Below are 57,671 nucleotides of genomic sequence, written 5' to 3'. Positions count from 1 at the left end.
GGATCAGTGCCAACAGCAGGCCAGCGCTTTCAAACACGCCCAGCGTTTTGGGCTTGGCCATTTTTTCTGAAACAATAATGATATTAATCATGCTAAGAACTCTCGCTATTCACCGGCAGATTGATGGTCATCCAACGATCACGGCCCTGGTGGTGTACAATATTCAAGCATTCTGTGGACAATCCGCCATGTTCAAAATCAATCAGATTTTCAAGCATCATCACGATCTCAAGCCTCTGTTACAAGAAGCGGATGATAGGCAGCAATTACAGCAATGCTGGGCAGCAGTTGCCCCGGAACTCTCCAGGCTTTCGCATGTGCTGGCACTGCATGATGGCGCTTTAACGATTGCCGTGCAATCAGGCGCGGTGGCCAGCAGAATCAGGTTAATGGAAACCCAACTGTTGCAAAAAATCCGGGATTTTTGTCAAAATTCCAGGAAAATCAAAGGCTTAAACCTTAACGCAATTAAGGTCAAAGTGCAAGTAAAATCTCGCCCGCAAAGCAAGCATAAGCGCATCAAAGCCCCTTCAAATCACGCTTTAAACACGCTGGAAACCTATGCTAACGAGGCCAACAATCCAGCGTTGACAGCTGCGTTACGTCACTTTATTGATCAGCAACGTGACGATTAATCCCCCTGGTTTTTGCCTTCAAAAAACCGCTTAAAACGCGCTTGTAGACGCACTTTATTAGTGCAATAATGGCTCAACCTGTTACATTTCATTTACAAATTAAATAGCAGGTTTGCAAGCAGTCATCACGTTCAACGCAGTTTCATCAGGAACAGGAGAAGTCATGTCAGTTGCATTAATGTTAGCGCTAGGTGCTGCAGTGTTGGCGGTGCTTTATGGCGTAGTAATGAGTCAATGGATTTCAGGTTTACCCGCTGGCAATGCCCGCATGCAGGAGATTGCGGGAGCGATTCAGCAAGGGGCCGCTGCCTATTTGTCCAGACAATATAAAGCCATCGCCCTGGTCGGTATCATCCTCGCCATTTTAATCGGCGTATTTTTAAGCTTGCAAACAGCCATTGGTTTTGTCGTCGGCGCAGTGTTATCAGGGGCTTGCGGCTTTATCGGCATGAACGTGTCGGTGAAAGCCAATGTGCGCACCGCCCAAGCCGCTACCAATGGCATAGGCGCTGCGCTGGATGTCGCCTTTAAAGGGGGGGCGATTACCGGCATGCTGGTGGTCGGACTCGGGCTGCTGGGTGTGGCTGGCTTTTATATTTATTTGGGTGCAGAACAAGCCACTGATTTAAATCCGCTGATTGGCTTGGCCTTTGGTTCTTCTTTAATTTCTATTTTTGCCAGGCTGGGTGGTGGCATTTTCACCAAAGGCGCTGACGTGGGCGCTGACCTGGTCGGCAAGGTAGAAGCAGGCATCCCCGAAGACGACCCGCGCAACCCGGCAGTCATTGCTGATAACGTGGGTGACAATGTGGGCGACTGTGCCGGCATGGCCGCCGACCTGTTTGAAACCTACGCCGTAACACTCATCGCCACCATGGTGCTTGGCGGCCTGATGGCGGCCGAAGCCGGTGCCAACGGCGTGATTTACCCGTTATTGCTGGGTGCGGTGTCGATTATCGCTTCCATTATTGGCTGTTTCTTTGTCAAAGCATCGCCCGGCATGAAAAACGTCATGCCCGCGCTTTATAAAGGTCTGGCTGTGGCGGGCGTGCTATCGCTCATCGCGTTTTACTTTGTCACGCAATATGTGTTTCCACAAGGCTACACACATGGTGAAGTCACCGTTACCAGCCAGGCATTATTTGGCGCCTGTGCGGTAGGCCTGGTATTAACCGCAGCCCTGGTGTGGATCACTGAATATTACACCGGCACCGATTACGCGCCGGTCAAACACGTGGCGCAAGCCTCGACTACTGGCCACGCCACCAACATTATTGCAGGCATAGGCGTGTCCATGAAGTCGACCGCCTTGCCGGTGATTTCGGTCTGTATTGCTATTTACGTGTCGTTTCACCTGGCAGGCTTGTATGGGGTGGCGATTGCCGCCATGGCCATGCTAAGTATGGCGGGCATTGTGGTGGCGCTGGATGCATACGGCCCGATTACTGACAACGCAGGCGGTATCGCCGAAATGGCCGAATTGCCTAGCAGCGTCCGCGAGGTGACTGATCCGCTCGATGCAGTGGGTAATACCACCAAAGCCGTGACTAAAGGCTATGCCATCGGCTCTGCAGGCCTCGCATCGCTGGTATTGTTTGCTGACTATACGCACAAACTGGAAAGTGCAGGCATTACCGCCCGCTTTGACTTAAGCGACCCGCAAGTGATTATCGGCCTGTTTATTGGCGGCCTGATTCCATTTTTGTTTGCCGCGATGGCGATGGAAGCCGTCGGCCGTGCAGCAGGCAGCGTGGTGGAAGAAGTGCGCCGCCAGTTCCGCGAAATCAAAGGCATTATGGAGGGCACCGCCAAACCAGAATATGGTAAAGCGGTGGATATGCTGACCAGTGCGGCCATTAAAGAGATGATGCTGCCTTCATTGCTGCCGGTCGCGGCCCCCATTCTGGTTGGTTTATTTTTAGGCCCGGTCGCATTGGGTGGCTTGCTCATGGGCACCATTGTCACTGGCCTGTTCGTGGCCATTTCGATGTGTACTGGCGGCGGCGCCTGGGATAACGCCAAAAAATACATTGAAGATGGCCACCATGGCGGCAAAGGGTCAGATGCACACAAGGCAGCGGTAACCGGCGATACTGTGGGCGACCCTTACAAAGATACAGCTGGCCCGGCCGTGAATCCGTTAATTAAAATTATCAACATTGTGGCATTGCTGATCGTTCCTCTGTTGCACTAACAGCGGGTGTACCACAGCCAATAAAAAAGTCGGCCCAGGCCGACTTTTTTGTCACACGTCATGCAAATTAAAACGCGGGTTTCACTTCTAATGCATTGTAGCGCTCAACGCCATCCATGATTTCTGCATGAGCAGACTCAATGCCTTCCCAGCCTTCGATTTTCACCCATTTACCTTTGTCCAGGTCTTTATAGTGCTCAAAGAAGTGCGCAATCATGTCTAAACGCCAAGGAGACACATCGCTCAATGTTTTTTGATAAGCATACAAACCACAGACTTTTTCGATAGGCACCGCCAACACTTTGGCATCACCACCCGCTTCGTCTGTCATTTTCAGCATGCCCAATGCGCGGCAGCGTACTACGACCCCTGGCAATAAAGGCACAGGCGTAATCACCAGCACATCAACCGGGTCTCCGTCGTCACCCAACGTGTGTGGAATATAACCGTAGTTACATGGATATTGCATGGACGTACCCATGAAGCGATCCACAAACAGCGCGCCACTTTCTTTGTCGACTTCATATTTAACCGGGTCGCCGTTGGCCGGAATTTCGATAATGACGTTAAAGTCGTGCGGCAAATCTTTGCCGCTAGGCACCAAATTCAAAGACATCTTCTTAAACCCATTTCAACAAAAAAGCGCCATTATAGGCGAATAATATGAACATTTGACTGACAAACAGCACTATTTTTGATCCGGCACAACGGTCTCAGCATCGCGACAAGCCTGCCGCACCGCCACTGGCGTCAGCTTCAGCGCCAGGTACAGCAACAGTGGAATAATCACTAATTCATCCAGTTGGCCAATCACCGGAATAAAGTCAGGAATCAGATCAAACGGCAACACCAGATAAGCCAATGCCAGCCATAACAACGCTTTGGCCAGCCATGGTGTTTGCGGGTGCGCATGCAAGGCACGGTAAAACGCCACCTCCTGCTTAAAGCGGCTGGCCAATGTTGCCAGTTGCGCACGCAAACTCATAAGTAATTAATCTACCAGCAAGGTACGCCCGGTCAATTTGGCAAACGCTTCCATATACTTATCAGAAGTCCGTTGTGCAACGTCAGCTGGCAACTCAGGGCCAGGCGCCACTTTATTCCAGCCACAGCTTTCTAGCCAATCGCGCACATATTGCTTGTCATAACTCGGTGGATTACTGCCAATCTGATACTGGTCTGCCGGCCAGAAGCGTGAAGAATCAGGGGTTAATGCCTCGTCCATCACATGCAACACACCTTGTGCATCCACGCCAAACTCAAACTTGGTATCAGCAATAATAATGCCCTTGGTACGCGCATATTCTGCGGCGCGGGTATACAAGGCAATCGCCGCTTTTTCCACTTGCGCCGTCAGGTCTTTGCCAATGAGCGCCTCAACCTGGGCCACGCTGATATTTTCATCATGCTCGCCGACCGCCGCCTTGCTAGAAGGCGTAAATAAAGGCTTGGGTAATTGTTGTGCCAGTTGCAAGCCGCCCGGCAATGGAATCTCACACACCGTGCCGCTGGCTTTGTATTCTTTCCAGCCGCTACCCACTAAATAACCACGCACAATAGCCTCTAGCGGCAACGCTTTGAGCTTTTTCACTACCACGGCACGCCCTTTTACCTGCGCAACTTCGTCAGGTGCGACCACAGACTCAGGCGCAATACCGGTTAAATGATTAGGCACCACATCTTGCAGTTGCTCAAACCAGAAGTTGGCCATTTGCGTCAGCATCGCGCCTTTGTGCTCAATGCCGGTCGGCAAAATCACATCAAAAGCACTTAAGCGATCAGTACTCACCAGCAACATGGTGTGGGCGTCGATATCGTAAATATCACGCACCTTGCCCTGGTGCAGTTTTTTCAGGCTTTTGATGGAGGTTTCGAGCAAAGGCGCACGCATAATGTCTATCACACAAGTAAAAACAGCATTATAAATGCGCGACGCCCTTGCAGGCGAGTAAATTGTCTATCGCCGCACAACACGTGTCTATCAAGCAGCTTCGGCCACCTCGTCCATTGCTTCCGGCAGATCGGTCATCGACAATTTGGCATAGCTCACGTAACGGGTTAAGCGCAGCAAGTTACAGGTATAGCCATACTCGTTGTCATACCAGCCAATCAACTTAACAAAAGTCGGGTCCAGCATAATGCCCGCCCCGGCATCAAACACGCTGGCGGCCGGAAAGCCGCGAAAATCACTAGAGACCACCGCCTCTTCGGTATAGCCCAGCACGCCTTTTAAATCACGCTCTGACGCGTATTTCATCACGGCGCAAATCTCTTCGTAACTGGTTTTTTGCTGTAATTCAACGGTTAAATCGACCACTGACACGTCAGCCGAGGGGATGCGCATAGCCATGCCTGTGAGTTTTTTATTGAGCGCCGGAATCACCTTGCCCACCGCTTTGGCAGCCCCGGTGCTGGAAGGAATAATGTTTTCAAACACACCGCGCCCACCGCGCCAATCTTTATTAGACGTACCGTCTACCGTTTTTTGCGTGGCTGTCGCCGCATGAATGGTGGTCATTAGGCCACGCTTGACGCCAAAATGGTCATGCAGCACTTTCACGATGGGCGCCAGACCATTGGTGGTGCATGACGCCGCCGAGACAATATCTTCGCCGTGGTAATGATAGTGATTGACGCCATAAACATACATGGGCGTATCGTCTTTGCCAGGCGCAGATTGCACCACAATACGCGCGCCGCCAGCAATATGTGCCGCGCAAGTCTCCTGGGTCAAAAAAACGCCGGTGCATTCGATCACCACATCAACGGCTTCTTCTTTCCAGTCGATGTCTGCCGGTTTGCTATGCGCAGTGAGGCGGATTTTTTTGCCGTTCACCACCAAAAAATCGCCCTCTAACTGTGCATCATATGCCAGCCTGCCGTGCACCGAGTCATACTTGAGCATATACAACATGTGGTCGGGCGCTTCGATGCCGTTAATGGCGACGACCTCCATATCTTTAAACTCTGCCTGATTTAATGCGGCGCGCAGCACCATACGACCGATGCGGCCAAAGCCGTTAATACCCACCCGAATGCCCATTTTTGACTCCTTTGTCACTGGATAGGTAAAAACAAGCAATTTTGATGCTAATCTTCAACAATTAGCATTAGACAGGCGCTAAAGCCTTCAATAGAATAGAGTGAACCCTATTTAATGCTGCATGCAACTGACCATCGGAAATTTTGTGAATATCGCAGAACAGTTACTGAGTGGTATATTGGACACATTGCCACTGCAAATTGCAGTGATTGATGAGACCAGCAGCATTATTTACGTCAATCAGGCCTGGCGGTCATTTGGCCTGCTGTATGGCCTGGAGCTTAATACCGACTGGTTTGGCATCGCCTATCTGGATATCTGCCGCGCCAACGAAGACACCAACCAGCCGCTGTTGCTAGATGGCATTGAGCGCGTGCTCAGTGGCTCATTGGAAAACTTTAGCACTGACTATTTGTGTCACACGCCGACACAAGAACCCACCTGGCTGACCCTCAACCTGCAACCGATGCAAACCACACTGGCCGATGGTAAGTTATTTTTACTGTCGCTCACCAATATCACGCACCACAAGCAAACTGAAGACCGCATCTCGGCCCTCACGCTGACCGACCCTTTAACCGGGCTTGCCAATCGCCGTCGTCTTGAGCAATTTATGCGTGATGAATGGTCGCGCGCTATCCGTCATCAATCGAGCCTGAGTGTGATGATGGTTGATGCTGACCATTTTAAACAGTTAAACGACAGCATGGGGCATGGTGCGGGAGATGATTGCCTGCGCCAATTGGCAGGCATTTTGAAAAGATACAGCAACCGCCCGGGCGATCTGGCGGCGCGCTATGGTGGTGAAGAGTTCGTCCTGGTGCTGAGCCAAACCACACAGCAGGAAGCGGCGAAAATTGCCGAGCGCATCCGCCAAAAGGTGATGGCGCTCGATATACGCTTTGCTGGCCATCGCCTGATGACAGTCAGCATCGGTGTTGCCTCACTGGGCATTCAGCAATCGCAGTCACACAAAGAGCAGCATGCGCGTAACCAGTGGCTCAACTTTAGTGAAGACGGCAACTTGCTGATTGAACAAGCCGACAAAGCCTTGTATGTGGCAAAAAAACAAGGCCGCAACCGGGTAGAAGTCTACGATAAACATCATAGACTGACGGTGCCGCTATCCGTGTAGCGACCACCATCAGCCTGCGTGCGCCTTAAGCTGCGCGCTCTTCCAGAATAGCCACTGCTGGCAAAGTTTTGCCTTCTAAAAACTCTAAAAACGCCCCACCCGCAGTTGAAATATAAGACACTTTGTCGTAAATGTCATATTTCTGGATCGCGGCAATCGTGTCGCCGCCCCCTGCCAGCGTAAAGGCCTTGGTCTCGGCGATGGCTTTGGCAATGGTTTTGGTGCCATCACCAAACTGGTCAAACTCAAACACGCCTACCGGACCATTCCACACCACCGTGCCCGCTTTCATGATGATATCGACCAGCTCAGCCGTAGAGTGGGCGCCAATATCAAAAATCATCTCGTCTGCCGCGACGTCAGTGGCTGCTTTTTTAACCGCGGGCTCATTGGCATCAAACTGTTTGCCAACCACCACATCTTTGGCAATCGGCACACATGCACCACGTGCCTCCATTTTAGCCATCAGGCATTTGGCGGTGTCTACCAGGTCAGCTTCACATAAAGACTTACCGACCTCTTGGCCAGAGGCTTTTAAAAAGGTATTGGCAATGCCGCCGCCCACCACCAACTGGTCTACCTTGTCAGACAGGCTTTCGAGCACTGTCAACTTGGTTGAGACCTTAGAACCGCCAACAATCGCCACCAGCGGACGCGCAGGCGCCAGCAAGGCTTTGCTCAGCGCGTCGAGCTCATTGGTCAACAACAGCCCGGCGCAGGCCACCGGTGCAAATTTGGCAATGCCATGCGTAGAGGCTTCTGCACGGTGCGCAGTACCAAACGCATCCATCACAAACACATCGCACAATGCGGCATATTTTTTGGCTAACTCATCGTTGTTTTTCTTTTCGCCAACATTAAAGCGACAGTTTTCCAGCAAAATCAGCTGGCCATCTTGCATGGTTAAACTGTCTTCGGGTGCGTTTGGCGCCAGCCAGTTTTTGACCAGGCGCACCGGCTGACCCAACAACTTGCTCATCACATCGGCCACTGGTTTTAATGAGTTTTCTTCGCTGTAAACACCCTCTTCAGGACGCCCTAAATGCGACGTCACCATCACTTTGGCGCCCGCCTTTAATGCATATTCAATGGTGGGCATACTGGCCACAATTCTGGCATCACTGGTCACCACGCCATCTTTTACCGGCACGTTGAGGTCGGCACGAATAAACACACGCTTGCCACGCAAGTCGAGGTCGATCATTTTGATGAACTTCATGAAGCTCTCCCTTGAGCGGTCACCGCCGCTTGAATATAAACTGGTCAGGATAAGAATATCACTGAAAAAACAAACGGGGCATATAGCCCCGTGCATCATTAAGCAATGTGTTGAACCAGGCGCAGCAGGTTACAGGTATAGCCGTATTCGTTGTCGTACCAGCCGACCACTTTGACAAAGGTCGGGTCTAGCATAATGCCTGCATCCGCATCAAATACGCTGGCAGCGGCACTGCTACGAAAATCGCTGGAAACCACTTTTTCATTGGTAAACTCCAGCACACCTTTTAACGCACCATCAGCAGCTTGCTGCATGGCGGCACAAATCGCTTCATACGTCGTTTCGGTGTTGAGCTCTACCGTCAGGTCAACCACTGATACATCGGCTGATGGCACGCGCATGGCCATGCCGGTCAGCTTTTTGTTAAGCGATGGAATCACTTTACCAACGGCCTTGGCAGCACCGGTGCTGGAAGGAATAATGTTTTCAAACACACTACGGCCACCGCGCCAGTCTTTTTTAGAGGTACCATCTACCGTCAATTGTGAGGCTGTCGCGGCATGAATGGTGGTCATCAAGCCACGTTTGATACCGAAACTATCATGCAATACCTTGGCCAATGGCGCTAAACCATTAGTGGTGCAAGAGGCGGCAGAAATAATCGCTTCACCTGCATACTCGGTGTGGTTTACGCCAAACACAAACATTGGCGTGTCGTCTTTGCCTGGGGCGGATTGCACCACTTTTTTCGCGCCGCCACTAATATGCGGCTGGCAGTTGTCTTGTGTCAAAAAAGCGCCGGTAGATTCAATCACGATATCTGCCCCACCAATACGCCAGTCAATCTTGCTCGGGTCACGCTCCGCTGTTAAGTGAATAGGTTTGCCATTCACCACCAGCGCGCCATTGTCAGCCTCGACCTTGGCATTAAACCGGCCATGTACAGAGTCATACTTGAGCAAATACATCATGTATTCAACATCATACGAACTATTAATGGCCACGACTTCGATATTGCTAAACTCTGCTTGCTCAATCGCCGCACGCAACGCCATACGGCCAATTCGTCCAAACCCGTTAATGCCTACCTTGACTGACATATGTTCCCCAACATTGCTTAGAACTAAAACTCAGCATTTTAACCTAAACCACCTATACTGGACAGATTGTAAGTGTTTGATTTGATACACGACAAAGCAATAAAAGTCATTCAAACACGGCTGCATGCCTGCATGCAGCATCCAACCTGATAGAAAGAGAACCTATGCAAGACACCATTATTCTCGCTGGCGGCTGCTTTTGGGGCATGCAAGACCTGTTTCGACGCCTGCCTGGCGTGAGCAACACCCGCGTGGGCTATACCGGTGGCGAGATTGCCAATGCGACCTATCGTAATCATGGTAACCACGCCGAGGCGATCGCCGTTGAATTTGATGCGACACAGATTAGCCTGCGACAATTACTGGTGTTCTTTTTTCAGATTCATGACCCCACCACTTTAAATCGCCAGGGTAATGATTTGGGGCCGTCTTACCGCTCTGCCATTTATTATGCAAACGAGGCACAAAAAGCAGTAGCCGCACAACTGATTGCCGACATGAATGCAACAGCCATCTGGCCGGGCAAGGTGGTAACAGAAATCACCCCTGCCAGTGATTTTTGGCTGGCTGAGCCTGAGCATCAGGATTACTTAGTGAAATACCCCAACGGCTACACTTGCCATGGCTTGCGGCCAGACTGGATTTTGCCACAAGACCGCGCAGCGGCCGTGTGGTTATAGATTACTCCGGGGTGACGGTAGGCGGCAGTTTGCTTGCCTGGGCAGGTTTACGTGGCTTGCCACCAGTGCGGCGGCCAGCATGATGCAAAAATGCCGCCAGCTCATTGAGGGCTAGTTGATACACCTCTCGTTTAAACTCAATCACATCTTCGAGTGGCACCCAATACTCGCTCCAGCGCCAGGCATCAAACTCAGGATGCTCGGTCGCGCGCAGCGATACGTCAGAGTCACGCCCGGTCAATCGCAACAAGAACCAGATTTGCTTTTGCCCTTTGTAACTGCCGCGCCATTCACGCTTGATCCAGCTGGTAGGCACTTCATAACGCAACCAGTCGCGGGTGCGGCCCAAAATTTTGACGTGCTCAGGCTTGAGACCCACCTCTTCCATCAGCTCACGATACATGGCTTGCTCAGGCGTTTCACCATATTTGATGCCGCCTTGCGGAAACTGCCACGCATGCTCTCTGATACGCTTGCCCCAAAACACCTGGTTGTGTGTATTGCAAAGCACAATCCCAACGTTCGGACGGTATCCATCACGATCTAACATAAAAAACTGCCTTCAATATTTCCTGCAATTTTTTCACACTTTGCCCTTTAATGAAAGGACAACCAGCATACGCCTGCCATAAAACAATGCCTGCTTTGTTCAAAAAAAAAGCTCACATCGCGTGAGCTTTTTTAGTTTAATCCTGAAAAGATTAGGATTTCATGCGACGTGCAGCCAAACCGCCCATCAACAACAAGCCAGCAAACATCATGGCAGAGGTGTCAGCTTCTGGTACTGGAATCACAGTCATGTTCACAAAAGTGTAGTCAGACTGGTTATCACAGTTTTTGCAATGCGAGTTAGGGTAGCCCTTGGCTGCCGTGAACACGATGCTGTCTACTGAGCGGAAACCAAACGGGTTATTTAACTGCCAAGCGCCTGTACCACCATCTACTGCACCACTGCCAATTGATACAACTGAGCCTTCACCAGTCCATGCAGCAGAATGTACGCCAGTCGCTGTCAGATAGTAAACACCTGTACCGCCATCAGCAAAACTCACCAGCATTTTTGCCACTTCTTTAACATCGTTGTACTCTGGGCCGTCAAACAGCAATGCCAGGTTGATTGAAGACACGATCACTTCTTTAGAAAAAGTGCCGGTCAATGTTTCACCAATATCAATTTCGCCATCAGTTCTGCCACCAGCGATACCCACGCCAGTAATGCCAGCCTGGCTTTTTTGCTTGAATGCGCTGCTACCAGCAAACGTAGCAGTGGTACCATCAGCAAAGGTGGTGATATAGCTGGATTGACCGTTGACAAAGTTGCTGCCAACCACGGTGCCTGTGGTCAACGCTGACGCAGTTTGCGCCGTTGCCAGCATAGCAAACGACAGCAGCAATTTAAGACCAGTATCAAATATTTTTTTCATTGTGACTTTCTTGGTTTCAATTAAAGTTAATCGGGTTAAATTTTCATGGCCATTTTAAGTCAATCGGCCGGTTGTATAAAATAGTCCGTTAGGGTCAGAGGCGAATATCTTGTTTCTTTTCATACATTTACAAATAAATATCCAGATTCCCACAATAAATTTATGGTTATATAATTAACAGGCATGTCAACCCATCACTCTCACAACCGTTTTACACCTATGCGCCTGTTTTTCTTGCCCACCATTTATTCAGCTAAACAATTCCAAGCCATGCTTTTGGGGCTGATATTAGTCGCTCACAGCCTGCAGCCCCATGCCGGCAACCTGGCTTATATTACCAACCAGGGCAGCGACACAGTCTCAGTGCTAGAAATAGATAAAAAGCTAGTCAGCCACACCATTGCGGTGGGCAAAGCCCCGGTGGGGGTCGCCATTGCGGCCAAACAGCAGCGCGTCTACATCAGCAATGCCAATAGCCAAACCGTTTCTGTCATCAACAGCAACACCCAGCAAAAGCTGCAAGACATCGCCGTGCACGTGCAAGCGGTGGGTATCGCATTGAGTCGCGACGAAAATACCTTATATGTGGCCGATTGGGGCGGTGAGCAGGTGGTTGCCATCGACACCGCGCATCCTGAAAAGCAAAAAACATTCAAAGCAGGCAAAACACCGTCTGGCCTACTGGTGAGCGCAGACAACAAAAAACTGTTTATTGCCAACCGCGACAGCAACGACATCACCGTGGTGGATACCAAAACGCTTAAAACCATTGCGCAGATCCCGGTCGGGCTACACCCGTTTGCGCTCACCTTAAGCCCCGATGGCCACACACTGTTTGTCGTCAACGTTGTCAGCAACACCTTAACCTTGCTCAATGTTGAAACTTACCAGTCGAAGACGGTCAAAACCGGGCAACATCCTTATGGCGTCGCCATCAGCCCCGACAGCCGTTGGGCCTATGTCAGCAACAACCATGCAGAAACTGTTTCGGTGATCGACTTAAGCAACGGCAACACGGTAAAAACCATCGCCGTCGGTGAGTTTCCAGAAGGCATTGAATACGACGTCGCCAGCCAGCAAGTCGTGGTTGCCAACTGGGGTTCAGACACCGTGTCGCTGATTGACGCACATACCAACACGGTCACTGGCACCATTGCCAGCCCCAAACTGTGCCGGTCGTTTGGGCAATTTATACTCCAAGCCAAATAAAATATGTTTTTTTCACGGGATGACCAATGAATTAGTCGCAAAGAAGCTTTTTTTTAGGTAAAGTCACGGGTTGTTTTTAAAACTCAAAGACCGCCTACTTGTATCAAGCATCGCTTACTTTTAGTTTTAAAAATCTGTAAATATCAGGAGAAATGTAATGAAAAAAATTCTAGGCATTATTGCTGTTTCTTTATTGCCGTTGATCCCGCTCACCGCTGGCGCGCACGGCGCAGCTGCGTTGCGTTTTGAAAAAACCGTGACCATCAAAGCAGCCCCGGCAAAAGTGTGGGCATTGTTAAAAGACTTTGGCAATGTGCAAGCGTGGCACGCCGGGGTTGAATCAACCACTATTGAGCAGAAAAAAGACGAAAACGGTGATGACGCAACGTACCGTACCGTTAAACTCAAAAACGGCGGCGTGATGTACGAAAAACTGCGCTCAGCTGACGACGCAGGCATGCGTTTAAAGTATGAATACGTGATTGAAAAAAGCACCCTGCAAGTGTCTAACTTTTACCCAAGCATCACTGTGACCGGCAGCGGCAACGAAGCAGTGGTCACCGTTAAAGGCAGCTACACCCGTGCTGACTCTTCAAACATCCCAAAACCTGAGCAAAATGACGATGCTGCTACAAAAGCAGTCAACGACTACTTTGACGCAGGCTTGGAAAGCCTGAAAAAGGTCGCCGAATCGGGAAAGTAATTAGCCAGGGTTCTGGAAAGCGCACGCAAGGCAACAGTAAACCCTGGTGGAAGTTCTGGTAAGTCTTACGTTGTAAACAACAGTTTTTGCAAATGCAGTTTTGGCCAAAAGCTAAACACTGTCACCAAATAAAGGGATTGTGTACCACACAATCCCTTTTTTGCATTCTGCACCACCACTCTCGCCTGACCAAAAACATCACCTGCATTGCCAAAGTTTGACGATGGCTGTCACTTTACGTCATCTCTTATTTTGTCACCCTAGCCAAATCAGGCCAAATTCAAATCGAAGAAATAAAGCATAAAACCCCTTTAATTCATATTTTTCAACAAGTTAAGCGCACAAAAAACAAGCTGGCACACCTGTTGCTTTAGGGTTAGCGAACACTGTTGGAAAAGCAGTGAATGAAACAGTAGATTTCACTTTAAACTTGACTCAAAAGGAAAACATGATGAAAAAACACGTACAACAAGGTTTTACCCTGATTGAATTGATGATCGTTGTGGCCATTATCGGTATTTTGGCTTCTGTGGCGATTCCAGCATATACAGACTACGTGGAATCCGCACACGATGGTGCATGTATGGAAGAAGCCACAGCTTGGTCTAAACGTGCTTATGCCCAATTAGTTTTAGGCAATACAGTGCCTGATTACACAATTACTGCCACTAGCAATTGCTCAGCTGCGCCAGTCAAACCAACCGACGCCAGTAGCGCTGCTGCATTAGTCTTTACGCCTAGAAGCGGGACTGGTGCTACAGTTTCCTGCCTAATGTCTAACGCAGGTGCTTGCACAGTTGTTAAATAATTGAACTCTGCTGGTTGCGGTTTAGCAACCTGCCAAATCGCTAAAGACCCCTTGCGCCTAGCAGGGGGTCTTTCATTTAGAACCGATAGGATTAAGAATGCTTAATCAGAAGGCACTTATTCATCAGCAAGGCTTTACATTAATTGAGTTGATGATTGTGATCGCCATTATTGGCATTCTTGCTGCTATCGCTATTCCAAACTATCAAGAATACACTCATGAAGCAGCGGACAACGCGTGCCTCGCCGAAGCCCAACACTACGCACAATCTGTTTCTATTGCCATTTCTACCCATCATCCTGATTTGCCTACACACATCGCATCTGCCTGCCAACAAATAACAATCCCCAGCCAAATCGCCACCAGTTTGCAAGCTACTCCAACAAAAACAGGCACTGGAAAAGCAATCACTTGCGACCTAACCAACAACGGTCTTTGTACCAAGACCTGACTTTAAATTTAACCTCAACTCGAATAACCATTCTTTTTTTGCTAAACTTCAGCGGTCATAAAACTAGGCATATAAAGTGTTAGAAAGCATCATTAAACATCCACAAGCGAAAGACGCATGCATCATCTGGATGCACGGCCTTGGCGCCGACGGTCACGACTTTGAGCCTGTCGTGCAGATGCTCAACTTGCCGCATATTAAATTCATTTTGCCACATGCGCCTTATCGGCCTGTCACTTTAAACAACGGTTACGAGATGCGTGCCTGGTATGACATTATTGGCCTGCAGCCAGATAGCCCACAAGACGAGGCCGGCATCAATAGCATGCAACTGACAATTAACGCCATGATTGAAACAGAAATTGCGCGCGGCGTTCCTTCGCAACGTATTTTGCTAGCAGGGTTTTCACAAGGTGGCGCGATGGCGTTGCATACGGCTACGCGGTTCAATCAACCGTTAGCGGGCGTGTTGGCGTTATCCACTTACTTACCCTTGAAGCAGCAATTACAGCAGGCGCAACACCCGGCCAATAAACAATGTCCGATTTGGATGGCGCACGGGCGGCACGACAGTGTGATTACGCTGGCAACAGCACAATCGTCGAGGCAAACACTAGAGGCGGCAGGTTATCCGCTGGAGTGGCATGAATATGAGATGCCACACAGTGTTTGCGAGGAAGAAATCAACGACATTCGCCAATTTTTGCTACGCGTGCTCCCTGCTTGAGCTTAGCGCCGCACTTGAGAATAATCCCGCAAGACTGGGGAGTTTTGTTAAAATAGCTGGCGTTTTAACAGGCCTATTTTCATGAGTGCTTCTAAAAAGTCACCCTCTGCGGTGAATGACCAACAAACCTTTGCTGAACGACTGGCCGCGCTGGAGTCTATTGTTAAAAACATGGAGTCTGGTGAGCTACCGCTGGAGGCTGCATTAACGGCTTACACCGAAGGCATGCAATTACTGCAAGCTTGCCAGGCGTCACTGCAACAAGCCGAACAATCCGTGATGATTTTAAACCAGCAGCAACAGCTGACGCCATTTGAGGCGAACTAACGCGTTGATGATGGTTGGTTTTTATTCATGACTCCCCCTGTTTTTGTGTTTGATCATTGGGCCACGTTGCATCAGCAACGTGTTGAACAGGTATTGTCACGCGCATTGCCTGGTGACGATACACTCCCCGAGCGCTTGCACGAGGCCATGCGCTATGCAGTGCTGGGTGGCGGTAAACGTGTACGCGCGTTATTGAGCTATGCAGCAGCAGAGTTGGCTGGCGCCACGCCCTTGGCGGCAGATGCAGCAGCCGCAGCGGTAGAGCTGATCCACGCATTCTCGCTGGTGCATGATGATATGCCGTGTATGGACGATGACGACCTGCGCCGCGGCAAACCCAGTTGCCACAAACACTATGATGACGCGACTGCTTTGCTGGTTGGCGATGCTTTGCAAAGCCTGGCATTTGAAAGCATTGCCAACACAAACGCGGCACAAGCCTTAAAACAGGTGCAAGTGCTGGCAAAAGCAACCGGCTCACGCGGCATGTGTGGTGGCCAGAGCATAGACTTGCAAAGCACCGGCAAGCGTTTATCGCGTGACGCACTCGAAACCATGCATCAATATAAAACAGGCGCACTGATTGAAGCGGCGGCGTTACTGGGTGCCTATACGGCGGACCAGACGGATAAGCAACTCATAACAACCCTGACACAATACAGCCAGCATATGGGGCTGGCATTTCAAGTGGTCGATGATATCTTGGATGCCACCGCAGATACACAAACACTGGGCAAAACCGCAGGCAAAGATGCCTTGCAAGAAAAATCGACTTACGTCAGCTTGCTGGGCTTAGAAGAAGCAAAAGCCTTGGTAAACACCTTGTATGCGCAAACATTACAGCTATTAGCTGGCTTTGGCCCGCAGGCAGATCCGCTGCGCGGCATTGCCAAATTTATTTGTGAGCGCCCATTTTAATCATGACTTCGCTGCTGTCCCGTATTCAATCCCCTACCGATCTGCGCACGCTTGAGCGGTCACAACTAAAAGTACTGGCCGCAGAATTACGCGCTTTTCTGATTCAGAGCGTGTCACAAACAGGCGGGCATCTGGCCTCTAACCTGGGCGTGGTTGAGCTCACTATCGCACTGCATTACATCTACAACACGCCAGACGACCGCCTGGTATGGGATGTTGGCCACCAAACCTACCCGCACAAAATTCTGACTGGCCGCCGCGAAGCGATGGCTCACTTACGCAAAGCAGGCGGCATTGCCGGGTTCCCCAAGCGTGACGAGAGTGAGTACGACACTTTTGGCACTGGCCACTCAAGCACCTCGATTTCTGCGGCATTAGGCATGGCCGTTGCGGCCAAAGCGCAAGGCTCCAACCGCCGTAGCGTCGCGATTATTGGCGATGGCGCCATGACCGCAGGCATGGCGTTTGAAGCCTTGAACAATGCCGGGGACATGGACACCAACATCCTGGTGATTCTTAATGACAACGACATGAGCATCTCCAACAACGTTGGGGCGCTCAATAACTACCTGGCGCGCCTAATGTCGGGCAAGCTGTATGACAGCGTGCGCCGCAGCGGTAAAAAAGTGCTGGACATCATGCCGCCAGTCAAAGAATTTGCACGCCGCGCCGAAGAGCACGCCAAAGGCATGGTCACGCCGGGCACCCTGTTTGAAGAATTTGGCTTTAATTATATTGGCCCGATTGACGGCCATGACATCGACACACTGATGGATACGCTAGGCAATATCCGCCAGTTGCAAGGCCCACAGTTTTTGCATGTGGTGACACAAAAAGGCAAAGGCTACAGCCCGGCTGAAGATAACCCGAACAAATACCATGGCGTGAGCAAGTTTGACCCGCAAAACGGCCATAGCCTGAGCAGTAATGAGCGCCCCACTTACACGCAGATTTTTGGTGACTGGCTGGTCGATATGGCCGCCGCCGATGACAAACTGGTTGGCATCACGCCCGCCATGTGTGACGGCTCCGGCCTCAACCGTTTTGCTGAGGCTTATCCGCAACGCTATTTTGACGTGGGCATTGCCGAGCAGCATGCACTGACATTTGCCGCAGGCATGGCTTGCGACGGCCTAAAACCAGTAGTCGCGATTTACTCCACCTTTTTGCAGCGCGCCTATGACCAATTGATTCATGACATTGCATTGCAAGAGTTAGATGTTTTACTGGCAATAGACCGTGCTGGCCTGGTGGGCGCCGATGGCCCGACGCACGCAGGCAGCTTTGATTTAAGCTTTATGCGTTGCATCCCCAATATTGTCATCATGGCGCCTAGCGATGAAAACGAGTGCCGCCAAATGCTGACTACTGGCTATCATTACCCTGGCACGGCTGCTGTACGTTACCCGCGTGGTAGCGGCATAGGCGCAAGCATTTCTCAGGCACTGGAGTCACTGCCCATTGGTAAGGCACAGTTGCTGCGCCAAGGTAAAAAAGTGGCGATTTTGGCCTTTGGCAGCATGCTGCAAGCGGCGCTGCAAGCCGCAGAAACGCTCAATGCCAGCGTAGTGAATATGCGGTTTATCAAGCCGCTCGACGAAGCAATGGTACTAGAGATGGCGCGCACGCACGATTACCTACTCACCGTGGAAGAAAACGCATTAATGGGTGGCGCGGGTGCGGCGGTAATGGAATGCTTGCAAGCACATGGCCTGGCTAAACCTATCCGCTGCCTGGGTTTGCCTGACCAATTTATTGAGCACGGTAACCACGAAACTATGCTGACAGAATGTGGTCTAGACAAGAACGGTATTATGTATGCTATTGAGAAATTAATTTCCGAGTAGTAAACTCAACTATTAATTAACAGGCGGGAAAGCCCGCGATGGAACCCTGATGAATCAACCCGTGATCCCCACAACGATAGAAGATGTGCAGAATACGCCCGATGTGCGTAGGCTGGACATCAACAAAGTCGGTATCAAATCTATACGTCATCCAGTCATTGTCAAAGACAAAACCGGTGGTGAGCAACATACTGTTGCCATGTTTGATATGTATGTGCATTTGCCGCACAACTTCAAAGGCACGCACATGTCTCGTTTTGTCGAGATTTTAAACATGAACGAGCACGCGATTTCTATCGACTCATTCGAAACGATTCTGCGTCAGATGGTAGAGCGATTGGAAGCAGAGTCCGGCTATGTAGAAATGCGCTTCCCTTACTTTATCAATAAGGCAGCGCCGGTTTCTGGCGTCAAAAGCCTGCTCGACTACGAAGTGACTTTTATTGGCGAAATCAAAAATGGTCACTTTGAAATCACCGTGCAGGTAATGGTGCCGGTAACGAGCTTGTGCCCTTGCAGCAAAAAGATTTCGAACTACGGCGCGCATAACCAGCGCTCACATGTGACCGTGACTGCACTGCTAAATGAGTTTATGTGGCTGGAAGACCTGATTACCCTGATTGAAGATCAGGCCTCTTGCCAGCTGTATGGCTTGCTCAAACGCCCGGACGAGAAATTTGTCACTGAGCGCGCGTATGACAATCCAAAATTTGTCGAAGACATGGTGCGTGATGTGGCAGCACAGCTCAATGATGAAAAACGCATTGTGAAATATGTGGTTGAATCAGAAAACTTTGAGAGTATTCACAACCATAGTGCATACGCCTTGATCGAAAGAGACAAACGCGTTCAGTAACCTGTTTTGACAAAGTTTCAGTGCAGGCTAACTTTGCTTGGCAAAGTTAAACGTAGTGGCCGAAACTAAAACTTTGAGAGTATTCACAATCACAGCGCCTATGCCCTGATTGAACGCGATAAACGAGTGAACTAATAAGCTTGTTATCCAAATAAAATAGCCCGCATGCGGGCTATTTTATTTGATCACATCAATGGCTAAACATGCCCTGGCGCGCGTATGGCTGCGATAAGCGCAAACCAGCGGCCACCACAATCGCACCCAATAACGGAAACAACGCCGCCAGCGTAAACGTTAACTGCCCGCCTAAATATTCCAACGCAAAGCCGCCCAACAAACCACCCAGCGCACCACCCACGCCATACGCCACGCTATTGTAAATGGCCTGCCCTTTGGCCTGATGACGGCCATTAAAGTAGTGCGTGACCACCTCGACCGAGGCAGCATGAAAACTGCCAAAGGTAAAAGCATGCATGGTTTGCGCCAACAACAACAGCCAGAGTTGGTCCGGCACCTGGCCCATCATGGTGAAGCGCACCACGCCTATGAGCAGGCTGGTCAACAAAATGGTTTTGAGTTTAAAGCGCGCCATGATCCACGGCATTTTGATAAAAATACCAATCTCGCAAATCACGCCCAGCGCCCACAACCAGCCTATCATGCCTTTGCTATAGCCATGCTCAGCCAGGTAGATGGAGTAAAAGTTATACATCAGGCCATGCGCTGTCACCATCATGGCGCAGCCTATCAACAGCGACAGCACCGCCGGTTGCTTTAAAATCTGCCATACCGAAAAATCATCATGCGCATGTGCTGGCACGTGGGCTTCTGGCAGTTTCCAGGTCAGGCCAAACAGCGTGCATTGCACCAGCAAAATAAACCAGAGCAAGCTACCAATGCCAAACCAGTCGGTTAAATATCCTAACAGCACCGAGGCCACAATAAACCCCCACGAGCCCCATAACCGGATTTTGCTGTAATGGCCATTGGTGCTTGCCAAATGTGCCAGCACCAATGATTCTGACAGCGGTAAGGTTGAGCTGGTAAACAAGCTGAGGGCAATCATCACCACAAACATGGTAGTGAAATCATGCGCCCAGAAAATGGCGATAAAGCCTAGCAAGCCCAAAAAAGCCGTGGTGCGTATCCAGCGCACCCGTTGCTTGGTATGGTCTGCCAGCCAGCCCCACAAATTAGGCGCAATAATGCGGCTGAGCTGAAACAGCGACATCAATATGCCAATATCTGCTGGGGAAAAAGATTCTGCGGTGAGATACAAGCCCCAGTAAGGGACAAATGCGCCGACAAAAAAGTAGTAGATGAAATAGAAGCGCGAGAGATTGAAGTGTAAGGCGTGACTCATGAAATACTCGCGCGTTGGTCAATATCGCCCAAGTGCAAACCTGGGCGATGATGGTGGTTACAGTGTTGGCACCCTGGAATGCACGTCCGCATTCTGGCCACGGTTGCGTAAGGCATGATCCATCAGCACCAGTGCCAGCATGGCTTCTACAATCGGCGTGGCGCGGATGCCCACACACGGATCGTGGCGGCCAGTGGTTTGCATCATCACCGCCTCACCCGCCTGATTGATGGAATGACGTTGTTGCGGGATGCTGGAGGTCGGCTTGAATGCGACATTAACGACAATATCCTGGCCGCTGGAAATACCGCCCAAAATGCCGCCGGCATGGTTGGTGGCAAAGCCTTGTGGCGTCAGTTCATCGCTGTGTACACTGCCGCGCTGCGCAATCGAATCAAATCCGGCACCGATTTCCACACCCTTCACGGCGTTGATGCCCATCATGGCATGTGCAATGTCGGCATCCAGGCGGTCAAATACCGGCTCACCCAAACCAACGGGCACTTTTTCTGCGACCACAGTAATCTGCGCGCCAACTGAGTCACGCTCACTGCGGACTTGGTCCATATAGGCTTCCAGCTGCGGCAGAATCTCAACATTGGGTGAAAAGAAGGCGTTACCTTCTTGTGACAACGCATCCCAGCTCACAAATGGCACTTTAATGTCGCCGATCTGGCTTAAGTAGCCGCGAATCTGCACGCCATATTGCTGCTTGAGCCATTTTTTGGCAATGGCACCCGCCGCCACACGCACGGCAGTTTCACGTGCACTGGAGCGACCACCGCCACGGTAATCGCGAATGCCATATTTTTGGGTGTAGGTATAATCCGCATGACCAGGGCGGAAGGTATCCATAATCTTGCTGTAGTCTTGCGAGCGCTGGTCTGTGTTGCGAATGAGCAAACCGATGGGCGTACCTGTGGTTTTGCCTTCAAATACACCAGACAAGATTTCCACTTCGTCAGCCTCTGCGCGCTGGGTCACATGGCGTGACGTGCCAGGCTTGCGGCGATCAAGGTCAATTTGCAAGTCAGCGGCGGTCAGCTCCAGGCCCGGTGGGCAACCATCCACAATGCCGCCAATGCCAGGGCCGTGTGACTCACCAAATGAGGTCAAGGTAAACAAGGTGCCGATGGTATTGCCAGACATGCGTTTTTTCCCACTCAATAATTTTGTTTATTTTAGCATAGACTGGCCAGCCACCTGTTCGCGGGTTGATTTCCGGCCAGTGAACGCTTATGCTGGAGCGGCATTTTTACCTGAGATGACAATGGCAAAACGTAAACATACGCACCGCAAGCACAGACTGCTGGGTGCTGATAATCCTGCACTGGAGGAAACCCCTGCAGGCCCGCCTTTGCCAGCGGCTTGTATCCATAAGATTTGCTACAACACGCAAGATATTCTGTCAGCCCAACTCACTATGCAGGAGATTGTGAACTGGCAACCACCCGCCGACCATGTGGCGTGGATTAATGTACATGGCGTGCTTGATATCCCATTGTTGCAAGCGGTTGCCCGCCGCTTCAAGCTGCACCCGCTGGTGCTGGATGATATTTTAAACACTGAGCAGCGGCCAAAACTCGACACCTACCCTGACTATCTGTTTCTGGAAACACGCTTGTTTTACTACGACACAGAAAGCATGAGCGTCAGCTCAGAGCAGATCAGCATGGCATTAGGGCGTGAGTGGCTACTTACTTTTCAGGAAAGGCCATCTGGCAGCTTTGAACCGGTGCGTGAACGCTTGCGCCAGGGCCAAGCCCTGCTGCGCCAAAGCGGCCCTGACTATTTATGCTATGCGCTGCTGGATAGTTTAATGGAGCGCTACTTTCAGGTATTGGAAGCGATTAATGACGATGCCGAGCAACTGGAAAACCACCTGCTAGACCGCCCCAGCCCTGAAGACTTACAGAATATTCACCGACTGAAGCACGTCACCATACAATTACGGCGCGCCGTGTGGCCACTGCGTGAAGTGCTTAATAGTCTGATTCGCAATGAGCACGGCTTTTTTAGCCCACAAACGCTACCTTATTTGCGCGACCTCTATGACCATACGGTGCATTTTACCGAGTCCCTGGAGGCGATCCGCGACACTTTAAGTGGCCTGATGGATATTTATATGACCAGCCTGAGCCAGCGGGTGAACCTTGAGGTGCGCGCACTGACGGTGGTCGCCATGCTGTTTATGCCTGCCACGCTGATTGCCGGTATTTTTGGCATGAATTTTAACGAGATGCCGTGGCTTAAAGACCCCAATGGTTTTTGGTGGGCAATCTTGATGATGTTATTGATTGCTGTGGCGATGCTGCTAGTGTTTTGGCGACGGCAATGGTTAAGTAGTCGCCGCGAGTCTTAGCATCAAGCGGCCAATCGCTCCAAGTGCGGCAATTGCTTGATGACATCCTGCAATTCAAAATACAAAGCCATGTAATCTTGTGCGGCAGCGCTCTCGGCATCATACTCAAACACATGTTGCCCCATGCGCGCACTCTCGGCCAAGGCCGTATGTTCATGGATTTTGCTGAGTAGCACCTCACTGCCAAACAGGCGGCGCATCTCTTGCTCTACTTCAACGGTCATGGCCTTGCGCTTATCGGCACGCGTCAGCAAATAGCGACGCTGTATTTTCCGTTTTAATACTGGCTGCAAAGCATTCAGCGCTTTATCCATTTTGACTGCAGAATGAATAGACAAATAGTCAGCCGAAACCGGCACCAGCACCAGGTCGCTGGCAAACACGGCACTCAGTGAAATCACACCCACACACGGGCAGCAATCCATCACAACTTCCAACCCTGGTTGCGTTGTCGCCAATGCAGCCAAGCCCTGCCCGAGCTTACTCAAGGTCACTGGGCCACGGCCAAACTGTGAATCCACTTTCATTAATTCAGAGTTAGCCGGGATCAATTGCAAGCCATTGCGCAAAGGCTGGCACAGCGCATCCAGCGGCGTCGCCTCCTGATAAAACTTGAACAAATGCTGTTTTACATCAAGGCCGGTATGCTTGTATATCTCAGTGAGCCTGGCTTGCGGATCCATATCCAGCAAGGCGACCTGGCGTTTTTTACGTTGGCTGGCAGCAGCCAGATTGAGTGCAGTGGTGGTAGACCCCACGCCTGCTTTTTGATTAAAAATAGCGATTTTCAACATGATAGTGTTTGCTCTGACACGGCGTTAAACATCAAAGGCTGCATACGATGCATGTCATCATAAACGATGTTGCCAGCGTAGACCACCCTGCTCGCGAGCGCGTCACTGGTCAAAAAGCACAGGTAGAAAAAAAGAAACCCGCTAATGCGGGTTAAAAGGGGGTTTGGATCAGGAGGAAATCAATGCTAGTCGTTGAAAATCAACTAAACCAGCCATCAAACAAAACATTTTGTGTTTCGTTTAAAGATGAGTCCAGTATAGGGAGGAGTTATTGCAGTAATTTGACCAAGCTGTAACTGAATTGTAAAAGACAAAATTCAATTGTTATTAAATTGTAACTTTAATAAAAACAACAACTTGCAGACACCGCTTAAGAAAAAGCGGTCAAAAAAGAAACGGTCAATAGTCTAGCAGAATTCTGCCAGCCAGACTATTGACCGAAATATATCTCAGGATGAATACAGTGTGAATTAACTGAAAAAATCGCGCGCTTTATCGACCCAGCTTTTGTTTTTGGGACTATGTTTGCCCGCATCGGCTTGGGTGCTGCTCTCAAACTCACGCAGCAAGTCTTTCTGTTTTTCGGTTAAACGCACCGGCGTTTCAACCACCACATGCACCATCAAGTCGCCTTGCTCGCTGGAGCGTAACGGTTTGATACCTTTGCCACGCAAGCGGAACACGCTACCAGTTTGCGTTTCGACCGGAATCTTCATCTTGGCTGCGCCATCGAGCGTGGGCACTTCAATTTCACCACCCAAAGCCGCGGTACTAAAGCTAATCGGCATTTCGCAATGCAGGTTTGCGCCTTCACGCTGAAAAATCGCGTGCTCTTTAAGATGCACCACCACGTATAAATCACCGGTTGGGCCGCCATTTACGCCCGCTTCGCCTTCACCGCTCAAACGGATACGATCACCTTCGTCGACACCGGCCGGAATTTTAACGTTTAAGGTTTTGTTTTGCTTAACGCGACCGCCACCATGACAGGTCGGGCAAGGTTCTTTCACCATTTTGCCGGTGCCATGACATTTAGGGCACGTTTGCTGCACAGAGAAAAAGCCCTGTTGCATGCGCACCTGGCCATGGCCATTACAGGTAGAACAAGTGACTGGTGAGGTGCCAGGGCGCGCGCCAGAGCCATGACAGGTTTCGCAACTGGTTTGCACCGGAATGCGAATCTTGGTCTCTGTACCCTTGGCAGCATCTTCAAGTGAGATTTCCAGGTTGTAGCGTAAGTCAGCGCCGCGATAAACATTGGAGCGCTGATTACGGGCACCGCCGAAAATATCACCAAAAATATCGCCAAATGCGTCACTGAAATTGCCGGAATTAAACCCGCCAAAACCACCACCGCCCATGCTTTGGTCAACCCCGGCATGGCCATATTGGTCATAGGCCGCGCGTTTCTGATCATCGCTCAGAATCTCATAGGCCTCTTTGGCTTCTTTAAAGCTTTCTTCGGCCTTTGGGTTATCCGGGTTACGGTCAGGGTGAAATTTCATCGCCAGCTTTTTAAAGGCTTTTTTAATTTCATCTTCACCAGCGTCGCGGTTTACACCTAACACTTCGTAATAATCTTTTTTTGCAGCTGCCATAGTTTTTCCGTTTAACGCGCTTGCGCCATAAAGACAAACACACTCGCGATTAGCGTAGTGTGTTTGCCGACATCATTGAAAAAGGGCGAGCATGCAAATGCCCGCCGCTTTCAAGCTTAGTCTTTTTTCACTTCTTCAAACTCGGCATCCACCACATCGCCTTCAACCGTTTTTTCGGCTTCAGGCGCTGCGCTCTCAGTATTGGCCTGCGCCTGTTGGTCAGCGTAGACTTTTTCACCCAGTTTTTGTGAAGCTTCCATCAAGGCATTGGTTTTAGCTTCAATCACCTCTTTGTCATCGCTATCTTTAGCCACGGCTTCCAGCTCTTTGATTGCGTCTTCGATCTTGGATTTTTCGTCGGCTTCAATCTTGTCGCCATATTCAGCCAGCGATTTTTTCACGCTGTGCAACACGCTGTCAGCCTGGTTACGGGCATCAACCAGTTCACGCAGTTTTTTGTCTTCGTCAGCATATTTAGCCGCATCTTCTTCCATGCGCTGAATCTCTTCTTCAGACAAACCAGAGTTGGCTTTAATAGTGATTTTGTTCTCTTTACCGGTGGCTTTGTCTTTAGCAGACACGTGCAAAATACCGTTGGCATCAATATCAAAAGTCACTTCAATTTGTGGCATGCCACGTGGTGACGGTGGAATGTCACTCAGGTTAAACTGGCCCAGGCTCTTATTACCAGAAGCCATTTCACGCTCACCTTGCAAGACATGAATGGTCACGGCATTCTGGTTGTCTTCTGCGGTTGAAAACACTTGCGAAGCTTTGGTAGGGATCGTGGTGTTTTTCTTGATCAGCTTGGTCATCACACTGCCCAAGGTCTCGATACCGAGTGACAATGGAGAAACGTCCAGCAACAATACATCTTTCACGTCGCCTTTCAATACGCCTCCCTGAATCGCAGCACCAACCGCTACCGCTTCGTCCGGGTTCACGTCTTTACGTGGCTCTTTGCCAAAAATCTCTTTCACTTTCTCTTGCACTTTTGGCATACGGCTTTGACCACCCACCAAAATCACGTCAGAGATATCCGCAGGTGATACACCAGCATCTTTCAACGCTGTTTTACATGGGTTGATAGTGCGCTCAATCAACTCTTCCACCAATGATTCCAGCTTGGCACGGGTGATTTTCACCACCAAGTGTTTTGGACCACTGGCATCTGCCGTGATGTAAGGCAGGTTCACTTCGGTTTGCTGTGCGCCAGACAATTCGATTTTGGCTTTTTCAGCGGCTTCTTTCAGACGCTGTTTTGCCAGCAAGTCATTGCGCAGGTCCAGGCCGTTTTCTTTTTTAAACTCATCGGCTAAAAAGTCGATAATGCGGTTATCGAAGTCTTCACCACCCAGGAACGTGTCACCGTTGGTGGACAACACTTCAAACTGATGTTCGCCGTCGATTTCAGTAATTTCAATGATCGAAATATCAAACGTACCACCACCCAAGTCATACACCGCAATCTTGCGGTCGCCTTCTTGCTTGTCCATCCCAAACGCCAGTGCGGCGGCTGTTGGTTCGTTAATAATACGTTTTACTTCCAGGCCGGCAATCCGGCCTGCATCTTTGGTTGCCTGGCGCTGGCTGTCGTTAAAGTACGCAGGCACCGTAATCACGGCTTCAGTCACTTCTTCGCCCAGGTAGTCCTCGGCGGTTTTTTTCATTTTGCGCAATACTTCAGCAGAAATTTGTGGTGGCGCTTGTTTGTTGCCACGCACTTCTACCCAGGCATCACCGTTGTCGGCTTTAGCAATGGTGTAAGGCATCAGGTCGATGTCTTTTTGCACTTCTTTTTCGTCAAAACGACGGCCAATCAAACGTTTGACCGCAAACAAGGTGTTTTTAGGGTTGGTCACCGCTTGACGTTTCGCTGGTGCACCGACCAGAATTTCGCCATCTTCCTGATAGGCAATGATAGAAGGCGTGGTACGTGCGCCTTCAGCATTCTCAATCACGCGCGGCTTGCCGCCTTCCATCACGGCGACGCAGGAGTTGGTTGTCCCCAAGTCGATACCGATAATTTTTGCCATATGAATAAGTTCCTTAAATTCGTTAATCTTTATTTACTGATGCAGTGAACATTGGGGTGCCGTGAAAGATTTCAAGCCCCTGTTCATTAAATGGTTTTTACTGCCTGGCCGTTTTACCTGGCCTGAATCACAGTCACCAATGCCGGACGCAATACACGCTCATTCAGGCTGTAGCCTTTTTGCAGTACGCTCAAAACGGTATTTGGTTCACCTTCGGCAGGCACCATGCTGATCGCCTGATGTTTGTTCGGGTCAAACTTTTCACCCAGCGGATTAATTTCAGCAATATTAAACTTTTCAAACACGCTTAACAGTTGCTTGGCGGTGAGTTCTACGCCATTTTTATAACTGGCGACTTCGTCGCTTTCTACGGCCAAGGCGGCATCCAGGCTATCTTTGACGGCCAATAGCTCGCCACTGAACTTTTCCAGCGCAAACTTGCGGGCTTTATCAATATCATCAGACGCACGGCGACGGATATTTTCGCCTTCGGCTTTCACATACAGCACTTGTGCTTTGGCTTCTTCAAGCGCAGCTTCCAGTTCACTAATACGCACTTGGCTAGCATCCGCTGGGTTGGTGTGCACATCCTCATTCACTGCGGATTCGTTTGCGGCCACCTCGGAAGGTGTGATTGGTTCTTGCATGGGGTTCCCCTTCTCATTCAATACTGTTCTACTTGAGAGGTTTCAATGAAACATTTTTCTCTCAATATCTTTTCAATGTTGGGGATGCCCCTACTGATTTCAAGGGTAAAGCATACAATTGTGGAGGATTTTTTAACGGCTGGCAGAAACAGAATCAAGCATGGCAGAGACCGCTGCAACCACCGCAGCGACGGTTGGCAATTGCCCCTTGCCACCCAAATTTACCGCAGGTGCCACCCGCCCGCCCGCCACACCAGTAAACGCCGGTTCGGTATCGGTATAAATCGCCACCACCGGCACATTCAATGCCGCCACCAGGTGAGAGAGGCCTGTATCCACGCCCACCGCAAAACGTGCTTGTGGCATTTGGCTAGCCAGTTGCTGTAGTGACAGCTTAGGCAACACAACCGCCTGCGGCACCTGGGCCGCGATTCTTTCGGCACGCGCATGTTCACTGGCGCTGGCCCATGGCAACCACATGTGCACCCCTTGCGCAGCATACTGCTGGCCGAGCATGACCCAATATGATTCTGGCCACAACTTACTATCGCGGCTGGTGGCATGCAGCGCCAAAAAGGCGGGTATTTGCAAAGGATGGTTCAAAGCGGACAAGCCATAGGCTGGCGGATCTTGTGGCACGGCATAGCCTAGCGCCAACGCCGCCAGCGTGCGCATGCGTATCACTGCATGCTGGCGGTAATTAATGGCATAGTGATGCCGGTAAAGCCGACTGGCTAGAGGTTCGCGGATAGAGTGTTGATCATAACCATAGCGCGGGCCATGGGCCCACGTTGCCATGACCGCGCTCTTTAGCAGGCCTTGCAAATCCAGCACCACATCATACGGCTGGGCAGCCACAGCCTGCTTGACTGCCGCAATCTCGCGCCAGGTTTGGCACCGCCACCATTGCTTGCGCCAGCGACGCACCGCCACCGTAAATACCTGCTGCACCCGTGGATGCAGGCGTGGAATATCGGCAAAACTTTCTTCTACCAGCCAGTCAATGTGTGCATCAGGAAAATGTTGCAAGATATCCTCAACGACAGGCAAGGCGTGAATGACATCGCCCATAGAGGTGGTTTTGACGATCAGGATGCGTTTCATGGCCGCTATTTTCGCATACAATGCCATCGCATGAAGTTTGCGTTTCTGATATTCAAATACTTTCCTTATGGTGGCGTTCAGCGCGATATGCTGCGCATTGCCCGCGACTGCGTCGCCCTCGGGCACGAAGTCACTATTTTCACTGGCGAATGGCGCGGCGATTTGCCACAAGGCATCACGGTCCATCTGTTTAAAGCCAAGGGCTGGCTCAATCACCACAGGCACCAATCGCTGATCAGGCAAATGCAACAAGCCGTGCAACAACAAGGCTTTGACCGCGTGGTTGGTTTTAATCGCATGCCAGGGCTGGATGTCTATTTTGCTGCTGACCCTTGCTACGCCGAGCGTATGCATCATGAGCGCTGGTATAAAAAACTGTCCGGCCGCTATCGTTTTTTCTCAGCAATGGAACACGCCGTGTTTGGCAAAGAGGCCGCGACGCAGATACTACTGCTCAACCAACATGACCAGGCAACCTTTCAACGCTGGTATGGCACCGAAGATACGCGTTTTCACCTGATTCCGCCCAATATTCCGCTACAGCGTTTTAGCCAGTTGGCTGCGCAAGACGCCCGCACTTATGTGCGCAACACCTTTAACCTGCCAAACGATGCAATTGTGTTGCTCACGGTGGGCTCAGCCTTTATGCGTAAAGGGGTAGACCGGGCGATTGATGCCTTGAGCAGCTTGCCAGAAAACCTCAGGCAACGCTGTTGGCTGTTGGCTGTTGGCGAATTCGAGTCCAGCAGCAATATGCAGGCTTACGCTGAGCAACGCGGTGTGGCCGAGCGCTGCATTGAGGCAGGCGGCCGCCCGGATATTCCAGCACTGATGTTAGGCGGTGATTTACTGCTACACGCCGCGCGCTCTGAGCTCGCTGGCATCGTGCTGATTGAAGCGATGACGGCTGGCCTGCCGCTGCTGGTGAGCGGTGTGTGTGGTTACGCGGGGTATGTGGCTGCGGCGCAAGCTGGCCAAGTATTAGCAGAGCCATTTAATCAGGCGGCCATGAACCAAGCCCTGGTCGAGATGTTGACCCAATTACCGACACAGCCTTGGTCAGACAATGCCAAGGCTTTTGTGCAGCAGATGGCAGCATCGCAACTTGCGCACCCCGAAGCCAATATCATTGCGTCGCCCGCCGCAGGCACCTAGTATATTAAGGTTTCCCCGGCATAAACGGCACGTTACGCAATTTGTCTGCCGCCGCTTTGCTCGCTTCACTGCGCTTTAACGCATACGCTTTGGCTTGCTCCAGCAAGGCGGCAGATGGCAGGTTAGGGTCTTCTGGCAACGCTGACAAAGTTTCAAAACTCTGCTCATACGGCGTAGCAACCTGTGCATCAATCTGGGCGGCCATGTCATCAAAGCTCACGCTGCCTTCACGGCCTTCCAGCATAATCTGCTGCCATTTTTTTTGCGCTTGCTGATCGACCTGATTAAGCTTTTGCACTTGTTTTTGTATGGCAACCTCTTGCTGCCAGCGATATTTAGGCGTTGGCAAATGGGTCACTAATACAAACAGCGCCACAACCCAGGCAAGCCCTGCCAGCCACTGCGTCAGCGTTAATTGTTGACTGGGCACGATGGTGGTTGGTAACAAAAGTGCAGCCATCACGATGCCAGTGACAAAACCACCGATATGGGCCGAGTTATCAATGCCGGGAATAATGTAGCCCATGACAATCGTCAGGGCAGAAAACAGTAACGCGCCCCAAAATAACCAGCGGAACTCCTGTGTCTGCATCTGGTGCCTGGCAAACCAGACATACACCAGCAGTGCGCCATAAATACCAAAAATGGCGCCAGAGGCCCCGCCAGACACCGCATCATTGCCTTGTATGACAAGAGATAACAGGTTGCCGCCTACGCCGCTAATCAGGTAAATAACTAGAAAACGCACTGCGCCAAACATGCGTTCGACCAGTTTGCCACCGTCCCACAACGCCAGCATATTCATGCCCAGGTGCAAGGCGCCAAAATGCAGAAACATGGCGCTCGCCAAGCGCCACCATTGGCCATCAGCGGTGGCCGGGGCAAAATTAGCGCCCCAGGTCAGTTGCACGGTATTGGGTGAATGCCAGAAACCGGCACCACCAAACAGCATGACGACAAACACCAGCACATTCAATAGGATCAGCAGTCGCGTCATCGGTGGCACCGGTGCGCGCAACTCAATGCGGGTAAGGAGTGGCGGCGGCATTAGCTAAGTGACTCCTGAAAAGGGACTTCTAATAAGGGCGGCTGTTGCAAACGCTCAATCAGGCTCTGCAAGTTTTCCTGTGGCAATGACATCTGTGGGTCTATGCTGTTGGCGACCCAGCCACAAAAATCAATGCCACGCTGTTTAAGTAACTGCACGGTGAGCAAGGCATGATTAATACACCCTAGCCGCATGCCAACCACCACCAGCGCAGGCAAGTTGAGGGCCTGAATTAAATCGGCGATGGTTTGGCTACCACTGAGCGGCACTAGCAAGCCGCCCGCGCCTTCTACAATCACCACATCGGCCATGGCCGTCAATTGCGTATAGGCGGTTTGAATCACTTTAAAGTCGATCTCGACACCTGCCTGGGCGGCCGCAATATGTGGCGCGATAGCTGGTGCAAAACAATAAGGGTTAATCAGCTCGGGCGGCGCACTCACATTGGAGGCCGCGGTTAATTGCAACACGTCATCGTTTTGCCAGCGACCATCTACCCACGCACAGCCAGACGCGACCGGTTTCATACCAATGACGGTGAGGCCTTGCGCGACCAGTTGCTGTATCAAGCGCACACTGACCGTCGTTTTGCCGACGCTGGTATCGGTCCCGGTCACAAAAAAATGACGTGGCAATGCGCGCATGGTTTACCTTAGGCTGTCTTTACGCGGCATAAACTGCACCGGACTGCTACCCGGCGCGGTGTAAGGCTGGCTACCGGTCCAGGCATGTACAAACACCACTTCGTAGGTGGCTGGCAATTTACCCTCACGCCTAAACACCTCATAGCCTTGGCGCAATTGCTGCAAAAATCCTTTGCCGCTCAAGCCTTTGGCACGGCCAGCAGTGGCATTATGCGCACCAATCGCTTTGAGGTCGCGCATCACAGATTCAACGCTATCGTAAGTCAGTGTGTAGTGCATCACATCCAGCACCGGCGCGCTAAAGCCTGCGCGTGTCAGCGCATCGCCAATATCATGCATATCAATAAAGCGACTGACATGGGTATGCTCGGCGCCAGAAGCGGCACGCAACTCTTTGAGCGTATCCGGGCCCAATGTGGCAAACATCAGCAAGCCATTGGGGCGTAATACACGCCTAAACTCCTGCAACACGGTATCCATGTCGTTACACCATTGCACGGCGAGGTTGGACCACACCATATCGACACTGGCAGTAGCCAAAGGTAGCGACTCAATATCACCACAAACAAAACGTGGTTGTGATTGCCAGGGTTTATACCAGGGAAATAATGCGCGACTACGTGCCAGCATGCCTTCGGCGATATCCAGCGCAATGCCTTGTGCCTGTTTAAACTGTTTGAGTAGTGTATGCAAACCATGCCCGGTGCCACAACCAGCATCGAGAATAATGCCAGGGGCGAGTTTGACTACGTCCAGGCGGCTCAGCATTTCTTCACGTACCTGGCGTTGTAAAATGGCAGCTGCATCATACTGTTTGGCGGCACGATGAAACGACTCCCGCATGCGCGACTTGTCGATTTGGTAAACGTCCTGCATTAGCTACTCACTTGTTGCGTGGCTTGGTCATCGGCCATAAAGGCCTCAACTGACTCACAGAAAGCATCTGCATGCGACAAAAACGGCGCATGTGCTGCCCCGGCAATCACGCGCAACTGTGCACGCTGCATATGCATGGCCAGCCAATGCGCAGCGGTCACTGGCGCCAGCGTATCGCGGTCACCATGAATCAGTAAGGTCGGCTGAAACAAACGGCTCACCTCTTCACGCAAATCAGTGTGCAGCAAAATATTGAGCGCCTGATTCAGGTTTTCTTGCGTGGGCGTCGGTTTGGCCGCAAAAGCAGTGCGTAACTGGCGCACGGTCGCGCGGGCATCTTTGGCATGCATACATTGCAGGGTCAAAAAATTCAGCAAGGTCGCATTAAAATCTTGCTCAAAACGCTGATTAAATTGCTCAAAGTGGCGTGCTGCAATACCATGCGGCCAATCAGGTTTGCTGACAAAACAAGGGTTGGTGCCGACCAGAATCAACTTTTCAACGCGATCGGGCTGGTTGAGCGCAATCTGCTGTGCGATCAGGCCGCCCAGCGACCAGCCCAGAATTGTCGACACTCCAGGAATCTCTTCGGCCACCGTTTCGGCCAGGCTGTGCAAATGGTAAGGGTAAACCGGACGACTTTGACCCATGCCTGGCAAATCGACCAAAAATAAACGGTAGTTGGCAGACAAGCGTTTAACCACGCGCTCCCAGACTGCGCTGTTCATCGCCCAACCATGCAGCAACACCAACGGTTTGCCCTGCCCCATGATTTCGATAAAACAACTCATTCCTGTGCCCTGGCTGGAATGTCGCGCTCGGCAGCATGTAATGCGTCAATGAGCGCCCGCACATGGGCTTCACTGTGCGCAGCAGACAACGAAATGCGCAAACGTGAGGTATTCGCAGGCACCGTCGGCGGACGAATGGCAGGCACCAGAATGCCGCGTGCCTGCAGGTATTGGCTCAGAGCCAATGCCTCGTGCGTATCGCCCACGACCAACGGCTGAATCGCCGTTTCAGAAGGCAGTAAGTGCCAGCGTGTCAGTGACAACTCACTTTTGAGCAAGGCAATCATGTCAAATAATTGCTTTCTGCGCGCATCCCCATGCTCGATCTCTTTGACCGAGGCCAGCAAGGCAGCTGACAACGGTGGCGGCGCCGGTGTGGTATAGATATAGCTATTGGCGTATTGAATCAGGTAGTCGATGACAATTTTTTCGCCAGCAACAAATGCTCCGGCCACGCCCGCGGCCTTGCCCAGCGTGCCCATCATGATTAAACGTGATGACTGTAAGCCCAGGTGTTTGAGTGAGCCACGACCTTGTGGTCCCAGTACGCCAAACCCGTGTGCATCGTCCACGTAAAGATAAGCATTGTAACGTTCGCACAACCTAAGGTAATCGGCCAGCGGCGCAAGATCACCATCCATGCTGAACACGGCATCGGCAGTCACCAGTTTGTGGCGCGCCGTGCTGGCTTGCAGTAGTTTTTCAAGTGCTGCCACATCGTTGTGCGCAAAGCGGTGGTGCGTGGCACGCGATAAAAAGGCGCCATCATTAAGGCAAGCATGATTGAGCTTATCCGAAAACACGGCATCGTCTCGCCCCATCAGCGCACTGATGACGCCGATATTGGCCATATAACCAGTCGAGAACAGCAAGGCCGCTGGTTGACCGACAAACGTCGCCAATGCCTGCTCCAGCTGGTCGTGATAACGGTGATGGCCGGTAATCAGGTTAGAAGCGCCACTGCCCACCCCGGCCTCTGCCGCAGCCGCTTGCAACGCAGTAACCAGCGCGGCATCGTTGGCTAGGCCCAGGTAATCATTGCTGCAAAACGACAGAAAAGGCTGGCCGTTAGCCGTAATATGCTCGGCCTGCGGCGAATCGAGCAAACGGCGTTGCCGCATCAGGCCCAGTGTTTGCCGCTTATCAAGGTCGGCCTGCAAATCATCCAGCAAATTGCTCATTAAATTTTCTTCAAGCCCAGTTTGGCAAATAAACTGTTATCGGATTCGACTTCTGGGTTACCGGTGGTCAGTAACTTTTCACCGTAGAAAATACTGTTGGCACCGGCGTGAAAGCACAAAGTTTGCACTGCCTCGCCCATGCTCTGGCGGCCTGCTGACAAACGCACAAAGCTGGTTGGCATGGTGATACGTGCAATCGCAATCGTGCGTACAAATTCAAGCGGGTCCAGTGGCTCGGTGCCATGCAAAGGCGTGCCTTCTACTTGGGTCAGCAAGTTAATCGGCACACTCTCTGGTGGTTGCTCCATATTAGCTAACTGCGCCACCAGGCCTGCACGCTGGGCACGGTTTTCACCCATGCCGATAATGCCGCCACTACACACATTGATATTCATGCTGCGCACACGGTCCAAGGTATCCAGGCGATCCTGGTAAGTCCGCGTGGTGATCACGTCACCGTAAAACTCTGGCGCGGTGTCCAGGTTATGGTTGTAATAATCGAGGCCTGCCTCTTTCAATTGCTCGGCTTGGCCATCTTTTAACATACCCAGGGTGGCGCAGGTTTGCAGCCCCATGGCCTTGACTTCAGAAATCATTTTTAGCACCGGGTCCAGGTCACGCTGCTTGGGGCCACGCCAGGCAGCACCCATACAGAAGCGGCTGGCACCACTGTCTTTGGCGGCTTTAGCCGCGGCCAACACGTCATCCAGTTGCATCAGCGGCTCATTATCCACTTCGGTGTGGTAACGCGCGGCTTGTGGGCAATAGCCGCAATCTTCAGAGCAGCCCCCGGTTTTAATCGACAGCAAAGTGCTCACTTGCACCGCATTCGGGTCAAAGTGCTCTCTGTGCACGGTATGGGCACGGTGCAGCAAGTCATTGAATGGCAACTCAAACAGTGCCATGATGTCTTCTACCCGCCAGCGCTCAACCGTAGGATGGCAAGCAGCCGAAGGTTTCAAGCCATCCAGATTGATGACGGAGGTTTGCATTTCGCTGCCACAACCGGCAACAGAAGTTTGTTGTTCCATAAACACCACGCAATAAAATTGTATGAATAATCCGGCCGAATTATATGTTGTTTAAAATATGACGTGAAAAAATTTTACAACAGATTAAAATTTAATCACACACTCTTTTATCACCAGTGCCAGCAATGGCTGGGTGCAACTTTGCCTTGCGTGCTGTGTGATGCGCCAGCCACTGCCCGCAACCAGCTTCAAGATGGGCTGTGTGCACATTGCGTTGCCACCTTGCCATGGTATACCTCGACGCGTTGCCCGCAATGCGCGCTGCCTACCGTTGCAGGCACGTTATGCGGTATTTGCCTGCAACATGCGCCAGCCTTTGATCGCACACTTGCGCCATTTCGTTACGCCTACCCACTCAACAGGCTGCTGCATCAATTTAAATACCATCAACAATTGGCATTGGGCAATCTGCTGGCTAATAGCCTGCTCACACAGCTGACAACCTTAGCGGCTACAGAACGGCCGCAGATCATGATGGCCATGCCCATGCATCTCAATCGCGTCAAAGAACGCGGGTTTAATCATGCGCTAGAGTTGGCAAAACAGGTGCATCAGCACAGCGGTATAGCATTAGACATAGAAGGATGCATACGCGTGCTTGATACGCCAACGCAAGCTGGCATGGATATGAAAACCAGGACGCGCAATTTACGCGGCGCATTTGCAACGCACAAACCATGGCAAGGCCAGCATGTGATGATTGTGGATGACGTGATGACCACCGGCGCCAGCATGCACGCCGTGGCCAGGGTGTTAAAGCAGGCAGGGGCTACGCGGGTAACCGCGCTGGTGCTGGCACGGACATTAAAAAGTGATGACCCCTGACCATGCCAAGGTGGCCGTTATTCACTACGCACCACGGCCGTGCCACCTAATTGACGGATACGCTGCCCGACGAACTCCGACAAGCGCTCACTTAAGGGCAGGTTATAAGCCAATTGCAATTGCTGCAAAGCCGGTGCAGGCTGGCCCGCCGCTTGCAGAGAAATCGCATACGCCACAATCCATTGCGCATGCCCTGGCCGCAATATAGTTGCGCGCTCAAAGTGAGGCAAGGCCGCCGCATGTTGCCCACTTTGTTGATACGCCATGGCCAACATCCATTGTGACTCTGCATCTTGTATCAATAGGTTGGCGACCGGTTTGAGCGTTTGCAACACCGCGTCGGGCTGGCCATGTGCCAACTGCCATTTGGCCAGCGACTTAGATAAACCAATTTGCCCCGGAAACTGCTTGATACCACTTTGCAACACAGCCACCGCCTCAGCTTCTTGCCGGGACTCAAACAAATAAGCCGCCAGTAGCTGCCGTGCATCTTCAGATTGCGGATAGCTCACCAACGCCTGGCGCAAAATGGCCAGTGCTTCATTCAAGCGGCCTTTCTGCTCCTGGTCTACCGCACGTTGAATCTGCAAATTCACCTCTTGGTCTGGGCGAATCTGTTTGTTAACCACCCCTCTGGGGCCAGACTCATCATCATTATTTTTCGCGAGTTTGGGTGTGTTGCCAGCGCCTGATGATGGCTCAATCGCAGTCACCACCAAATTAGCCGCTGCACTATCAGCAGGGTTAATCGTAAACTCACCTTCCACCTGTGGCCGCAATGCGATCTTGGTGCTCGCAGGTTTGGCGACCATTGGCGCGGCCAGGGCTGTGTCCGTGGCCGGTTTTTGCCATGGGCTAAATAAGGCCTTGGTTAGCTGCGGAGGCGCCCAGGCTGCATTATTTAGCGCCACTGGCGCGTGCTCAACCGGCAATGATGCAACCGCTGTGATTGCGGGTGCAGGCACAACAGGCGTCGCCGTCGCCACTAACACCGCAGCATGGGTGCGCACCGGAGCCGGGGCAAAGCGAGCCATGAACATGGGCCAATTCACCAGCAAACAGCCAATCACGATCAATAGCAACAGCGCCCATCGCAACTTGCTGCCCCAGGCCGCAGCAGAACCTTGGTGGCTAAGCACTGGCTTGACTTGCCCGGCCCAGCCATCGGTGGCGGCCGCCCCTTGGCGCGCCTCAACGTTTTGCAATACCTGATTAATTAAACTCAAGTGCTTCCCCAATATGAAAACTAACGACCCAGACCAGCCAGGGCCGTATGCAGCGTCAGCCACCATTTAAAACCGTGGCCCAGCCAGCGATGCTGTGCTTTGACACTGGCCTGTGTGTCCATAATCGCCGCCCTGACATCTTCAGCCGACACGCCTTGCTGGCCGCGGCCAAACGCGGACAACAATGACTTATGCGCCAGGATATTAAGCAAACGCGGAATACCATTGGCATAGCGATAGAGCAAACGCAGGCTGGCGGGCGTAAAAATCATGCCGCCCTGATAACCGGCAATATGCATGCGATGATTCAGATAAAACCCTAATTCTGACCAGTGCAAACCTTTGAGGTGATACTCAAAGCCAATGCGTTGGCGTAACTGGCGAATGGACGGGTGATTAATACGCTCTTCCAGCTCTGGCTGGCCAAAAATCACCACTTGTATCAATTTGCGTTTTTCGGTTTCGAGGTTACTCAACAGGCGCAAGGCTTCCAGGGTTTCCAGCGGCATGGCCTGCACTTCATCCAGGCACACCACCACATGCCGGCCTTCGTCAGCAAAGGTAAGCAGCTTGCGGTTAAGCGCATCTATCATGTCGTGATGGGTAAAGTCTGGTTTAAACGCCACGCCAAATTCGGTGGCTAACGTCATTAACAAGGCGTGCGGGTCCAGGTAAGGATTAGGAATAAACGCCACTTTGCAGCCGGGTTCAAGCGCCTTGAGCAGGCGGCGGCACAGCAAGGTTTTGCCAGTGCCCACTTCACCGGTAATCTTCACAAAGCCTTCGCCAGATTGAATCGCAATCAACAGCGTATTCAGCGCCTCTTGCAGGCTACGCGTTGCATAATAAAAACTGGTATCCGGCGTGATGGTAAATGGATACTCCTTCAACCCAAAGTGCTGCAGGTACATGCCCGCTCCTAAAAACTGCTATCGCTCTTCAGCTTCTCAACCCGGTCCTGGCTATCAAGCATATCTTGCGCCCAGCTTTCGCCACTGCGCACCACGGTAGATTTCAGCAAAATCACCAGTTCGGTTTTGATGCTGCTTTGATCCTTTTGGCGGAACAGGTTACCCAGGAATTTCACATCGCCCAAGCCCGGCACTTTGGTGCGCGTATTGTCGACAGATTCCTGCATCAGACCGCCAATCGCAATCACGCTGCCATCTTTGGTGCGCACTATGCTGTCAGTTTCATTAATGTTGGAAGACGCCGTCGGGATGGTATACGTGCCGCCGTTAGCGCTAGACAAGGTCACAGTTCTATTCACCTGCGTCACTTCGCTGATAAATGGATGCACGTGCAAGGTAATATTATCGTCTTTATCAATCTGCGGCGTCACATCCAGTGAAATACCGGAAAAATAGGGTTGCAGCTGAATATCCGGTGTCACAATCGCACCACCCGTTGTGGTGGTCACATTGGTTTTCACGTTCGTCACATAAAAAGCGTCGTTACCCACCTTGAGCACCGCTTTTTGGTTGTTAATGGTCGCAATGCGCGGGCTAGACAGCACCTCGACATTACCCTGAGTTTCCAGAAAATTCAGCAAGGCTGAAAACCCTTTGCCTTGCACGGCCAGCGCAAACATCGAGCCACCCAGAGAAGTCACCGAATTATTACTCAAAGCGCCGGGCTCTGTCGTAGTCACAACGCCATTGGTCAAATCACCAGTTTCACTCAGTGAGGCATTACCGTTGATGTTACCAAAAGTCACGTCGCGGCCACGCGTATGTCTGGCTGCAGCCCAGTTAATGCCCTGTTGCGAGTTTCTGTTCAACTGCACTTTGATGATTTTTGCTTCCAGAATCACCTGACGGTCAACCGTAACCTGCATCAGGCTTAAAAACTTTTCAACCTGGCGGATTTCTTTAGGCATGGCTTTCACCATGATCAAGCCAGATTGGGCATTGATAATCACTTTGCGGCCACTTTCTTCGCCAATCAGACTACTCAGCGAGGCGGCAATTTCTTCCCAAAAATCATTATTGGTACGCATGCTCACATCTGAAGCATACACTTGCAGGTTAGACGCACCCGAAGCGCCGCTACCTGTAGTGCCCGTACTACCCGTACCGGTGCCGCTCGAGCCTGTCATGGCAGCAGCCTGGCCTGCAACGCCCGCCGCACCACCCGCACCTGAACCACTCGCCGTACCTGAGGTCACGCGGGTCGCAGAAGTGCCTCTGCGTGAGCCGGTAATATAGTTGACTTGAAACACGCGGGTTTGAATCGTTTGCGGCTCAACAAATATTTGTTTGCCGTTCATTTTGTATTCATAGCCATACAAATCACGCAAGGCATTGAGGGCTTCAAACAAAGTCACATCTCGCAAGTTGATTGAAATCTCGCCTTTGAGCTCAGGGCTCAACGCAATGCTGTAAGGGCTGCCAGAAACGATACCCATCAACACCTGCGCGGCAGGCGCTTTGTTCACCACTAGGTCAAACCGCGGCTCAACGCGTTTGGCCAGCGCTTTTGGCGGCTCAATCTTGAGCGGCTCAAACAACTCATCGGTGACGGCCTTGGGCGGTGGCGCTACCTGCGCTTGCGCCTTGGCAGCAGACGTCGCCAACTCATTTTGAATCTTAGGATTAATCGACACATTGCTTGGGGCAAACGGATTGCTGGTACAACCGACCAATCCGGTACCGATAATCATCAAACCCAAGGTGTTCACGAAAGTTTTCATAGCAGTCTCTCTATTGATGTTCCCTTGCTGCCTCACTAGGTTGAGGTCAGCAAGCGTTTGTCACTTTATTTTCAATCTTTATTTTTCAACTTTTTAGCCTGATTTTTTAATCTTCTTGGCTGGTTTGTCTTATTCATACTGGTTTGCAGTTGCACTGGCTTAATCACACTGGCCAGGCCCATGCCCACCACTTTTTTCTCGCCCAGTTTGCTGACAAATACGGCTTTCTGGTTTTTGACCGAGATCAATTTAAAGCCCTCATAACTGCCGCCCACCTGCACCATTTGGCCGTTAACCACAGCGAAGCCTGCTTTGCCATTGTCTTGTATCGCCGTCAGCTCCCAAGGCTGTTCTGTTTGCGTTTGGGCGTTCGGCAAATACTCCATCACCGAAGCAGGCGGCTTAGTGGGATCTACTACGCCCTCTGCCAAAGCGACCGTCACCTGTGTTGTCCACGCCATGAATAGTGTTGTTAGTAACAAGCGCATGCTAAATCCCCAACCATGCATTTTCACCACTCAGGGTGTAGACCTGAACAGTTAACTCACTTTCAGGATACTCAGCTTTCAGCGCTGCCGTTTCCCAGGCCAAAGTCTGGCCAATCGCTTTTAACGACTGGGCATAAGCCATTAAGGCAAAATATTTGCCTTTAAGCCGCACCTTCACCGCATGCTGATACACATGCGGCACGTTCTTCCACACCTCTTCAGTATTGGCAGGCGCAGCGCTACTTGACGCCGAATCGCCTGGCGGCTGCAATTGTTTTCTTTGCTTTTCAATAAAGTCGACCACCGGCAAAGACTGCATTTCTGCTACTTGTACGTCAGTGTGTTTTTGCAGTAATTTTTTTAGCAATGACACCATCTCTTGTGGCGGCACCATGTAAGAAGACACCTTGACTAAATCAGCGGACTGGCTGGCAATTTTCTGTGTAGTCGCGTCAATATCATGCTGAAACGCATTGCTCGCTGGCTGTGGTGCAGCCTGCGTGGCAATGGTGGTCATTTGCTCGGTCAGTGTGGCGGTATCATTCTGGATTTTAATCATGTCTTGCTGGGTGCTCGCCAGCTGCGCACGCTGTGGCTCCAGCAAAAAAGTATCCATCAAGCCAACCACGGCAAACAAACCAGCCCCAAAAATCATCCAGCGCTCACGCTGGGAAAGCGCTATCCATTTATCGCTGACTGTTTGTAATTGTTCAAATCGCATGCGTCGTTCTCTCTAAGGCTGCTTGGCCGGTGATTGCGTTGTTTGGCGCACAAACTCATCCCAGCTCACCGTGTTTTCGCGCTTCGCCTTGTTTTGCAGGTCTTTCCCTTTCACCTCAAAGGCATACACTTGCAGGGTCACTTCTGCCGCAGGGGCGGAAGGGGCCGCAGCAGGCGATGCTGGCACACCCGGTGCTGCACCGGCACTAGCACTTGCCTCGGTAGCGCCTTTGCCAGCTGGTGCCTCTACAACTGGTGCCGGCGGAGGCACAGGGGTTGGCGCTGGTGTAGCACTCGCCGCAGCTTGTGCTCTGTGCAACTCAACTTGCTTGAACTGAATGCCAGAAAATTGCGTGCCCTCAAAAATACGCTGGGTCGATAACAAGTCCAGATACAAAGGAATATCTTCAGATTGCAACGCCTGCCCGCTGAGTGTCACATGTTGCGCACCCGGCTCAATATTAAAGCCCGTTAACCAAAGCCCAGGCTGCTGCTGAGCAGTGAGCGCACGCATATAATCCACCAGATGGTTAGCCGCCCCAGAGATTGATTGCTGAAAAATAGCCAGAATCTGCGACTGCATCTCAAAGCGGGCATTAAGACTTTTCAGCGTAGCTTCAAGCTTGCTGTTATCTATCGGCGTCACGTGCTGGGCAAATTGATCCACCTTTTTTTGCGTGGTTTCATATTGCGTCACAGCCTGATTACGCTGCGTTTGCAACTGTGCGTTTTCAGCCTGCAGGCCGGTAAACAGGTAAAACATCACGCCAGCTGCCAGAACATAAATGGCCGCAACCACAGGGAGCGTGAACCAGTCTTTAGATTTAACCAGCCCGCCGTCAAACAGGTTAATTTGCTGACTCATGCCGCCATCTCCTGGCGTAAGGCAGCGCCTAATGCAGGCAATAACATGGCTTGTTTTTCCAGGCTGGAGAAATCCTGATCGGCTGGCAACTCGACAATGTCTTCCAGGTTAAACACATTTACCGGCACATAGAGGCTAGAGCTCAAGCCACTGACCAGGTAATCGCGATTAGAGACCGGCGCTACCACCAGGCGATTCAGGCTCAAATAAGGAAACTGGCGGTCAAAACTATCCAGCGAGCGCTGTAACTCAAGTACCAGCTTGTCAAAGTTAGCTTTAAACAGCTCACCGCGGTCATTCAAAAAATCGCGGTCAAGCTCAATCAAACGCGCATGATACAACTCGCCTTTGGCGGTGAATGTCAGCAAACATCCGCGTGGCAAAATACTGAGCATCACCAGCGCTCTATCTTCATGCTCCAGCAAATGGGCAATATTGCGCTGCACCAGCGCATGCACATCCACCGACTTCACGTTAAAACCCGCTTCAGCCAAATGGTTACCCATTGCAGAAACGGTGGCTTTTTTAGCGCAAATTGCCAGCATCAGCGGCTGGCGATTAGCATAAGACGGGTCTACCGGCACATCAATGCCATCCACCACCGCTTGTTCGACTGAATAATCCAGCAAGCCTTTCAGCTTCCAGCGCAACGCCGGTTTTACCTCGTTGTCCGGCATATTCGGCTTATCAATTTGCACAATATTGTATTGATCAACATTCAATACAATATTGCACGGCAAGGTCTTAAGGTCATTTTTGGTCACAAAGTGACGCAATGTGGACGTTGCATGTAGTGGCACCTGCTCAACAGCGGCAAATGAGACCACCGGCTTGGCCCCTTCGGATGGTGGCGTCACGGCGACAGTACTCACGTGCATATCAGTGACACTGATACCCACTTGCTGCTTATTCTTTTGTCGTTTAAACCATTCCATGGCGACGCATCCGTCTTTCTAAATAATTTTTTTATTTAAAATCAATGTATAACAATCAAAACTTCAAGCTATATCATAGCTTAGTATACACAAAAAATTCACCCGGTGAAGCCATCATCATGTGCGCAAAATGACTGATGCTTCGCAAGAGGTCTGCATACTGCTTTGTTAACTCTTTATAGTTCATTTTAATAAGAGCAACTTTAGTGCCTGCTTTGCCGCTTTAAAGCAACGATAAAAAGAACAAAACCACCTGATTTAGGTGGTTTTGTTATCGCTAGAAGTTTTCTCGCATGTAGATAATGGGCGCTTTATAGACGCCGAAGGTGGCGCGACCCACCGGGTCTGCACCAAACCAGTTCCGCATGCCCGCGGTTCCAGCGATCGCATTTGATTGCGTAGTGCCGGGGCCAACACAGGTTTGATCCCCGCCTGCATCTTCAAAATTCAGCTCCAGATTCACACTACCTGTATTGGGCGTATTGCCCGACACACCAGGCGCGCTTAATCGCAAACTCATTTTGCCTTGAATCATGGACGTGCTCCCACTCAACACCGTTTCACAGGCGTTCAAGTTGCCCCTGTAGCTCAAGGTTGGCATCGCAATGGTCTTGATATCAAAAGTGGTACAACTATCGTCGGTACTCCGCCTGTAGCCGGTAGAACTCCAATATTGCGCCTCAAGGGGTACTGTAAGCGGCAGCAGCTCAGACCCATGCACAGGGGTGATGGCGAGACGCCCATAGCGGAACGGCACAGTATTGGCGATAGCAAATGGAGAGGTCGCTGTGGTGACACCATCGGTGTCTTGCACTTGTGTACGTACGGTGACTATTTGTTCGTTAATCGGTACATTTGAGCGTGGCACATAAAACTTGGCATTCATCGCTGCAACCCCAGCCGCCCAACTCCCAATCAACGAATTGGTCGCCGTGCTGCGTGTTAAAGCCACAGTCGTCAACGGCGGGTTAGTCGTAAAGTTAAAGTTAGCCCATACAGCAGGATCAAACTTGGCATAACTACCCACATAGTTTTGAGTCGTCGCGGGGGTTAAACTGCCATTGGTGGCCGTGATTGTAAACGGAACCTCCAGCGCGGCTCTACTAGTAGTATCTTGCCCGTAATAGGCAAACGCGCCGCACGCCCTGACCACAGTACCTGTGGTAATTTCAAATCTATCGGGGATAAAGCGTCCAAAATAATAGGTCTCACCAGTGTTGCCAAAATTGCAGCCATACTTTTTCGGTGTGTTAACGAGATCTTCGTTGGCAAACGAACCTACGATGCAATCCCCATTCGTAATATCCGCCAAGGCATAAGTATCATCATAAACGTCACTCGTTTTGAACTTAAAGTGGCCAACCTCGCTATATTGAAAGGCTTTGGTGCCCGTGCTCACGCCATACACTGCCTGAGGAAAAGCACCCGTGACGACGCCCACAGTCGGCGCACCTGGATGTGCTACTAATGGCACATAAGGATCATTTTGCACTTTTGCCCTAATTTTTGGCGTCCCGTTATACCCTGACTCACTACTGCTGGCACTCAGACTAAAGGGATCTCTGGCAGCCCGGAATCTGGTCGTTGTAGAGTCAGACGGCGTAGCGGCAGACGTTGTTTGCAGCGCATCACTGGAAGTCACGCTGAGAGATAGCGGACGCACCGTGAAGTTATCTGACGAGCAACCTGTTTTAGCTAGGCCCAAATCGCGCACCCGGCACCGGAGTTTGGGATAAGCAACCTTTGGATAGCCTCCGGTGAGCGCATCAGATGCAGTAAATGTCACTTTTTTGCGGCCATTATCAGAGGCCGCAAAAGTCACTAACTTAGTGGCCACAATATCCGTCAGGGCTGTACTGCAAGTATTAGTATTTCCACTCTCAACAACTAAATCCACCGTGAGCCCGGTCACAGAGTTATAACCGCTAGACTGTGCTCCGTTGGCAAGTAAAGCAACCACATCCACATCAAAATCTCTACCCAGCAACTTGGTATAAAGCGGATTGCGCCCCGAACTAGTATAAGTGAGCGCATTTTCCATACACTCAAATGTATTCACACACGGCGTATTGGTAAAAGTAAAACTGCAGCTCTGTGAACTGGTGGCAGTGTTCCAGCACTTCACGCCACTCAATGGTGTTTTAGTCAGCCCACTCACGCCCAACGTATAGGTGGCTGCGGCACTGCCTTGCATCGTGACAGTACCAATTGACTGACTAGACCCTAATGTAAACGGATCCGGTGTATCGGTCACCGTTGGTGTGGTTGGTGACACTGTCAGGCTGCCTTTTAATTCCCCCGAACTCACCAACTGATTATCCGGGCAAGGCACGGTGGAGGATAAACAAGCCAGCACTTTCACTTCGGTTGGGCATAGCGTCGCAGTCCCCGCATGGCGAATCTCAAAATGGTCGTAATTAGGTACAAAAGTGGAGCCAACCACAAAGTCGTAACTAAAGGTGTAAATACCAACCGACGTAAAATCATACTCAATGGCAACGCCGGTATCAATTTTTACGGTTGATAACGTGTCACTTAAAGAACTTGTTTTGGCGATGGCACAAGCATTGGAACTTGTGTTGGTCCAAAAGGAATCCCATGCACCCACGCAGTAGTGATCAAAGCTACGATTACGCTCCCTGAACGACTCAACAACATCCAGGTTGGCTGGCAAGCTGTTGCTCGAAGGGCATGGGGCATTGGTATTGCCTGACAATGGATAAGTACCGACAATTTGCTTGCCATTGGTATCCACATAGCGCACACCGCAACCACGGTCATCACCACCCAAATAAGTATCGACTGCATGATAATAGCGCACTGGATTAGAGCTGCTCACAGGGTAACCCACAGGAATCACTAACGTGACTTCAGCAGTCACGTAATCTAGTGGATAAGTGTACTTCCAGTTGACAGTCACGCTAGGGCCTGCAATTAAAGTGCTAAAACGTGGCGCACTAAATTGAGATGTGGTGCTTTGCGTCACCCCTTGGGAAACAGTCGCCGGGGTGGGCGTTGAAACTGTACGATTAATATAAGCCGTGGGTGTGAGGCTATTTGGAAAACCAAAATGGTCAGGGCCAATCAGACCACCATTGGCCCTTAGGTAAATACCGTTATCAAGCAGTGTATTACTGGGCACAGCAGTGGGGCTATACAACTGGCCAGTATTATCTAGCCTACGGACTTGAATCTGCGTTGTATCTTCAATGTAAGTACGCAAACCATTATCTGTAGTAGATCCACCGCCAGAGTTTAGCTGCACAACTGCTGCGTGGAGGCCAGTTGAGAAACATAGCCACAACACCCAACACAAAAGTATTTTTTTAGTGAATCCGTTCACTACGTATTCCTTGTTAGTTACATTCCTCAACAGGCGGGCCGCTATATAAGCATCGGCTGAGTGTCACCGCAATTTGTCGCTCTATTCTGTCTTGGGCACCAACCGCACCTATCGAAGCAGTTGAAGTAATGCTATAAATGCCAATATCCTGCGTAGTGCCTTTATCTTGAAGCACACTCCGACTACACGTGACAGACACACTAAAGTTATTAATCGTGAGTGTCGTTGGTGAGGCGATACACCCTTGCATCCCGACAGAGCCGGGTGACAGTACCTGATAAGCCGCCCACTCTACCCCTGCTCTGGCCGCTAAATAAGCATTGGCACCTTGCACGTCTTGTATCGTGCCCATTTGTGCCAGCAACGACAACCGCATGGAATACCCCACCAGTGCTGCAAGAGTCACCAGTAAAAATATTGCCACAGGCAACATAAATCCCTTTGCGCGATAAGCAATACTTTTCATGGCGAGTTCACCACATTAATCAAGTTAACCAACCTGGCTACACCACCGTTTTTCTGTAATGTAAGTTGTGCGGTGACCACGCTTGAGTGCTGCATCACACCCTCAGTGTAGGTAAAACTGCACTCGGTGACATCCTCAACCACAACGTTAGCGTTCGCCCCGTTAAAGTTCGCCGGGTGCGCAGAAGGGATGGCAATATTGCTCACCATTAATAAGCGCCGGTTTGCCACGTCGCACACATACGCCACCGCACCGTTGACGATATAAAAACGGCTACCAGGAGATGGCAAAGGAAAAAGGTTGCCCGCGAATGTCACAGAACCGACGTTGGCGCCTGTATTTAGCGCGCGCACATTATTATTAGCGGTTTCATACACATCAGCCCCGGTAATGCCCAGGTTATAAATCACTAACTGGTCACCAGCGTCTACGTTAACGGTTGCACCCAGCACGCGCAAAGTGTGGCTCCCAGCGTCGAAATCATCTTGCTGATAACGCCCCCCTTGCTTAATAGGCACAAACTCGACGTAATCACCCCCGCCAGAAACCCACACACTGTTGGGCAACGCATTACGAATATCGCGCGACATACGGCGCAAGGAAATATCGGCACGGTCGGCCAGCTCGTAATAAGCTTCTGAGTTCACATAGGCAAGGACAGAGTTTTTAATAAAACTGACGGAGATACCGCCCAAAATAGCCATGACGACAATGACAATCACCAGCTCCACCAAGGTGAAACCAGACATCGCCAAGCGAGGCTGCTTAAATTTTCGGCGCATAGCGAACCTTAAAACCGGTTAAGCGTATGGTTGTGTTGGCTGGGCCAGTCACCGTGACGACAATTTGCAAAACAGCTGCTGCTGGCAACCCGGCAAAAGCGCCAGCGCCCCCAGCCTGATTAATCGCCACAGAGGCCGAATAAGCATTGAGGCCCGCAAGTGCAGTTGAACTGCCTATGCGGCAAATACCCGTGCAGCCACCACCTGGCATGGTAAACCCGCCATAATCGGCGACATTATCAAACGGATTAGTGGCGCTGTAACGGCTTTCACCTGCGGGAGAGGGGCCACCTAAGTTGGCTTGCGAAGTGCTGCAATCAGCCGCGCTATTGGCGGTAGACGCATTTGGGTCATCCGGGTCGCAAAAGGTAAAAGGCATTTGCTGGATTTCTTGCATGAGTGATTCAGCAATCGCAATCGCTTGTTTGCGCGCGAGCGGGTCCGCTGAGTGACCGCTCATAAATGCCAGCGCGCCGATCACCCCGGCAATGGCGGTGGTCACAATCACAATAAACACAACCATCTCAACCAGCGAAAAACCGTGATGGTTTTTTTTGCCGGCTGGTATGTGTTTATTATTGTTGTGGTTACCTGTTTTAGTCATATGCGTCACCTGGCTGCTCACCAGGTGGATTGTTAGTGTATGTAACCCGTATTTGCTTCTACCGAAATGCCAACAAATTGCAGTTCATTCTTTTTATTGGTCACTCTATAGGTAGCCAACTCGTTTGGGTCTGCCCGGCCCAAGCCATCAAACCCCAAAGCTTTGTTAGACGACCCAACGATCACACTGTGCGAAAAAGTGAGCACATAGGCGCCAGCGGTTTCCGGGTTAATCACCACTTGCGCCGCGCCACAGTTAGGGTCAAAGCACAGGCTAACCGTATTGGGCTCTACCGCATCGTTGTGTAACACAAACACTTTCTTGCGCTGTGCAATGGCCGTTTTTTGCGCATAACGCAGCGTAGATGAAAGTAAACCCGCGTCGCCGCGGGTTTCGAAGATGTCACCACTAGTGAATCTGGGGGCGGCGACTGCCATCATGATTCCAGTCAGAGCGATCACCACAACCAATTCAACAAGGGTGAATCCATCTGCTTTTATCATAAAAACAAGAATCAACCGCCGCAATTAGCAGCACTTAATGTGGGAGTAGTGACTACACCAGTTGCAGCAGTGTAAATGACTGTACATTGTGCAAAACCGCCTACTGTAAATGTTGCAACCCCACCAACATATCCTGGCTGAAACTGTCCATCTACTTGTTGCAATGCAGAACCAATGCCAGCTGCATCTGCAGTTGGATAACCAACCCCAGCAACGACTGTGACGTTATTCCCATCCATAGGCACTGTAGCTGCATTATTTCCAGCGGCTACCCACGAGGCGCGTGCAAGGTTAGCCGCTGACCGGAGAGATGCAGCAAGACCATTCGCAGCTGCAACGCGTGCATTAGATTGCACGTTAACAAACCTTGGCAAAGCCGTTGCCGCCAAAATACCCAATACTGCAATTACCACTACCAATTCAACCAATGTAAAACCTGCTTGTTTTTTCATTATTCAGACTCCTAATCAAAAAGTCCCTGCCCTTATCATCACAGCGGCAGGTTATAACTGCGTTAATTACCCATCAGCAAAATCTATGCCAGACAATTTTGGTCCATATTCATCACGCTTCACAAACCATTCATATGCCAGAGCAAATGATTAACTACCCTTCAACATAACCGAACTCATATCCCATATCGGCAAGAACACACCCAGAGCTAACACCAACACCAAGGCACCTAAAAAGATAATCAAGATGGGCTCGATTTGCGCACCTAATGTTTTAACGTCATATTCCACGTCAGCTTGATACATATCGGCAACTTCTTGCATCAAATCATCGAGCGAGCCAGACTCTTCGCCCACAGCAATCATCTGCAACACCAGCGGATTAAACACGCCCGTTTGCGTGGCCGTTCTTAAAATCGTCTCACCGCGCTCAATGCCAGCAGACATACTAAGAATTTTGGCGCCGAGGTAATCATTCTCAACTGTCTGTGAAACCAGGCGCAAAGCCGAAAGAATAGGCAAACCGCTACGCGTAGACAAGGCAAAGGTGCGCGCAAACCTGGCCATGGTGCCTTTAAAAATAATTTTGCCCGCAATGGGAATGCGCATTTTGTAGCGATCCCATTGAGCCCGCCCGGCATCTGTACTCGTGTACGTTTTGAACATCCAGACCGCCCCCACAATCATGCCAATCAGCACAAACCAGTAATTACGCATAAAACTGGAAAACGCGATCAATATCTTTGTAATGAATGGTAAATCTGCATGCATGTTGGCAAACACTTTTTCAAACTGCGGAATCACCATCACATTAATCACCACAATGGCAATCGCCATCGCGATGAGTACAAAGGTTGGATATTGCAACGCAGATTTGATTTGCCCGCGCATAAAGCGCTCAAATTCAATGTGCTCAGCCAAACGCAAAAAGATATTGTCGAGGTTACCGGTGCCCTCACCGACACGGATCATGCTGATATAAAAACTATCAAACACCTTAGGGTGCTCAGCCATGGCGACTGACAACTCACGGCCTGAATCCAAACTCACGCGTAGCTGCCCAACCACTTGTGCTAGCTTGGCATTACCCACCGAGCTTTGAATACCTGCCAAGGCACGCATAATCGGTATACCGGCTTTGAGCAGGGTATACATCTGCTTACTGAACAGCATGACATCTAGGCTGGTGACTTTTTCTTCAAACAAATTAAAAGCGACTGCGCCAGCTGCTTTTTGCTTGATTTCAATCGGGGTAATTTTTGAGATGATGAGTGCCGCGCCCAGCGCATCGAGGTCTGTTGCTTCTTGCACGCCGCTGACCATCATGCCATCGTCGGTACGACCTTTGTATTCAAATATCGGCATAGGCGTGGCTTTTTAAAGGGTTACTCTTCAAACTGGTTATCGACACGCATGATTTCATCGAGCGTGGTCTTGCCGTCTAATGCCAGTTGCAAAGACTGGTCGCGCAAGGTCTTGCCTTTAAGTCTTTCGCGCGCTTTTTTGATAAACACATTGGTGTCCGGCATGTTAGCCGCCATCGCCAACTCATCCGTCATTTCTAAAAACTCATATAAACCAACGCGGCCCAAATAACCAGTGCGGTTACAGTGCTGGCAGCCTTTACCATGCCTAAAATTGGTCACCACATCAGGCTGCTGTATCACTTGATTTAACCAAACTGATTCTGACTCGGTTGGCGTGTGCTCGGCGGCACAATGCGGGCAAATGAGCCGCACTAGCCGTTGTGCCAGCACACCCAGCAGCGACATCGCCACCATAAAGCGCGGCACGCCCATGTCGATCAAACGCACGGGGGCGGTTGAGGCGTCGTTGGTATGTAATGTAGAGAGCACCAAGTGGCCGGTCATGGAGGCACGCAAACCGGTTTGCGCGGTTTCTTCGTCACGCATTTCACCCACCAGCACAATATCCGGGTCCTGACGCAAAATGGCACGTAACAGTTTAGGAAAATCCAGCTCGATTTTTTCGTTCACCTGCGTTTGAATAATGCCAGGCAGGCGATATTCCACCGGGTCTTCTACCGTAATGACTTTGGTTTCCGGCGTGTTTAATTCACTCAAGGCAGAATACAACGTAGTCGTTTTACCGCTACCGGTTGGGCCGGTCACCAGCACCATGCCACTCGGTCGGCCGATCATCTTACGAAAACGCGCCAGCAACTCTGGCGGCATACCCAGTTTATCCAGGTTGAAATGGCCGGTATTCTGAATGAGCAACCGCATCACTACCGTTTCGCCATACTGCGTTGGCATGGTAGAAATACGCATATCCACTGCACGGCCCTTCACGGTAAAGCCAAAGCGGCCATCCTGCGGTAAACGTTTCTCAGAAATATCCAGGCCAGCCATAATCTTGAGGCGCATGACCAAAGCAGTCGCAATTTTGTTGTCGGACTGCGTTTGAAAGTGCATCACACCATCAATCCTAAAGCGGATCAGCAGTTTATTTTCTTGCGGCTCAATGTGCACATCAGAGGCACGCACCTGCACCGCGTCTTCAAAAATGGTTTGCAGCAGCTTAACCACTGGCGCATCGTCAATGCCCAGGTCAACGCCCATCAGGCTGGCGAGGTCCACATTGCTGGCGGCCAAGTCTTCTTGCAGCTCTAACGCCAGTGACGAGATTTGTTCGGTTTGGCGATAAGAGCGATCAATCGTCTGCATCAGCAGCGTTTCCTGCACCACCACAATGTCGATGTCGCGCTTGAGCAGCCTGACCAATTCGTCATAAGCATACACATCAGATGGATCAACCATCGCGATCAAGAAACTGTTGGGACGCTCTTCGAGCAAAATAGCGCGGAAACGGCGCGACTGCACTTCGGGGAGTTTTTGAACCTGCTTCACGTCCAGTTCGTACTGGCCGAGGTCCAAAAATGGGATATTCAACTGAGAAGCAACCGCCTCGGCAATTTGCCGCTCGTTGGCGTAGCCTTTTTCAGCAATGACACGACCCAAGCGTCTACCCGTCTTGCGCTGTTCTTCCAGCGCCTGATCGAGCTCAGCTTGAGTCATGAAATTCTGTCTGACCAGAATTTCACCTAATCTAATTTTCTCGGGACGAGCCATGGCGTTTTAATTATTTATCTTGATAGACTTTTCTCGACTATCATATCACTGTCATTCTACCCTTACGTTTGTAAACAAACAGCCAAAAATGTTTCATATCGTGCTTTTCGAACCAGAAATTCCGCCCAACACTGGAAATATCATCCGTTTATGTGCCAACGCAGGCGCCAAACTGCACTTGGTCAAACCATTAGGCTTTGAGTTGTCAGACAAACACCTCAAACGCGCCGGGCTGGATTACCACGAGTATGCCGAGCTCAAAGTGTATGAACACTGGCAAGAATGCCAGCAAGCTTTGCATGACAAACGTATGTTTGCACTCACGACCAAAGGCAGCACGCGGCACACCGATTTGCAATTTGAAGACGAAGATGTGTTTGTATTTGGCCCGGAATCACGCGGCTTGCCCGAAGAGATCCGCGCCCAGTTTGCGCCAGAGCATCGGGTGAGGCTACCCATGCTGCCGCACAGCCGCAGCCTCAACTTATCAAACTCAGCCGCTATTTTGCTTTATGAAGCCTGGCGCCAAACCGGGTTTACTGGCGGCGTGTAATCAAAAGTAACAGGCAAAAAAAGCCCCGATTAAGGGGTAAATCGGGGCAACAGGCCTCATCGTAAAGGCTTCCGCTCAGGGAGGAAAGAAGCGGAAAGATGATTCATCATCATCGTGCTGGTATGAGTATTAGGTGTTTTGAAAAGTTCCGATAATTTATTATCGTCAATTTAATTTACTGCAGATGCGCATGACAACCTGACTACGAATGCTAGAAAAAGTAATTCTTTGGTGAGCACTCACACACTCGCTCATTGTTTCGTCAATTTTTTCGCCTTGATGGCGAGTTACTTTTTTTGCTTGCCCCAAAAAAGTAACCAAAAAGAGGGCACCCAGCCATCACGGCCTGCGGCTCCCTTGCGTTGCTCAACAAAATAAGCGGTCACGAAACTCGCCCTGACAAGCCACACACAACGTGGCTTGTTGCGGAGCTCAAACAGTCGCTCCCTTTCTCCTTATTTTGTCTCCGCTACTCAGCGTAATGGAATGGGATTTATCTCATCTAAGCAACATCGTTGAAGTTTGGACGGTCAAAAACCAGATTCTTTTCTCTTCAACTCCCTTACGGTTGCAGTCGCATGGTGTTCGGGGTCCCCATCTGCCGCGCCGAGCAACGCAGGATTGGCGGGAGCCTTCGGTCATCGGCTGTCTGAATCCCGCAGCAGCTCACGGTTTGTGTGAGCTGCCAGGTTGAGTTTCGATGGCCGCCCGGCAAGCCGAGTAGCGCAGGATACAAGCGGAAGCTGGGGTGTCTTGTTCTTTGCCTTCTTTCTTATGGACAAGCATAAGAAAGAATGGTCGCCGAAAAGGCGAAAGTGATGGATCATCAAATAACCAAGCACCCATACTACGATGATGGTTGTCGCTTCGGGCAAGCAAAGAAAAGTAACTCGCCGAAAAGGCGAAACGCAACCTAACAAACAACCATAAACATGTGGGCATCAATGCCCACCCTACTACTCTACCTAATCAAAGAATAACCTTGTCATTGAAATCACACTAAGCCCAGATTGCAGCCCACGCTGGAATGGCGCATCGGCATTGGCCAAACAATCCGCCAAATTACCCTGCACATCATGCGATAATATCCGCATGCCATCTGAAACCAATCTCCTTCAGGGTCTCAACGACAAACAACTGCAAGCGGTCACCCTGCCGCATTTATCCGCACTGATTCTGGCCGGCGCCGGCAGTGGTAAAACGCGTGTGCTGACAACCCGCATCGCCTGGCTGATTCAAACCGGCCAAACCTCACCCATGGGCTTAATGGCGGTGACGTTTACCAATAAAGCCGCCAAAGAGATGCTGACACGCTTAACCAGCATGTTGCCGATTAACACGCGCGGCATGTGGGCAGGTACTTTTCATGGTTTATGTAACCGCATGTTGCGGGCGCATTACCGTGAGGCCAGATTGCCGAGCACGTTTCAGATTCTTGATACGTCCGACCAGCTGTCTGCGATCAAGCGCGTGATGAAAATGATGAACGTGGATGATGAAAAGTACCCACCCAAGCAGGTGATGGGCTATATCAATAGCTGCAAAGAAGAAGGCTTACGCGCCGAAACAGTGGATGCCTATGACGGCCACAGCCAGAAATTGCGTGAGATTTATGCGGCTTATGACCAGCAATGCAACCGCGAGGGCGTGGCCGATTTTGCCGAATTGTTGCTGCGTTGCTATGAACTACTGGAGCGTGAACCGCATATCCGTGCCCATTATCAGCAGCGCTTTCAATACATTCTGGTCGATGAGTTTCAGGATACCAACCGCCTGCAATATTTATGGCTAAAGTTGCTGGGTGGCGCGCACAATAGTATTTTTGCCGTGGGTGACGACGATCAGAGCATTTATGCATTTCGTGGCGCACGCGTGGGCAATATGACCGATTTTCAGCGCGACTTTAATGTACAAAACATCGTCAAGCTGGAGGAAAACTACCGCTCGCACAGCAATATCCTCGACGCGGCCAATGCGATCATCACTAATAACAGCAACCGCCTGGGCAAAAACTTATGGACCTCGGCGGGCAAAGGCGAGCCGATTCGTATTTATGAAGCCTACAACGATACTGACGAAGCGCAGTTTATTGTTGACGAAGTAAACATGCTGCAAAAAGAAGGCGTGCCGCTAGGCGACATGGCGCTGCTCTATCGCAGCAATGCGCAGTCGCGCATTCTTGAGCACACTTTGTTTTCAGCCAATATCCCCTATCGCGTCTATGGCGGCCTGCGCTTTTTTGAGCGCGCTGAAATCAAGCATGCGCTGGCCTATTTGCGCCTGATTGCCAATGCCAACGACGACACCGCCTTGTTGCGGATTGTTAATTTTCCACCGCGCGGCATTGGTGCCCGTGGGCTGGAACAACTGCAAGAAGCTGCGCGCCAAAACGAATGCAGTTTGTGGCAAGCAGCCACCAATAAAGTCGGCGAAGGCAAGCTGGGCAGCAAGGGGCTGGATGGCTTTGTTGCGCTGATTCGCCAGATGGTCGACCAAGGCTACGGCATCACTCTGGGCGAAATGGCAGAAATGGTCATCAACCTGAGCGGCCTGATGGCGCATTACCAGAATGACAAAGAAGGCGAAGACCGCATTGAAAACTTGCAGGAGCTGGTCACCGCTGCCGTTGCCTTTAGCAACCGCGATTTGGGCAACCATCATAATATGGAAGAAGATGCCGACCTGCTGACACAGTTTTTAAACCACGCCAGCCTGGAAGCAGGCGACCATCAGGCGGATGTGGGCCATGAGGCCTTACAGTTGATGACGGTGCACGCGGCCAAAGGCCTGGAGTTTCATAGCGTGTTTATTGGCGGCGTAGAAGAAGGTTTGTTTCCGCATGAGCAGGCGGCCTACGAAAATGGTGGCCTGGAAGAAGAACGCCGCCTGATGTATGTTGCCGTGACGCGCGCACGCCAACGCCTCTATCTCACCTATGCGCAAAGCCGCATGCTGCATGGCCAGGTGCGTTACGGCATTGCCTCGCGGTTTATTGATGAGATCCCGGCAGATTTGACCAAACGCCTCAACAGCAAGCCTGTCGCCAAATCGTATGCCGCGGGCGGGCAATATACTGCCCAACCGGCACAGGCAAGCAGTACACAAGCGAGTTACCCGTTTAAAATTGGCCAGAGCGTGCGGCATGGCAAATTTGGTGAGGGCGTGGTGGTGAGCTATGAAGGCAACGCGAATGACCTGGCGATTAAAGTGAATTTTGGCAGTGCTGGCCTAAAAACGCTGATGCTGGAATACGCCAAACTGGAAAAAGTTTAAGTAATCACGGCATTGTGAGCGCCATGCCCACACTGGCTGGCATGGCGCTCACATCAATATCTACCGTTGGCGTGGCCACGCCATCATTGTCATAAATATTTCATCAAGATTCAGGTCAAGAAACCGCTGCCAGCAGTCGATACTGCTTGCATGATATACGCCCCGCCCCAGCTCGAAGTGGAAGCCATCCTGGCACAGAAAAACCTGTTGCCGTTATTTCAACCGATTGTCGATATTAAACAAGCGTGCGTGTTTGCGCATGAGGCGCTGATCCGTGGCCCGGTAGAGTCCAGGCTGCATTCACCCATTGCATTGTTTAATGCGGCGAGTTTGTGCGGTTTGAATATTGAAATGGAGTATGCGGCGCGCGAGGTGATTTTTAATGAATATAGCCGCACCGATAGAGCCCACCCGCTGTTTGTGAATTTTAGCCCGGACTGCCTGTTATTAAACGAGGGGCATTTATCTTTTGGCCTAATCCAGCTGGAAAAATGCGGCCTGTCGCCCAGTGACATCGTCATCGAAGTCACCGAGAGCTCGACCATCCGTGACTATGCTGAGTTGCGCGCGGCAATTATCCGCTTTAAAGCACTAGGCTTTAAAATTGCGCTGGATGACCTGGGTGAAGGGACCTCCAGCTTGCGCTTGTGGTCAGAGCTTTCGCCTGAATATGTCAAAATCGACAAGCATTTTATAGCCAATATTCACAACGACCCCATCAAACTGGAGTTTGTGCGCGGCATACAAAAAATAGCGGTTGAATCGAATACACTGACTATTGCAGAGGGCGTTGAAACCAAAGAAGAGCTCGCGGTGATTAAAGACCTGAAAGTGGACTTTGCCCAGGGCTATCTGTTTGGGCGACCTTTTCCGAAGTTTCAGTACGCCTTGACCGAAGAGGTCTACAACTTGCTGCATAAAAACATTGTGCGCTTGTTTGCCGACC

56 protein-coding genes (2 of these 56 only partly in view) are annotated in these 57,671 nt (G+C 50.9%); 19 read left to right on the top strand and 37 right to left on the bottom strand.

What is annotated here, in order from left to right; genetic code table 11:
- Positions 1-91: the start of a M23 family metallopeptidase gene (locus METH5_RS0108540; protein WP_036307743.1), read on the bottom strand. Its footprint begins 827 nt before the window's first position; 91 of the gene's 918 nt are visible here — the first part of the coding sequence; it begins with the start codon at positions 89-91; its stop codon lies off the left edge, out of view.
- Between METH5_RS0108540 and METH5_RS0108535 the strand changes: the two genes are divergently transcribed.
- Positions 90-635: a DUF721 domain-containing protein gene (locus tag METH5_RS0108535; RefSeq protein ID WP_232410990.1), complete on the top strand. Its 546-nt coding sequence runs from the start codon at positions 90-92 to the stop codon at positions 633-635. The genes METH5_RS0108540 and METH5_RS0108535 overlap by 2 nt on opposite strands.
- Before the next feature lie 163 nt (positions 636-798).
- Entirely contained in the window at positions 799-2,829 is a 2,031-nt protein-coding gene (locus METH5_RS0108530) for a sodium-translocating pyrophosphatase (protein WP_029148107.1), read from the top strand.
- Between the two features lie 67 nt (positions 2,830-2,896).
- Here METH5_RS0108530 and ppa read toward each other — a convergent pair whose 3' ends face one another.
- The 4 genes from ppa to gap (METH5_RS0108510) all read right to left on the bottom strand — a co-directional run bounded on the left by ppa (position 2,897) and on the right by gap (METH5_RS0108510) (position 5,872).
- Positions 2,897-3,445, bottom strand: a complete 549-nt coding sequence (gene ppa / locus METH5_RS0108525) for an inorganic diphosphatase (RefSeq protein ID WP_029148106.1) — start codon at positions 3,443-3,445, stop codon at positions 2,897-2,899.
- Between the two features lie 72 nt (positions 3,446-3,517).
- Positions 3,518-3,814 (bottom strand): YkvA family protein, encoded by a 297-nt coding sequence (locus METH5_RS0108520; RefSeq protein ID WP_029148105.1) that lies wholly within the window; start codon positions 3,812-3,814, stop codon positions 3,518-3,520.
- A 6-nt stretch (positions 3,815-3,820) separates the two neighbouring features.
- A complete protein-coding gene (locus tag METH5_RS0108515) occupies positions 3,821-4,720 on the bottom strand; it encodes a phosphoribosylaminoimidazolesuccinocarboxamide synthase (protein ID WP_029148104.1) in 900 nt (299 codons plus the stop codon).
- A 90-nt stretch (positions 4,721-4,810) separates the two neighbouring features.
- A complete protein-coding gene (gap, locus tag METH5_RS0108510) occupies positions 4,811-5,872 on the bottom strand; it encodes a type I glyceraldehyde-3-phosphate dehydrogenase (protein WP_029148103.1) in 1,062 nt (353 codons plus the stop codon).
- Between the two features lie 145 nt (positions 5,873-6,017).
- Between gap (METH5_RS0108510) and METH5_RS0108505 the strand changes: the two genes are divergently transcribed.
- On the top strand, positions 6,018-7,007 hold the full coding sequence (locus METH5_RS0108505; protein WP_029148102.1) for a GGDEF domain-containing protein: 990 nt from the start codon (positions 6,018-6,020) through the stop codon (positions 7,005-7,007).
- Between the two features lie 25 nt (positions 7,008-7,032).
- Here the strand turns inward: METH5_RS0108505 and METH5_RS0108500 are convergent, their stop codons facing one another.
- Both METH5_RS0108500 and gap (METH5_RS0108495) read right to left on the bottom strand, forming a co-directional pair.
- The gene (locus tag METH5_RS0108500) at positions 7,033-8,226 is read right to left on the bottom strand and encodes a phosphoglycerate kinase (RefSeq protein ID WP_029148101.1); all 1,194 of its coding nucleotides are present in this window, start codon (positions 8,224-8,226) and stop codon (positions 7,033-7,035) included.
- 98 nt (positions 8,227-8,324) lie between these two features.
- The gene (gene gap / locus METH5_RS0108495) at positions 8,325-9,326 is read right to left on the bottom strand and encodes a type I glyceraldehyde-3-phosphate dehydrogenase (RefSeq protein WP_029148100.1); all 1,002 of its coding nucleotides are present in this window, start codon (positions 9,324-9,326) and stop codon (positions 8,325-8,327) included.
- A 164-nt stretch (positions 9,327-9,490) separates the two neighbouring features.
- On the opposite strand from gap (METH5_RS0108495), the gene msrA reads away from it, so the two are divergent.
- On the top strand, positions 9,491-10,006 hold the full coding sequence (msrA, locus tag METH5_RS0108490) for a peptide-methionine (S)-S-oxide reductase MsrA (protein ID WP_029148099.1): 516 nt from the start codon (positions 9,491-9,493) through the stop codon (positions 10,004-10,006).
- Position 10,007: 1 nt separating this feature from the next.
- Here the strand turns inward: msrA and METH5_RS0108485 are convergent, their stop codons facing one another.
- Together METH5_RS0108485 and METH5_RS0108480 are read right to left on the bottom strand one after the other, a co-directional pair.
- Positions 10,008-10,556 (bottom strand): RNA pyrophosphohydrolase, encoded by a 549-nt coding sequence (locus METH5_RS0108485; protein ID WP_029148098.1) that lies wholly within the window; start codon positions 10,554-10,556, stop codon positions 10,008-10,010.
- 151 nt (positions 10,557-10,707) lie between these two features.
- Entirely contained in the window at positions 10,708-11,430 is a 723-nt protein-coding gene (locus METH5_RS0108480; protein ID WP_029148097.1) for a hypothetical protein, read from the bottom strand.
- Between the two features lie 183 nt (positions 11,431-11,613).
- Here METH5_RS0108480 and METH5_RS0108475 point away from each other — a divergent pair, with 183 nt between their 5' ends.
- From METH5_RS0108475 to folE2, 9 genes are all read left to right on the top strand, one after another.
- The gene (locus METH5_RS0108475; protein WP_232410989.1) at positions 11,614-12,639 is read left to right on the top strand and encodes a YncE family protein; all 1,026 of its coding nucleotides are present in this window, start codon (positions 11,614-11,616) and stop codon (positions 12,637-12,639) included.
- 157 nt (positions 12,640-12,796) lie between these two features.
- The gene (locus METH5_RS0108470; RefSeq protein WP_029148095.1) at positions 12,797-13,342 is read left to right on the top strand and encodes an SRPBCC family protein; all 546 of its coding nucleotides are present in this window, start codon (positions 12,797-12,799) and stop codon (positions 13,340-13,342) included.
- Positions 13,343-13,742: 400 nt separating this feature from the next.
- Positions 13,743-14,150, top strand: coding sequence for a prepilin-type N-terminal cleavage/methylation domain-containing protein (locus METH5_RS15980; RefSeq protein WP_304412427.1), 408 nt, complete (start codon positions 13,743-13,745; stop codon positions 14,148-14,150).
- 97 nt (positions 14,151-14,247) lie between these two features.
- On the top strand, positions 14,248-14,601 hold the full coding sequence (locus tag METH5_RS15975; protein ID WP_029148093.1) for a prepilin-type N-terminal cleavage/methylation domain-containing protein: 354 nt from the start codon (positions 14,248-14,250) through the stop codon (positions 14,599-14,601).
- 76 nt (positions 14,602-14,677) lie between these two features.
- Positions 14,678-15,328, top strand: coding sequence for an alpha/beta hydrolase (locus tag METH5_RS0108455; RefSeq protein WP_029148092.1), 651 nt, complete (start codon positions 14,678-14,680; stop codon positions 15,326-15,328).
- A gap of 81 nt (positions 15,329-15,409) precedes the next feature.
- Positions 15,410-15,655, top strand: a complete 246-nt coding sequence (gene xseB / locus METH5_RS0108450; RefSeq protein ID WP_029148091.1) for an exodeoxyribonuclease VII small subunit — start codon at positions 15,410-15,412, stop codon at positions 15,653-15,655.
- Positions 15,656-15,682: 27 nt separating this feature from the next.
- Positions 15,683-16,573, top strand: a complete 891-nt coding sequence (locus METH5_RS0108445; protein WP_029148090.1) for a polyprenyl synthetase family protein — start codon at positions 15,683-15,685, stop codon at positions 16,571-16,573.
- A 2-nt stretch (positions 16,574-16,575) separates the two neighbouring features.
- Complete coding sequence (dxs, locus tag METH5_RS0108440; RefSeq protein WP_029148089.1) at positions 16,576-18,420, top strand: 1-deoxy-D-xylulose-5-phosphate synthase; 1,845 nt, start codon at positions 16,576-16,578, stop codon at positions 18,418-18,420.
- Between the two features lie 49 nt (positions 18,421-18,469).
- Positions 18,470-19,276, top strand: a complete 807-nt coding sequence (gene folE2, locus METH5_RS0108435; RefSeq protein ID WP_029148088.1) for a GTP cyclohydrolase FolE2 — start codon at positions 18,470-18,472, stop codon at positions 19,274-19,276.
- Between the two features lie 190 nt (positions 19,277-19,466).
- On the opposite strand, the gene METH5_RS0108430 is transcribed toward folE2, so the two are convergent.
- Positions 19,467-20,639 (bottom strand): MFS transporter, encoded by a 1,173-nt coding sequence (locus METH5_RS0108430; RefSeq protein ID WP_029148087.1) that lies wholly within the window; start codon positions 20,637-20,639, stop codon positions 19,467-19,469.
- Between the two features lie 57 nt (positions 20,640-20,696).
- On the bottom strand, positions 20,697-21,788 hold the full coding sequence (gene aroC / locus METH5_RS0108425) for a chorismate synthase (protein ID WP_029148086.1): 1,092 nt from the start codon (positions 21,786-21,788) through the stop codon (positions 20,697-20,699).
- A gap of 121 nt (positions 21,789-21,909) precedes the next feature.
- On the opposite strand from aroC, the gene corA reads away from it, so the two are divergent.
- Positions 21,910-23,001 carry a magnesium/cobalt transporter CorA gene (gene corA, locus METH5_RS0108420; RefSeq protein WP_029148085.1) on the top strand — a complete coding sequence of 364 codons (1,092 nt, stop codon included), beginning with the start codon at positions 21,910-21,912 and terminating at the stop codon, positions 22,999-23,001.
- Positions 23,002-23,003: 2 nt separating this feature from the next.
- Here the strand turns inward: corA and METH5_RS0108415 are convergent, their stop codons facing one another.
- The 5 genes from METH5_RS0108415 to waaC all read right to left on the bottom strand — a co-directional run bounded on the left by METH5_RS0108415 (position 23,004) and on the right by waaC (position 29,207).
- Positions 23,004-23,795, bottom strand: a complete 792-nt coding sequence (locus tag METH5_RS0108415; protein WP_029148084.1) for a ParA family protein — start codon at positions 23,793-23,795, stop codon at positions 23,004-23,006.
- 470 nt (positions 23,796-24,265) lie between these two features.
- Positions 24,266-25,393, bottom strand: a complete 1,128-nt coding sequence (gene dnaJ / locus METH5_RS0108405; protein WP_029148083.1) for a molecular chaperone DnaJ — start codon at positions 25,391-25,393, stop codon at positions 24,266-24,268.
- A gap of 116 nt (positions 25,394-25,509) precedes the next feature.
- Entirely contained in the window at positions 25,510-27,429 is a 1,920-nt protein-coding gene (gene dnaK / locus METH5_RS0108400; protein WP_029148082.1) for a molecular chaperone DnaK, read from the bottom strand.
- Between the two features lie 113 nt (positions 27,430-27,542).
- Positions 27,543-28,076 (bottom strand): nucleotide exchange factor GrpE, encoded by a 534-nt coding sequence (gene grpE / locus METH5_RS0108395; RefSeq protein ID WP_029148081.1) that lies wholly within the window; start codon positions 28,074-28,076, stop codon positions 27,543-27,545.
- 132 nt (positions 28,077-28,208) lie between these two features.
- Positions 28,209-29,207, bottom strand: coding sequence for a lipopolysaccharide heptosyltransferase I (gene waaC / locus METH5_RS0108390; RefSeq protein ID WP_036307739.1), 999 nt, complete (start codon positions 29,205-29,207; stop codon positions 28,209-28,211).
- Positions 29,208-29,210: 3 nt separating this feature from the next.
- Between waaC and METH5_RS0108385 the strand changes: the two genes are divergently transcribed.
- Positions 29,211-30,335 (top strand): glycosyltransferase family 4 protein, encoded by a 1,125-nt coding sequence (locus METH5_RS0108385; RefSeq protein ID WP_029148079.1) that lies wholly within the window; start codon positions 29,211-29,213, stop codon positions 30,333-30,335.
- A 4-nt stretch (positions 30,336-30,339) separates the two neighbouring features.
- On the opposite strand, the gene METH5_RS0108380 is transcribed toward METH5_RS0108385, so the two are convergent.
- From METH5_RS0108380 to bioB, 6 genes are read right to left on the bottom strand one after another with little or no spacing between them, the layout of a single operon-like run.
- Positions 30,340-31,383 (bottom strand): rhomboid family intramembrane serine protease, encoded by a 1,044-nt coding sequence (locus METH5_RS0108380; RefSeq protein ID WP_029148078.1) that lies wholly within the window; start codon positions 31,381-31,383, stop codon positions 30,340-30,342.
- Entirely contained in the window at positions 31,383-32,027 is a 645-nt protein-coding gene (gene bioD / locus METH5_RS0108375; RefSeq protein ID WP_029148077.1) for a dethiobiotin synthase, read from the bottom strand. Before bioD ends, METH5_RS0108380 begins: the two co-directional genes overlap by 1 nt.
- A 3-nt stretch (positions 32,028-32,030) precedes the next feature.
- Positions 32,031-32,903 carry a malonyl-ACP O-methyltransferase BioC gene (gene bioC, locus METH5_RS0108370; protein WP_029148076.1) on the bottom strand — a complete coding sequence of 291 codons (873 nt, stop codon included), beginning with the start codon at positions 32,901-32,903 and terminating at the stop codon, positions 32,031-32,033.
- Positions 32,903-33,694, bottom strand: a complete 792-nt coding sequence (gene bioH, locus METH5_RS0108365) for a pimeloyl-ACP methyl ester esterase BioH (protein WP_029148075.1) — start codon at positions 33,692-33,694, stop codon at positions 32,903-32,905. The genes bioC and bioH overlap by 1 nt, the downstream gene beginning before the upstream one ends.
- Positions 33,691-34,875, bottom strand: a complete 1,185-nt coding sequence (gene bioF, locus METH5_RS0108360; RefSeq protein ID WP_029148074.1) for an 8-amino-7-oxononanoate synthase — start codon at positions 34,873-34,875, stop codon at positions 33,691-33,693. The genes bioH and bioF overlap by 4 nt, the downstream gene beginning before the upstream one ends.
- Positions 34,875-35,906 (bottom strand): biotin synthase BioB, encoded by a 1,032-nt coding sequence (gene bioB / locus METH5_RS0108355; protein ID WP_369758902.1) that lies wholly within the window; start codon positions 35,904-35,906, stop codon positions 34,875-34,877. The genes bioF and bioB overlap by 1 nt, the downstream gene beginning before the upstream one ends.
- A gap of 63 nt (positions 35,907-35,969) precedes the next feature.
- Between bioB and METH5_RS15215 the strand changes: the two genes are divergently transcribed.
- A complete protein-coding gene (locus METH5_RS15215) occupies positions 35,970-36,731 on the top strand; it encodes a ComF family protein (protein ID WP_029148072.1) in 762 nt (253 codons plus the stop codon).
- A gap of 17 nt (positions 36,732-36,748) precedes the next feature.
- Here METH5_RS15215 and METH5_RS0108345 read toward each other — a convergent pair whose 3' ends face one another.
- From METH5_RS0108345 to METH5_RS0108270, 15 genes are all read right to left on the bottom strand, one after another.
- The gene (locus METH5_RS0108345; protein ID WP_029148071.1) at positions 36,749-37,957 is read right to left on the bottom strand and encodes a lipopolysaccharide assembly protein LapB; all 1,209 of its coding nucleotides are present in this window, start codon (positions 37,955-37,957) and stop codon (positions 36,749-36,751) included.
- Between the two features lie 20 nt (positions 37,958-37,977).
- Positions 37,978-38,868, bottom strand: a complete 891-nt coding sequence (locus METH5_RS0108340) for an ExeA family protein (protein WP_029148070.1) — start codon at positions 38,866-38,868, stop codon at positions 37,978-37,980.
- Between the two features lie 8 nt (positions 38,869-38,876).
- Entirely contained in the window at positions 38,877-40,649 is a 1,773-nt protein-coding gene (gene mshL, locus METH5_RS0108335) for a pilus (MSHA type) biogenesis protein MshL (protein WP_029148069.1), read from the bottom strand.
- A gap of 71 nt (positions 40,650-40,720) precedes the next feature.
- A complete protein-coding gene (locus METH5_RS14860) occupies positions 40,721-41,137 on the bottom strand; it encodes a hypothetical protein (RefSeq protein WP_232410988.1) in 417 nt (138 codons plus the stop codon).
- A gap of 1 nt (position 41,138) precedes the next feature.
- Positions 41,139-41,858: a type II secretion system protein GspM gene (gene gspM, locus METH5_RS0108325; protein WP_029148068.1), complete on the bottom strand. Its 720-nt coding sequence runs from the start codon at positions 41,856-41,858 to the stop codon at positions 41,139-41,141.
- Positions 41,859-41,870: 12 nt separating this feature from the next.
- The gene (locus METH5_RS0108320; RefSeq protein ID WP_029148067.1) at positions 41,871-42,722 is read right to left on the bottom strand and encodes a PilN domain-containing protein; all 852 of its coding nucleotides are present in this window, start codon (positions 42,720-42,722) and stop codon (positions 41,871-41,873) included.
- Complete coding sequence (locus METH5_RS0108315; RefSeq protein WP_029148066.1) at positions 42,719-43,657, bottom strand: hypothetical protein; 939 nt, start codon at positions 43,655-43,657, stop codon at positions 42,719-42,721. The genes METH5_RS0108320 and METH5_RS0108315 overlap by 4 nt, the downstream gene beginning before the upstream one ends.
- Before the next feature lie 277 nt (positions 43,658-43,934).
- Positions 43,935-46,922, bottom strand: a complete 2,988-nt coding sequence (locus METH5_RS15895) for a DUF6701 domain-containing protein (RefSeq protein WP_232410987.1) — start codon at positions 46,920-46,922, stop codon at positions 43,935-43,937.
- A 91-nt stretch (positions 46,923-47,013) separates the two neighbouring features.
- Complete coding sequence (locus METH5_RS0108300; RefSeq protein ID WP_029148064.1) at positions 47,014-47,466, bottom strand: hypothetical protein; 453 nt, start codon at positions 47,464-47,466, stop codon at positions 47,014-47,016.
- Positions 47,463-48,215: a prepilin-type N-terminal cleavage/methylation domain-containing protein gene (locus tag METH5_RS0108295; RefSeq protein ID WP_036307737.1), complete on the bottom strand. Its 753-nt coding sequence runs from the start codon at positions 48,213-48,215 to the stop codon at positions 47,463-47,465. Before METH5_RS0108295 ends, METH5_RS0108300 begins: the two co-directional genes overlap by 4 nt.
- A 16-nt stretch (positions 48,216-48,231) precedes the next feature.
- Complete coding sequence (locus METH5_RS0108290) at positions 48,232-48,852, bottom strand: prepilin-type N-terminal cleavage/methylation domain-containing protein (RefSeq protein ID WP_029148062.1); 621 nt, start codon at positions 48,850-48,852, stop codon at positions 48,232-48,234.
- Positions 48,853-48,884: 32 nt separating this feature from the next.
- Entirely contained in the window at positions 48,885-49,355 is a 471-nt protein-coding gene (locus METH5_RS0108285) for a Tfp pilus assembly protein FimT/FimU (protein ID WP_029148061.1), read from the bottom strand.
- An 11-nt stretch (positions 49,356-49,366) separates the two neighbouring features.
- Complete coding sequence (locus METH5_RS15970; RefSeq protein WP_029148060.1) at positions 49,367-49,807, bottom strand: type II secretion system protein; 441 nt, start codon at positions 49,805-49,807, stop codon at positions 49,367-49,369.
- Positions 49,808-49,957: 150 nt separating this feature from the next.
- On the bottom strand, positions 49,958-51,172 hold the full coding sequence (locus tag METH5_RS0108275; RefSeq protein ID WP_029148059.1) for a type II secretion system F family protein: 1,215 nt from the start codon (positions 51,170-51,172) through the stop codon (positions 49,958-49,960).
- Positions 51,173-51,192: 20 nt separating this feature from the next.
- Complete coding sequence (locus tag METH5_RS0108270; protein WP_036307734.1) at positions 51,193-52,845, bottom strand: GspE/PulE family protein; 1,653 nt, start codon at positions 52,843-52,845, stop codon at positions 51,193-51,195.
- Positions 52,846-52,987: 142 nt separating this feature from the next.
- On the opposite strand from METH5_RS0108270, the gene trmL reads away from it, so the two are divergent.
- From trmL to METH5_RS0108250, 3 genes are all read left to right on the top strand, one after another.
- The gene (gene trmL, locus METH5_RS0108265; protein ID WP_029148057.1) at positions 52,988-53,452 is read left to right on the top strand and encodes a tRNA (uridine(34)/cytosine(34)/5-carboxymethylaminomethyluridine(34)-2'-O)-methyltransferase TrmL; all 465 of its coding nucleotides are present in this window, start codon (positions 52,988-52,990) and stop codon (positions 53,450-53,452) included.
- Positions 53,453-54,544: 1,092 nt separating this feature from the next.
- Entirely contained in the window at positions 54,545-56,725 is a 2,181-nt protein-coding gene (gene uvrD / locus METH5_RS0108255; protein ID WP_029148056.1) for a DNA helicase II, read from the top strand.
- 150 nt (positions 56,726-56,875) lie between these two features.
- Positions 56,876-57,671, top strand: partial view of a GGDEF domain-containing protein gene (locus METH5_RS0108250; RefSeq protein WP_029148055.1) — the start only. Its footprint extends 992 nt past the window's final position; the window shows 796 of its 1,788 coding nt (coding positions 1-796); the start codon lies at positions 56,876-56,878; its stop codon lies off the right edge, out of view.

Source organism: Methylophilus sp. 5, assembly GCF_000515275.1.
GTDB lineage: Bacteria > Pseudomonadota > Gammaproteobacteria > Burkholderiales > Methylophilaceae > Methylophilus.
This window is presented reverse-complemented; position numbering and strand designations above follow the sequence as displayed.

Bases quoted from the DNA above. Each gene is read 5' to 3' on its own strand.
- METH5_RS0108535 (WP_232410990.1), top strand. From the start codon at position 90: ATGCTAAGAACTCTCGCTATTCACCGGCAGATTGATGGTCATCCAACG.
- METH5_RS0108530 (WP_029148107.1), top strand. From the start codon at position 799: ATGTCAGTTGCATTAATGTTAGCGCTAGGTGCTGCAGTGTTGGCGGTG.
- ppa (WP_029148106.1), bottom strand. From the start codon at position 3,445: ATGTCTTTGAATTTGGTGCCTAGCGGCAAAGATTTGCCGCACGACTTT.
- METH5_RS0108520 (WP_029148105.1), bottom strand. From the start codon at position 3,814: ATGAGTTTGCGTGCGCAACTGGCAACATTGGCCAGCCGCTTTAAGCAG.
- METH5_RS0108515 (WP_029148104.1), bottom strand. From the start codon at position 4,720: ATGCGTGCGCCTTTGCTCGAAACCTCCATCAAAAGCCTGAAAAAACTG.
- gap (WP_029148103.1), bottom strand. From the start codon at position 5,872: ATGGGCATTCGGGTGGGTATTAACGGCTTTGGCCGCATCGGTCGTATG.
- METH5_RS0108500 (WP_029148101.1), bottom strand. From the start codon at position 8,226: ATGAAGTTCATCAAAATGATCGACCTCGACTTGCGTGGCAAGCGTGTG.
- gap (WP_029148100.1), bottom strand. From the start codon at position 9,326: ATGTCAGTCAAGGTAGGCATTAACGGGTTTGGACGAATTGGCCGTATG.
- msrA (WP_029148099.1), top strand. From the start codon at position 9,491: ATGCAAGACACCATTATTCTCGCTGGCGGCTGCTTTTGGGGCATGCAA.
- METH5_RS0108485 (WP_029148098.1), bottom strand. From the start codon at position 10,556: ATGTTAGATCGTGATGGATACCGTCCGAACGTTGGGATTGTGCTTTGC.
- METH5_RS0108480 (WP_029148097.1), bottom strand. From the start codon at position 11,430: ATGAAAAAAATATTTGATACTGGTCTTAAATTGCTGCTGTCGTTTGCT.
- METH5_RS0108475 (WP_232410989.1), top strand. From the start codon at position 11,614: ATGTCAACCCATCACTCTCACAACCGTTTTACACCTATGCGCCTGTTT.
- METH5_RS0108470 (WP_029148095.1), top strand. From the start codon at position 12,797: ATGAAAAAAATTCTAGGCATTATTGCTGTTTCTTTATTGCCGTTGATC.
- METH5_RS15975 (WP_029148093.1), top strand. From the start codon at position 14,248: ATGCTTAATCAGAAGGCACTTATTCATCAGCAAGGCTTTACATTAATT.
- xseB (WP_029148091.1), top strand. From the start codon at position 15,410: ATGAGTGCTTCTAAAAAGTCACCCTCTGCGGTGAATGACCAACAAACC.
- METH5_RS0108445 (WP_029148090.1), top strand. From the start codon at position 15,683: ATGACTCCCCCTGTTTTTGTGTTTGATCATTGGGCCACGTTGCATCAG.
- dxs (WP_029148089.1), top strand. From the start codon at position 16,576: ATGACTTCGCTGCTGTCCCGTATTCAATCCCCTACCGATCTGCGCACG.
- folE2 (WP_029148088.1), top strand. From the start codon at position 18,470: ATGAATCAACCCGTGATCCCCACAACGATAGAAGATGTGCAGAATACG.
- METH5_RS0108430 (WP_029148087.1), bottom strand. From the start codon at position 20,639: ATGAGTCACGCCTTACACTTCAATCTCTCGCGCTTCTATTTCATCTAC.
- aroC (WP_029148086.1), bottom strand. From the start codon at position 21,788: ATGTCTGGCAATACCATCGGCACCTTGTTTACCTTGACCTCATTTGGT.
- corA (WP_029148085.1), top strand. From the start codon at position 21,910: ATGGCAAAACGTAAACATACGCACCGCAAGCACAGACTGCTGGGTGCT.
- METH5_RS0108415 (WP_029148084.1), bottom strand. From the start codon at position 23,795: ATGTTGAAAATCGCTATTTTTAATCAAAAAGCAGGCGTGGGGTCTACC.
- dnaJ (WP_029148083.1), bottom strand. From the start codon at position 25,393: ATGGCAGCTGCAAAAAAAGATTATTACGAAGTGTTAGGTGTAAACCGC.
- dnaK (WP_029148082.1), bottom strand. From the start codon at position 27,429: ATGGCAAAAATTATCGGTATCGACTTGGGGACAACCAACTCCTGCGTC.
- grpE (WP_029148081.1), bottom strand. From the start codon at position 28,076: ATGCAAGAACCAATCACACCTTCCGAGGTGGCCGCAAACGAATCCGCA.
- waaC (WP_036307739.1), bottom strand. From the start codon at position 29,207: ATGGCATTGTATGCGAAAATAGCGGCCATGAAACGCATCCTGATCGTC.
- METH5_RS0108385 (WP_029148079.1), top strand. From the start codon at position 29,211: ATGAAGTTTGCGTTTCTGATATTCAAATACTTTCCTTATGGTGGCGTT.
- METH5_RS0108380 (WP_029148078.1), bottom strand. From the start codon at position 31,383: ATGCCGCCGCCACTCCTTACCCGCATTGAGTTGCGCGCACCGGTGCCA.
- bioD (WP_029148077.1), bottom strand. From the start codon at position 32,027: ATGCGCGCATTGCCACGTCATTTTTTTGTGACCGGGACCGATACCAGC.
- bioC (WP_029148076.1), bottom strand. From the start codon at position 32,903: ATGCAGGACGTTTACCAAATCGACAAGTCGCGCATGCGGGAGTCGTTT.
- bioH (WP_029148075.1), bottom strand. From the start codon at position 33,694: ATGAGTTGTTTTATCGAAATCATGGGGCAGGGCAAACCGTTGGTGTTG.
- bioF (WP_029148074.1), bottom strand. From the start codon at position 34,875: ATGAGCAATTTGCTGGATGATTTGCAGGCCGACCTTGATAAGCGGCAA.
- bioB (WP_369758902.1), bottom strand. From the start codon at position 35,906: ATGGAACAACAAACTTCTGTTGCCGGTTGTGGCAGCGAAATGCAAACC.
- METH5_RS0108340 (WP_029148070.1), bottom strand. From the start codon at position 38,868: ATGTACCTGCAGCACTTTGGGTTGAAGGAGTATCCATTTACCATCACG.
- mshL (WP_029148069.1), bottom strand. From the start codon at position 40,649: ATGAAAACTTTCGTGAACACCTTGGGTTTGATGATTATCGGTACCGGA.
- METH5_RS14860 (WP_232410988.1), bottom strand. From the start codon at position 41,137: ATGCGCTTGTTACTAACAACACTATTCATGGCGTGGACAACACAGGTG.
- gspM (WP_029148068.1), bottom strand. From the start codon at position 41,858: ATGCGATTTGAACAATTACAAACAGTCAGCGATAAATGGATAGCGCTT.
- METH5_RS0108320 (WP_029148067.1), bottom strand. From the start codon at position 42,722: ATGAGTCAGCAAATTAACCTGTTTGACGGCGGGCTGGTTAAATCTAAA.
- METH5_RS0108315 (WP_029148066.1), bottom strand. From the start codon at position 43,657: ATGGAATGGTTTAAACGACAAAAGAATAAGCAGCAAGTGGGTATCAGT.
- METH5_RS0108300 (WP_029148064.1), bottom strand. From the start codon at position 47,466: ATGAAAAGTATTGCTTATCGCGCAAAGGGATTTATGTTGCCTGTGGCA.
- METH5_RS0108295 (WP_036307737.1), bottom strand. From the start codon at position 48,215: ATGTCTGGTTTCACCTTGGTGGAGCTGGTGATTGTCATTGTCGTCATG.
- METH5_RS0108290 (WP_029148062.1), bottom strand. From the start codon at position 48,852: ATGACTAAAACAGGTAACCACAACAATAATAAACACATACCAGCCGGC.
- METH5_RS0108285 (WP_029148061.1), bottom strand. From the start codon at position 49,355: ATGATAAAAGCAGATGGATTCACCCTTGTTGAATTGGTTGTGGTGATC.
- METH5_RS15970 (WP_029148060.1), bottom strand. From the start codon at position 49,807: ATGAAAAAACAAGCAGGTTTTACATTGGTTGAATTGGTAGTGGTAATT.
- METH5_RS0108275 (WP_029148059.1), bottom strand. From the start codon at position 51,172: ATGCCGATATTTGAATACAAAGGTCGTACCGACGATGGCATGATGGTC.
- METH5_RS0108270 (WP_036307734.1), bottom strand. From the start codon at position 52,845: ATGACTCAAGCTGAGCTCGATCAGGCGCTGGAAGAACAGCGCAAGACG.
- trmL (WP_029148057.1), top strand. From the start codon at position 52,988: ATGTTTCATATCGTGCTTTTCGAACCAGAAATTCCGCCCAACACTGGA.
- uvrD (WP_029148056.1), top strand. From the start codon at position 54,545: ATGCCATCTGAAACCAATCTCCTTCAGGGTCTCAACGACAAACAACTG.